General features: G+C 55.8%; 34 protein-coding genes (2 of these 34 running past the window's edge). 9 read left to right on the top strand and 25 right to left on the bottom strand.

Annotated elements, in window-relative coordinates; genetic code table 11:
* The 11 genes from Poly59_RS21095 to Poly59_RS21045 form a co-directional block, all read right to left on the bottom strand.
* A protein-coding gene (locus Poly59_RS21095; RefSeq protein WP_186776424.1) for a tripartite tricarboxylate transporter substrate-binding protein crosses the window boundary here: on the bottom strand, nucleotides 1-987 show its 5' portion. It extends 372 nt beyond the left edge of the window; the window shows 987 of its 1359 coding nt (coding positions 1-987); the start codon lies at nucleotides 985-987; the stop codon falls past the left edge of the window.
* Between the two features lie 17 nt (nucleotides 988-1004).
* Entirely contained in the window at nucleotides 1005-1958 is a 954-nt protein-coding gene (locus Poly59_RS21090) for a beta-propeller domain-containing protein (RefSeq protein ID WP_146536034.1), read from the bottom strand.
* Nucleotides 1959-2072: 114 nt separating this feature from the next.
* Entirely contained in the window at nucleotides 2073-3446 is a 1374-nt protein-coding gene (locus Poly59_RS21085; protein ID WP_146536033.1) for a DUF1552 domain-containing protein, read from the bottom strand.
* Nucleotides 3447-3526: 80 nt separating this feature from the next.
* A complete protein-coding gene (locus Poly59_RS21080; RefSeq protein WP_222436147.1) occupies nucleotides 3527-5920 on the bottom strand; it encodes a DUF1592 domain-containing protein in 2394 nt (797 codons plus the stop codon).
* Between the two features lie 309 nt (nucleotides 5921-6229).
* The gene (locus tag Poly59_RS21075) at nucleotides 6230-6919 is read right to left on the bottom strand and encodes a response regulator transcription factor (RefSeq protein WP_146536031.1); all 690 of its coding nucleotides are present in this window, start codon (nucleotides 6917-6919) and stop codon (nucleotides 6230-6232) included.
* A complete protein-coding gene (locus Poly59_RS21070; RefSeq protein WP_246151815.1) occupies nucleotides 6916-8847 on the bottom strand; it encodes an ATP-binding protein in 1932 nt (643 codons plus the stop codon). The genes Poly59_RS21075 and Poly59_RS21070 overlap by 4 nt, the downstream gene beginning before the upstream one ends.
* Nucleotides 8848-8857: 10 nt before the next feature.
* Complete coding sequence (locus tag Poly59_RS21065; RefSeq protein WP_246151814.1) at nucleotides 8858-10309, bottom strand: DUF3108 domain-containing protein; 1452 nt, start codon at nucleotides 10307-10309, stop codon at nucleotides 8858-8860.
* 249 nt (nucleotides 10310-10558) lie between these two features.
* Complete coding sequence (locus tag Poly59_RS21060) at nucleotides 10559-11173, bottom strand: class I SAM-dependent methyltransferase (protein WP_146536030.1); 615 nt, start codon at nucleotides 11171-11173, stop codon at nucleotides 10559-10561.
* Between the two features lie 21 nt (nucleotides 11174-11194).
* The gene (locus tag Poly59_RS21055; RefSeq protein ID WP_146536029.1) at nucleotides 11195-11431 is read right to left on the bottom strand and encodes an RNA 2'-phosphotransferase; all 237 of its coding nucleotides are present in this window, start codon (nucleotides 11429-11431) and stop codon (nucleotides 11195-11197) included.
* 78 nt (nucleotides 11432-11509) lie between these two features.
* Nucleotides 11510-11995, bottom strand: a complete 486-nt coding sequence (tsaE, locus tag Poly59_RS21050; RefSeq protein ID WP_146536028.1) for a tRNA (adenosine(37)-N6)-threonylcarbamoyltransferase complex ATPase subunit type 1 TsaE — start codon at nucleotides 11993-11995, stop codon at nucleotides 11510-11512.
* On the bottom strand, nucleotides 11992-14265 hold the full coding sequence (locus tag Poly59_RS21045) for an efflux RND transporter permease subunit (RefSeq protein WP_246151813.1): 2274 nt from the start codon (nucleotides 14263-14265) through the stop codon (nucleotides 11992-11994). The genes tsaE and Poly59_RS21045 overlap by 4 nt, the downstream gene beginning before the upstream one ends.
* Nucleotides 14266-14429: 164 nt before the next feature.
* Here Poly59_RS21045 and Poly59_RS21040 point away from each other — a divergent pair, with 164 nt between their 5' ends.
* The gene (locus Poly59_RS21040) at nucleotides 14430-14822 is read left to right on the top strand and encodes a GxxExxY protein (RefSeq protein WP_146536027.1); all 393 of its coding nucleotides are present in this window, start codon (nucleotides 14430-14432) and stop codon (nucleotides 14820-14822) included.
* A gap of 136 nt (nucleotides 14823-14958) precedes the next feature.
* On the opposite strand, the gene Poly59_RS21035 is transcribed toward Poly59_RS21040, so the two are convergent.
* Nucleotides 14959-17007 (bottom strand): redoxin domain-containing protein, encoded by a 2049-nt coding sequence (locus Poly59_RS21035; protein ID WP_146536026.1) that lies wholly within the window; start codon nucleotides 17005-17007, stop codon nucleotides 14959-14961.
* A gap of 118 nt (nucleotides 17008-17125) precedes the next feature.
* Entirely contained in the window at nucleotides 17126-17347 is a 222-nt protein-coding gene (gene yidD, locus Poly59_RS21030; RefSeq protein ID WP_146536025.1) for a membrane protein insertion efficiency factor YidD, read from the bottom strand.
* Between the two features lie 386 nt (nucleotides 17348-17733).
* On the opposite strand from yidD, the gene Poly59_RS21025 reads away from it, so the two are divergent.
* From Poly59_RS21025 to Poly59_RS21015, 3 genes are all read left to right on the top strand, one after another.
* On the top strand, nucleotides 17734-19083 hold the full coding sequence (locus tag Poly59_RS21025) for a 3-keto-disaccharide hydrolase (protein ID WP_222436146.1): 1350 nt from the start codon (nucleotides 17734-17736) through the stop codon (nucleotides 19081-19083).
* Nucleotides 19084-19450: 367 nt separating this feature from the next.
* Nucleotides 19451-21544 (top strand): elongation factor G, encoded by a 2094-nt coding sequence (gene fusA, locus Poly59_RS21020; protein WP_146536023.1) that lies wholly within the window; start codon nucleotides 19451-19453, stop codon nucleotides 21542-21544.
* Nucleotides 21545-21770: 226 nt separating this feature from the next.
* The gene (locus Poly59_RS21015) at nucleotides 21771-22112 is read left to right on the top strand and encodes a hypothetical protein (RefSeq protein WP_146536022.1); all 342 of its coding nucleotides are present in this window, start codon (nucleotides 21771-21773) and stop codon (nucleotides 22110-22112) included.
* 324 nt (nucleotides 22113-22436) lie between these two features.
* Here Poly59_RS21015 and Poly59_RS21010 read toward each other — a convergent pair whose 3' ends face one another.
* The 4 genes from Poly59_RS21010 to Poly59_RS20995 form a co-directional block, all read right to left on the bottom strand.
* Nucleotides 22437-23774, bottom strand: coding sequence for an amidohydrolase family protein (locus Poly59_RS21010; protein WP_246151812.1), 1338 nt, complete (start codon nucleotides 23772-23774; stop codon nucleotides 22437-22439).
* Entirely contained in the window at nucleotides 23771-27019 is a 3249-nt protein-coding gene (locus Poly59_RS21005; RefSeq protein ID WP_146536021.1) for an amidohydrolase family protein, read from the bottom strand. Before Poly59_RS21005 ends, Poly59_RS21010 begins: the two co-directional genes overlap by 4 nt.
* A 75-nt stretch (nucleotides 27020-27094) precedes the next feature.
* On the bottom strand, nucleotides 27095-27958 hold the full coding sequence (locus tag Poly59_RS21000) for an aminotransferase class IV (protein WP_146536020.1): 864 nt from the start codon (nucleotides 27956-27958) through the stop codon (nucleotides 27095-27097).
* 27 nt (nucleotides 27959-27985) lie between these two features.
* Nucleotides 27986-29059 (bottom strand): hypothetical protein, encoded by a 1074-nt coding sequence (locus tag Poly59_RS20995; protein ID WP_146536019.1) that lies wholly within the window; start codon nucleotides 29057-29059, stop codon nucleotides 27986-27988.
* Nucleotides 29060-29385: 326 nt separating this feature from the next.
* Between Poly59_RS20995 and Poly59_RS20990 the strand changes: the two genes are divergently transcribed.
* Nucleotides 29386-29817, top strand: a complete 432-nt coding sequence (locus Poly59_RS20990; protein ID WP_222436145.1) for a hypothetical protein — start codon at nucleotides 29386-29388, stop codon at nucleotides 29815-29817.
* A 209-nt stretch (nucleotides 29818-30026) separates the two neighbouring features.
* The gene (locus Poly59_RS20985; protein ID WP_146536017.1) at nucleotides 30027-31064 is read left to right on the top strand and encodes a transglutaminase-like domain-containing protein; all 1038 of its coding nucleotides are present in this window, start codon (nucleotides 30027-30029) and stop codon (nucleotides 31062-31064) included.
* A 14-nt stretch (nucleotides 31065-31078) separates the two neighbouring features.
* On the opposite strand, the gene Poly59_RS20980 is transcribed toward Poly59_RS20985, so the two are convergent.
* A complete protein-coding gene (locus tag Poly59_RS20980; protein ID WP_246151811.1) occupies nucleotides 31079-32389 on the bottom strand; it encodes a S1C family serine protease in 1311 nt (436 codons plus the stop codon).
* 100 nt (nucleotides 32390-32489) lie between these two features.
* On the opposite strand from Poly59_RS20980, the gene Poly59_RS20975 reads away from it, so the two are divergent.
* Nucleotides 32490-33812 carry a thymidine phosphorylase gene (locus Poly59_RS20975; protein ID WP_146536015.1) on the top strand — a complete coding sequence of 441 codons (1323 nt, stop codon included), beginning with the start codon at nucleotides 32490-32492 and terminating at the stop codon, nucleotides 33810-33812.
* Between the two features lie 100 nt (nucleotides 33813-33912).
* Nucleotides 33913-34329: a cytidine deaminase gene (gene cdd / locus Poly59_RS20970; RefSeq protein ID WP_146536014.1), complete on the top strand. Its 417-nt coding sequence runs from the start codon at nucleotides 33913-33915 to the stop codon at nucleotides 34327-34329.
* A gap of 22 nt (nucleotides 34330-34351) precedes the next feature.
* Here the strand turns inward: cdd and pgsW are convergent, their stop codons facing one another.
* The 7 genes from pgsW to Poly59_RS20935 form a co-directional block, all read right to left on the bottom strand.
* A complete protein-coding gene (gene pgsW, locus Poly59_RS20965) occupies nucleotides 34352-35572 on the bottom strand; it encodes a poly-gamma-glutamate system protein (protein ID WP_146536013.1) in 1221 nt (406 codons plus the stop codon).
* On the bottom strand, nucleotides 35569-36048 hold the full coding sequence (gene pgsC / locus Poly59_RS20960; RefSeq protein ID WP_146536012.1) for a poly-gamma-glutamate biosynthesis protein PgsC: 480 nt from the start codon (nucleotides 36046-36048) through the stop codon (nucleotides 35569-35571). Before pgsC ends, pgsW begins: the two co-directional genes overlap by 4 nt.
* Nucleotides 36048-37304: a poly-gamma-glutamate synthase PgsB gene (pgsB, locus tag Poly59_RS20955; RefSeq protein WP_146536011.1), complete on the bottom strand. Its 1257-nt coding sequence runs from the start codon at nucleotides 37302-37304 to the stop codon at nucleotides 36048-36050. The genes pgsC and pgsB overlap by 1 nt, the downstream gene beginning before the upstream one ends.
* 241 nt (nucleotides 37305-37545) lie before the next feature.
* The gene (locus Poly59_RS20950) at nucleotides 37546-39663 is read right to left on the bottom strand and encodes a site-2 protease family protein (RefSeq protein ID WP_186776423.1); all 2118 of its coding nucleotides are present in this window, start codon (nucleotides 39661-39663) and stop codon (nucleotides 37546-37548) included.
* An 89-nt stretch (nucleotides 39664-39752) separates the two neighbouring features.
* A complete protein-coding gene (locus Poly59_RS20945) occupies nucleotides 39753-41111 on the bottom strand; it encodes an efflux RND transporter periplasmic adaptor subunit (protein ID WP_186776422.1) in 1359 nt (452 codons plus the stop codon).
* A gap of 101 nt (nucleotides 41112-41212) precedes the next feature.
* Nucleotides 41213-42259 (bottom strand): efflux RND transporter periplasmic adaptor subunit, encoded by a 1047-nt coding sequence (locus Poly59_RS20940; protein WP_146536008.1) that lies wholly within the window; start codon nucleotides 42257-42259, stop codon nucleotides 41213-41215.
* A complete protein-coding gene (locus Poly59_RS20935) occupies nucleotides 42256-44067 on the bottom strand; it encodes a TolC family protein (protein WP_186776421.1) in 1812 nt (603 codons plus the stop codon). The genes Poly59_RS20940 and Poly59_RS20935 overlap by 4 nt, the downstream gene beginning before the upstream one ends.
* Nucleotides 44068-44398: 331 nt before the next feature.
* On the opposite strand from Poly59_RS20935, the gene Poly59_RS20930 reads away from it, so the two are divergent.
* A protein-coding gene (locus Poly59_RS20930) for a VCBS domain-containing protein (protein ID WP_186776420.1) crosses the window boundary here: on the top strand, nucleotides 44399-57671 show its beginning. 16331 nt of this gene lie beyond the right edge of the window; 13273 of the gene's 29604 nt are visible here — the first part of the coding sequence; it begins with the start codon at nucleotides 44399-44401; the stop codon falls past the right edge of the window.

The raw sequence follows: 57671 nt of genomic DNA, 5'->3' as shown, positions 1-57671 counted from the left end.
ATTGGGCAGGTCAGCGTTTTGCCGAGGTGCCACCGCAGTGATGCGCCGACTGCGACGGTCAAGTTCTTGCTCTAGCGCCTCGCCACGCAAGGCCACCGGAGCAATCTTCATCGCGGAAAGTTGCTTCTCAACCGATGGGCTGTTCATTGCCGAGCAGACGGCCGCAGCGACCGTCTCGACACGATCAACCGGCGTGCCCAGCGGAGCCCACCAAAACTGCATGTTCTGACTGATCACATCAAAGCCCTGTTCTTGGGCTGTCGGAACATCCGGCAAGTCAGCGTTTCGATCGGGCCCTAACAGAGCGAGCGCCCGCATGCCGGAAGGAGCAAATTGAACGTACTCGGCGATCGAGAAGGCCGAGACGTCGACGTGACCACCTTGAAGGGCTGCAAAACGTTTCGCTCCGCCACCGGTCTGAGTGTAGCGAAAACTTGCCCCCGGTTTTTCGGCTTCCAACATCAAGCCAGCAAAGTGACTCGGGGCGCCAACGTTGGCAGAGAAGACAACGGTATCCGGCGTGCTGAGTGCCGAGTCCATCAATGCCGACAAGTTTTCGATTGGCGAGTCGCCCGCGACCGCGATCACCTGCGTCGCATCACTCGTGCCCGCAATGGGCGTGAAAGCTTCAGGGCCATAGCTCGCTTGTCCCGAGTGCTTGGCCGTCAAAATCCCCTCATGCAATAACAGCACCGTGTAGCCATCCGGCCGAGCATTTTTCACTCGGCGGCTTCCGATCGTGCCGCCAGCGCCGGGAACGTTGATGATGACCAGCGGTTCGCTGAGCAATCCTTGCTCTTCCACCGCCGTGGAAATGATCCGAGCAAACGTGTCGCTGCCACCACCGGCCGCGAACGGCACGATGACTTTGATCGCACGTTGCGGGTAAGCCAGATCGCTACCAGATCGTGATGAGTCACAGCCCAGTACGAAGAAGGCGAATCCCCATCCCAAAACGACAACCTGGCGGGCTACTGTTTGATGCACCGCAGAGGTAAGGATCCTCATTTCATGGGTGACCCAGTGACGGGTTGCCCATTGGTTGTCAAAATTTGGAAATGGTGGACGCGATTAGGGCCTTCATAAGTCCAAGCAATCTTTTTGTCGGCCGTCACTTCCAACAGTTTGACGCCAACCTTCGCGTGATACGACGCGATCACGGTGTTGCCGTTGGGTAAACGTTGACCACCGCACGCATCATCGATCGGATTCCCGGGAAGATCTTCATTGGTAACCGACCAAACGACCTTGCCCTGATCGTCGACTTCGATGACTTTGTTTCCGTTGGTCAAACAAATCACCGTGTTGCCGTTTTCCAGCCGAATCGCCGTGAATGGCCAGTTTTTAGCCGCTTGTCCGCCCAGCGATTCTAAGTCGGTGGCAAAGGACTGCACGACTTCGCCCGACGGCGTGTATTCTTTGACTTGAAACGCCAACAGGTGAGGAACCAGATAGTTGCCGCTGGCAAGTTTGCGAGCCATCCGAGTCTGCATGTGAGCATTCTTGGTTTCGGGTTGCAACGGAAACTCGGTTTGAATCTTGCCCTCCGAATCCAGTTCCATCAACCGCGGCTTGGCGCCGAGTTCAGTGACCAACGTCAGCCCCGACGGCAAACGTTGGACGGTTCCGATTTCCTTGTTGGTTTTGTCGAGGTTGTACTGCCAGACGATTGTCTTTTGAGAGTTCTTCCCTGAAGCCGCGTCTATCTTGAACTCTTTGACAACGTCGTTCCATGCGATCAGGACGTTGCCGTTTGGTAACACCCAACCATCACGGGCGCCTGCCCGCCCCGAGTCCCAGACCGTTTCGCCATCTTCGCCGACAATTCCGGTGAACACTGGCCCGGCGACGAAGAACGAGTGCTTGATGGCGGTCTCTTCCGCGACCCCGGAAGTCGACTGAATGATCGCGGCCAGTCCAATCAGCAAAAATACGAAGCGGGGCAGTGGGCAGATCATTCTGTCAAACCGTGTGAAGGAAAGTTGGGAGTTGGGATTTGGTGGGGACCGAAGACTAGAAGGTAGCAGCTTCGACTCGGTGGCGTTGGCGTTGGTGCTTCGGCACCGTATCAATTAGCCGGGCCGATTCAGTCCGCGAACTCCGGCCGCGGTGCTGGATCCGAACTGATCAATTTCGACTCCCATCCGCTGTGCAAATTCGACGTACAAGTTCGAAAGCGGCGTGTTGTCAGTCGCGTCGTGAGCCACGTACGCGCCGTGCGCATAGCCACCGCCGGCAACGACGAGCGGCAAGTTATGCCAATCGTGGGCACTCGCATTGCCCAGATTCGATCCGAACATCACGGCGGTGTGATCCAACAACGACTTGCCGTTCTCCTCGATCGCACGAAGCTTTGTCAGAAATTCACCCAGGACTTCGAACTCGGCTTGTTCGATTTTTTGCAACTCGGAAATCTTTTCCGGGTCTTTCCCGTGATGCGAAAGACCATGCCAGTCATTGCTGACCCCAGGTATCGCAGGGACCGCATTCATCCCGCTCAATTGATAAGTGATCGTGCGAGTCGAATCGGTCTGCAGCGCCATCACGATCAGATCGTACAACAATCGTTGTTTGGCAATCGCATCGTTTTTATCGGCCACGTCGGTCGGTCGCTGTGCATCGACGTGCGGTTTGGGCCGGCGCACCCAGTCCTCGGACTGCAACAGCCGTTTTTCCAACGACCGGACCGCCGTCAAGTATTCGTCAACCTTTTCTTGGTCACGCCGTCCAACCGTCCGCTGCAATTCGCGAGCGCGACCGCCGATCGTATCCAGAATACTCTTCCCACGACGAAGACCGTTCATCTCGGCCTCAATCTCGTCGGCCGTGCCGTCAATGAACAGAGCCGCGAACAATTTCGACGGCGACGTCATTCCCGGAATTTCCACACCGTTGGAAGTCCACGACATGCTGCGTCCGCTAGTCGATAGTGCCAAATACGGATAGCGAGTCTGAACGCCGATTTGCTGGGCAATCAATTGGTCTAGCGATACGGTGTTCTTGAATCCGGCCAGCCCAGGACGCTGCGCCGCGGTCAACCAAGTCAGCTCGGATGCGTGACCGTTGTTCCCTTGCTGTTGCGGATGCGAAAGACCGGACAGCAACGTGATTTGGTCGCGGTGGTCGGCCAGTTTTTCCAAATAGGGAGTCAACTCAAAATCGCGTCCCTCTGTTTCCGGGAACAACGACGGCGTATGAAATCCCAGCGTTGCACACATGGCAACGAACCGTTTCGGGGACTGCTGCTGTTCCGCAGCCACAGCCAACGCTCGTTGCCCGATCGACGGCGACATCGCTTCCAACAATGGCAGCCCGATCGATGCGATACCCGTTCCCGCCAAAAACGTCCGTCGACTCAGCGGACGTGACTTGGCGATGTGCACAAGCGGAAAGGCCGACACGCCAGACGCACGTGCTTGGCGATTCAATTTCAGTTGATCAGTCATGATCGCTCGGATGCTTTTGTAGTGGTGGCGGTGATTTGGAAGATGAAATGTGACCCGGCGAACTTCTCGTGCTCGGCAAACTACTTGTAATGGAACAGCTCGCTGGCGACGATCGTTTCGATCAGACCGCGGACGCCGTGCCCGTTCCGTTTCGATTGAGCGACAATTTCTTCGATCGCGTCTCGGTCACTGAACCCCATTTCTCGACCCGACGCAAACGTCAGCAGTTTGGTGGCGAAGGCACGCGTCAGCCGGTCTTCGTCACGCGCCAGCAGATCACGGAACTGAAGAAACCCGGTGAATTTCTCGCCGCCTACCAATTGCCCCGTCGCATCGACCGGCGGCCCAAGTCGGTAGCGGACCTTGCGGCCGTCGATGACCTTATCCACCTTCTCGCCCTCACCGAGTCGACGAAAACGATCACGCCAACCGCCCACTGGGTTGAAACTTTCCAGAGCGAACCCAGGCGGATCAATCAAATGGTGACAGGCCATACACTGATCAAGGTTGCGATGCTTGTCCAGCAATTCACGCAATGTCGACGCGCCGCGAACATCGGGTTCAACACCGGGGATCCCGGGTGGCGGCGGTGGCGGATGGACGCCCAGGATCCGCTCCATCACCCAAACGCCGCGAACCACCGGCGACGTGTTGGTTCCGTTCGCTGAAACTTTCAAGACGCTGGCCTGGGTCAACACGCCGCCACGCACGCTGTCGTCCACCAATCGAACACTTCGCACTTGAGGGCCATCGACACCATCAATCTCGTAGTGCAAACCCAATCGATTGTTTAGCATTGCAAAGTCTGATTTGACCAAGTTCACGACGCTAAGATTTTGGGCGATCAGCGTGCTAAAAAACTGGCGAGATTCCTGCAGGATCGAATGTTGTAGGAACGAATCGTATTCGGGAAAGAGAGACTGGTCGGGACTGGTGAAATCGATCTCACGCAGATTCAGCCAAGCGTCTGTAAAGTCGATTACAAATCGCTGATGCTTGGGATCCGCTAGCAGTCGACGCGTGTGCTTCAACAAGACGTCGCGATCGGTCGTCAGATCACCCGACGCAGCAGCGGCCAGCAATTCCGCATCCGGTGCCGTTCGCGTCAAGAAATACGAAAGCCGCGATGCCAACGCGTAGTCATCCAGCCTGCCAGCGGGTTCTTGCAAATACAAGAAATCGGGCGAACACAGGATCGCTGCGACCGCGGTCTTCAAACTCGGTTCGGCGGGAAGTCCGTCGGCGCGTTGATCCTGATAAAGCTGGACATACCGGTCGACGGATTCTTGGTTCGCAGGTCGCCGAAACACAGTCGTCGCGATCTCGCGCAATCGATCGGGAACCAAGTCGTCGGCATCGTCACGAAGTGTGAATTGGGGAACGTACCACGGCTTGTCTTTCAGTTCGGGATTGCGAGGCGGGATCTCGTTGCGGCCCAGACCGGTGAACATCAGGCGATGTCCGCGACTGGGAAATTCATCAACTAGCGGACCAATCAGTTCGACTTGGCTGATAGCCAATCCCGGTCCCTGGTACGCATCGAGTCCGTGTTTCTTGATTAGATAGTCCGGGTCGCTAATCCCCCAAGGCGTCAGTTCGATCATGTATCGTTCTTCGATCCAGGCTTCAACCTCGACCGTCATCGGGCCGCCTGGATTCATCTCGCGATAGGCGAACGTCGGTCGCTCAGCCCCACGCTGGAACGTCGTCGCGCCGATTGCAAACGTGATCGGTTTGTCGGACTGGTAGGCGTACCCCGTGACTCGGATCTTGTAACGTCCCGCCGTCTGAACATCCGCCGTTCGCAACATGCCGGTCGGGTAGCTCAGGTCACGAAAGAACACGACTGAACCATCGTCGAGCTGTTTCCAAGCCGTCCCGATATGCTTTTCTCCCTCGCGAGTGTCGGCGTAGTTAGCAAGTTTCACTTTTGCTGCGGGCTTAGCGACCGTCTTTGCAATCGCCGTATCCATCACCAAATCAGCCGCTTCCAAATAACGCTGCAACTGGACCATCGATACGTTCAGTGATGCGCCAACATTGTCAAACTCGCCCGTCCGCCCGTCTTCCGGTAGCAGCCCCTGCAGATCTAAATTCGTGCCGAACAGATCGTTCATCGTGTTTTGATATTCACGCCGATTCAGACGCCGGTAGACCGTCCCCTTGGCGTTCCGATGCGCGGCTTGCAGTTGACCGTCGATCAAGCGCCGAAACAAATCCAAATCGGCGGTCGCGACGGGCGACGAATCCTTGGGCGGCATCTCGCCAAACATCACGCGGTCAAACAATCGTTCCCAGCGAGCAAATGTCTCGGCGTCACTCAAGTCGTCGCCCAAGACATCCAGATCGAGCCCACCCTCGTCAGCTCCGCCGGCGTGACAGTCGCTGCAGTATTTAGCGAACAGTGGCTCGATCTGATCACGAAGATCCCCGGCGACCACGACCGAATCTGCGGTCACGCAGACCACAAGCATCAAGAGTGAAAGAAGAACGAATCGGCAGCCAGAATGAATTGGCATTTCGCAGAGCTCAGGCGTCAAAGGCAGGCGGCCGTTCGAGACAGCCGGGTATTACTAGCGTCAGCGTGGCTAGACCGCAGTTAGGTAGGAATCGCAAGGAAATAAGATCCGGATATCACTCTCCTCCGGGAGGGTGATTTTGAGTTTGTCAATGCTGGAGTTGCTTCCGAACTCATCCCTAAACGCACACCGCTGTCGTCTAGTTTAGCCGAAGTCGGCCACCGTTTCACTGAATTTGGCGCAACTAATCATAAACGGCAGCCCTCAATCGGCTGGTTCAAATCGGTATCCCACGTCACGAATCGTGTGGATGAACTGAGGGCGACTCGGTTCGCTTTCCAACTTTGCTCGCAGCGTGGCCACACAGCGGTCGACACTTCGGGTGGTGACGATCGGCGAACGCCCCCAAACGTTATCCAGAATGTTGCTGCGGGTCAGAGCGCGGTGGGGATGCGAGACGAAATATTCAAGCAACTGATATTCCTTCGCCGTCAACCCAATCGTTTGACCTTGTCGCACTAGCCTGCGAGCGCTGCGATCGAATCGGACGTCGCCAAGCGTGACCGAATCTTGTGCCTGACCTGGGTGCGAGCGGAGTAAACGTTGGGCTCGGGCTAGCAGTTCGCGGATGCCAAACGGTTTGGTCATGTAGTCGTCGGCGCCCAATTCCAAGCCTCGTACGATCTCCTCTTCCTGCCCCTTCGCCGTCAACATCAAGATCGGCAGGTCCAAGTTTGCTTTTCGCACGCGACGGCAAAGATCGTATCCGTTCAAGTGTGGCAGCATGATGTCCAACAGCAGCAACTGGGGCGGTGCGGCCAGCACCTGAGACAGTCCCGATTGTCCGTCAGTCGCGGTCTCTACCACGAATCCGGCGCCGCGAAAATTGTCGCTCAGGCCACGAAGCAGCGTGGCGTCGTCCTCGACGATCAATACGCGTGGTGAGTTTGTCATTCGGTCCTCGTCATTAACTTTGGCAGGCACACAGTAAAACGGCTACCCACACCTAGTTCGCTTTCGACCCGAACGCTGCCGCCGTGTGACTGGGCGATCGCCTTGACGATACCGAGCCCCAGACCGCATCCACCGCGCGTTCGCGACACGCGTTGATCGACTTGATAAAAGCGATCGAACGCTCGGTCGATCTCACGGGCACTCATTCCAATTCCGTTGTCGCGCACCGCCAGTCTCACGTGCTGCTGATCTGCATCCGTCGTCACCGTAATTTTTCTCGGATCTTCGCTATACTTCCACGCGTTTTCCAACAGGTTGACCACGGCAGTGACCAGCGAATCCAAGTCGCCAGAGACCGATAATTCGGGCACTTCGTCGACTTGCAATGAATCGTCGTCGATTCCGCTGCGCTCGCGAAAAACCGTCACGGCTTGATTCACCAAATCGCCTACGTCGACGGTTCGAAAATCTAGAATCGCCTTGTCTTGATCCATTCGCGAGAACGTTAGGAAGTTGTCGATCAATCGCGTCAACCTTGCGTTCTCGTGGCTGATCAACTGCAGGTACTCGCGAGTTTGTTTCGCATTGGCTTGACTGTCGTCGTTTTCGTCGGCGCTAAGCAACGTATCAACGAGCAACCGAGTCGAGGCGAGCGGTGTTTTCAGCTCGTGAGAGACGGTGGCGACTAAGTCGTTCTTTAGTTGTGCCAACCGCAATCGTTGCCTGAGCGAGGTTGCCAGCAGCCAAGCCAGTACGCAAGTCACGGCAATCACCAGCAAGCCGATCCAAAGATGAACGGCCCGCCGTTGCTTGGAAACATCATCGAATGGGTCGCCGCCGGTCATCGCAAGACCCAATCGCCATCGGCCCATGTCGTCGCCCAGCGAAGTGTCCATCAAATGGTCGGACGTTTCCGTTGGCGCCGTCACTGCAAAAGCGACACCACTGGGCAGCAACGATCCGTCGGTCAATTGCAACAGTGTTTTGCGCAGTGTCGCGGTTCGGTACAGTTCGATCAACCGATCGTCGGACGAGGCTCGAGCCCACAGTCCAGGCAAACTGGTTGGTTGCAAACTCGCATCGGCTTGAGTGATCCCCTTAGTCGCGGCAGCCTGCGCTGCCAAGACTTCGGCGTCCTGCATCGGCCAATCGATGGGTTGATCGGTGAACTGCGGCAACTGGTTCATCAAAAAGCGCCGCTGCGCCGAAGTCATCGTAACGTCGTCGTAGTTTCCCAATCGCTGATGCAACGATTCGCGCACCTCGACCCAAGCCGCCGTTTGAGGCGGCATGATTTCTAGCAAACGCAGTTCGGCTGCGGCGGCCAACGATCGGCCATCAGCGTCGTAAAGCGCCGAATAGGTTCGCTGCGACTGCAAGACTTCGATTGCTGCCGCGTTATCATTGGCCGCTATCAGGCACCGTACCTGGGCTTGTCGCGCTCGCGCGCTGACCACCGCGTCGTCGCTACGCGCGGCCAGTTCGGTGTAGGCCTGGGCAGCTTCGGCGAACAGCCGATCGGTGAACTCGAGTTTCTCGGCTTGCAGCCAAAGCGGATCGATTGATTCGGTGCGTCGTCGAAGCGAACGTGGCGGGTCGGGGTAGAGGATATCTCCCTGGCCATCGGTGATTAACACACTGTCCAAGCCGCCACGCGAGACGAGGTCGGCAAACAACCGGGCAGGCGATCTGGCATCATTATTTTGCGATAGTGCCTGACTTGCCGACGCATGACTTGACCAACGCTCTCGCACGGCCTGGCCGGCAGCCTCCAGTTGAATCTGGTACGCCTCACGCAATCGTTGATTGGACGCCAGCCGTTCGTTGCGAACCGCCTCGCGCATCATCCAAACGACTCCCGCTGACGGCACGAGTACCGTCATCAGCAGCAACAGGATCGGCCACGCGAGGCGTTCACTTTTGGGCATTCGGGCTGTCCTACTTCACCTTCATACTGTCGACAATGGTTTGAAACGGCTTTGCCAGACTTTGGAATTTGTCCGTTTCGGCCATGTAGCCGATGTTGGCCGCGGTCGACTCGCCAAACACACAGATCCGCCGGCCTTTCATCTTGCGCTTGCCATCAACAAACTCAATCTCGGCAACCGCAGCATCAAGGTCGCCGATTTTCATCGTCCGGATGCCATCTTTACCGATCGTAAATCCCTGCATGTGTTCTTTGTATTCATCTAACGCGTTTTGCATCCACGCACTGGGCGAGTCGTGCTTGGACTTGATCGACGACAAGGGGCCGACTTCGATGCGAGTGTCACCTACGCACTCGGGATCGATCAGGTACATCTTTTTCGTTTTGCTTGCGCCGGAATTCGACGGCGAGTAAGAAAACCATCCGGCCGGCACAACAGCCGTGACACCCTCGAAGTCCAGCTTGGTGGCTTCGCCTTTATCCAGTTTGGAGGCACGTATCAGATCTCCCGAAGCACCGCCCGCTTCGAAACGCACGATATAGCGATGGGCGTCGTTGGAGATCCAGAAGGTTTGCCCAATGTCGATTTGCATTCGAAAACACTCGAACTTGCCCGCCGGAACTTCAATCGTTTCGAGTTTGGTGACTTCAATTCCGAGCGATACCTTCGCTGATCCTAACGATGAGACGACGCTCATGCTGGTCTTGTATCCGACGGACAAAGGAAGTCGGCGAAACACTTCCGAGCCTTGCTCGTTGTCAAAATTCGTACCGTCGATTTTCAACGTTGTCGGTTCATCCTTGCCGGCCATTCGGATCGTCACTTCGCCTTTGCCGTAGTCGGCTTTTGCTTTGCCTAGCAACGTGTGTGACCAAGTGCTCTCGATTGGCGCAAACGTTTTTGGATCGGCGAACACTTGACTGATGTGCTTTTGACCATTGATGGAAATGACTTGCCAAGTATTGCATTCCCAAACCGGATTTCCATTCAATTGACTCTTCGCCACTCGCCAAATCTGCGTGCCGATTCCCATTCCGTTTTGCAACTTCAACTCGTACTGAGTTTCATCTCCGTCGCCCCATGGCACCGCCAACAGCTCGGGGTCTCCTGGCAATCGACTCTTTGCCTGGCTAACAAACTCAGTCGCGGTCGGAAAGTTGTCGATGACGGCCTGAAATGCTTTGGCGGCCAAGTCAGCTTTCCCTTGCTTTTCGAAACAGACGCCGATTCGAAATTGAGCCTCGGCGGCGGCTTTGATGGAATCCTTCCCCTGCCCAACGACTTTCTCGTATACCTGGATCGCTGCCTCTAAATCGCCGACCGTTTCTTCGGTATAGATCCCCTTTTCGAGCATCTCCGTTGCCGTCGCAGCCGGCGCCGGCGAGGCGAAACCGACAAAGATCATGAAGGCGACCGCGGTCAGGAATGACCATCGACCTCGGCTACACTGTGTTTTACGCATCTGAGTCTTCCTGTGCTTGTGGCTTAAAAAGCTGTGAACATCACGAGGCCAGAATAGGAAGCCAATGTTACCGTTGTGTTACCTGGTCACATTTTCTTTCTCGCTTTTTGCGAAACTCAATAACGAGACAGCCTTACCAAGGCACGCGACCAACCGACCGTACGCCAGCGATATCCCCAGCGATATCCATTGCAAAACCGAATCAATTGCTTGGCATTGCCGCTAGGGTTCCCGACCGCATGTGCCCGGCTACTCGTTGCGCAGCAGGTGCATTCCTTCTCTGCCGCGATACGTCAGCAGCAGTGCTCCTTTGGCGGCGCTGGCCTCGAAGATGGCTTCAAAAAAGCTGTGCTCGCCGGGCCAAGGGAATGCGAAGATCAGGTCGAAGTCGTCAACTTCCATTCCGATCTCGTCGTACACGTCGCCCTCTTCACCATCGACATGGTCCACGTCGCTGGCCAGATCCGGCAAACCTTCGATGCCTCGGGGGATAAAGCTGCCGCAGTAGATCTTTGCATCGCTGCCGAGTTCTTCGATCACGCGAGTCGAGTGCTCGACCAATCGCGGCTCGATCTCGATCCCCACCGATTCCATGCCACGCATCGACGCCAACATCGACCCGACACCAAAACCGGATCCGAATTCAAGGAAACGATTGCCGGTCAGCAAATGCTCGTCAAGGATCCATGTCAGAACTTGATCGAACAAGTGGAAGTCACAGTTGACGAAGTTTTCAATCACGTCCTCGTCTTCCAGCATGAACGCTTCGATCGCTTCGTTCGCTGAATCAATCAGCTCCTCGGCCCCATCGAAATAGGCCAGTTGTTTGATGGAGTCGGGAACTTTGATGGGTCGCAGAGGCATCGTCTTGATACACCTTGTCGATCAAACAGCACGGATGCGGGAACCGTCTTCGCTGAGCGCAAAAATCGGCGGCTCATGGCCGGCAACGACCTGTTGAACCTGTTCGCGAGTGATCGATTTTCCGGTGGCGTTGGACTTCCCCACCAATTCGTCAACGTTCAAATAGCCTTCGGCATCCAGTTTCAATCCAATCGATTGAGGTTCATGACGCAAAATGAACGCCAAATACTTGCTAATTTTTGTGAGTCGTTTATTCATCCGAGAAGTTTAATCCAAGAATCCACAACAGTCGCGGGGACACCGGCCATCCCGCGTCCATTCCTGACCCCAACCCCGCTAACGGTTCATTGACCCGATCATTGCGGTGAGCCCGGCATCGTCGGTCCACGCCGCGATTTTTCGGGTTTCCGAGTCGGAAGTTAGGGTCAACTTCAACCATAACGTTTCGTCTGGCAGGCAGGTTCTTACTCGGTCGGCCCATTCGACGACGGTCCAGGCGTTGTCTTCGTCGAAGAGTTCTTCCACGCCCAGTTCGATGAACTCGTCGTCGTCGGTGACTCGGTAGGCGTCTAGATGGTGCAGTTTGATTGGCTGGCTGTCTGCGGCTCGGGTGCCTTGATGCGACTGCAGCAATGTGAAGGTGGGGCTGGTGACGTCGGCCGAGTCGATTCCGATCGCTCGGGCGATGGCCTGGGTCAGCGATGTTTTGCCGGCGCCTAACGTGCCGACCAAACCGATCGTGACGTTGGTCGGTAAAATAGCCGCCAACCGATTGGCGAAGGTTTGCAGTTCCTCGAGACTTGCGATTTGGAATTCGATCATTCGTTGTTACTTTTGGGTTTCGCGAATCGCACCAGCATGGCTGGCAAAAAGACGAGGTCGGCGAACAGTGCGCTGCCGATCGTTAGGATACCCATCGCGGCAAAGATGCGGTGGTCCCGCGCATCACTGATCAGTGCGGTCGCAAAACCAACGATCAATACGATCGTCGTCATCACCAGCGCCGTGCCAACGCCGATGAAGGCGCGGCGAATGGCGGCGGCTTCGTCTTCGCCGGATGACGTTTCCTCTTGATACCGAGTCAGAAAATGGATCGTGTCGTCGACTGCAATGCCCAAGCAAACTGTGAAGGCACAGACGCTGACAATTTCCAAATTCATACCGACCAGCCACAACAGGCTGCCCGTCATGGCTAGCGGAAAAAGATTTGGCACCATCGAAATCAGCCCCAGTCGCAGCGAGCGATAAACGACCGACAAGACGCCAAAAATGATCAAGCTTGCTGTGCCCAAACTGAGCGCTAAGTCGACGACGATTTGATACAGATTCTTCCACCGCCAAACCGCACCGCCGTCAAGGGTGATCTCTAATTTAGGATGGCGACTTTGAATCTCGGCTAACTGAACTTCGATCCTTTCGAAGACTTCTCCGTACGCAGCGATGCCTAAGTCTTGCAATCGAAACCGAACCGTGGCCTGATTGTCGACGGGGCGATAGTACGCCTGCTTGAGCGGCGGCGGCAATAGTTCAAGCATCGACATGCGAGCCGACGTTTTGCCTTCGCCAGGCAGTGCGGCGATCAAGTTGACAATCGACAATGGGTTTCCGATCAGCGGTTCACCTCGCAGAACTTCGTTGACTTCATCGGCGACTTGGCCGATTTCCGGATCGCCGGCGGAAACTGATTTCCCCCAGGCAATGCTAACTTCGGCGGTCTCCATGCCGCCAAAGTCGCGGTCGATCTGGGCGAGGGCCCGAGTCGCTTCGCTGCCGGCCGACAGATTGCTGGTCAAACGTTCGTCGGGACGAAGCTGTAACGTGACCAAACTAAGTATCGCGGTCGTTGCAATTGCGATCATGCTGACGCTGCGTGACCGAGCCAGCACGAAGTCGATGATCACTGAAATGCGGCTGAGATTGCGGTCGATCAAATTCTTACCATAGCCCGAATGCACTCGCCGCCCGAGCGGCGTTGCACAGGCAAGCGGAATCACGGTGATCACGGACACGAACGTCATCAACACGCCGATCACACAGCAATACCCGAACTCGCGAACGGTTTCGTGATGGGCCAGTGCCAACGAACCGAAACCAATCGCGGTGGTCAGCGAGGTCAACCAGCACGCTAAGCCGACTTCGCGAATGGAAAGCTTGGCTGCATCGCCGGCCGACATTCCTTCGGCACGGTGGCGACGAATTTGCACCATCATGTGAACGCCATCGGTGAATCCGACCATGCACAACAACACCGGCACAATGACGCTGTTGAACGGGTTGTCGTCGAGCCCGATGAAGTGCAACAGGCCAAGAGTCCAGAATACGCCCATCGTCGGAGCCAACGCAACGATGATGACGCTGGACAAACCACGAAACAGAATGAACGCGATCAACAGCGCGATCGAGTAGCCGATCGCTTGATACTTGCGTTCGTTCGACCGAGTGCTGGCGGCACGGCTGACACGGATCGGCACCTCACCTGTCACCGCGAACGACATTTTTGCACCGGGGTACTTTGCCGCGGCCGCCGCGGCGACGTCGCGCAGCCGATCGGTGGCGTCGCTGTCTTGCGTGACGAACAGCCAATCGATCGACACCATCAACAACAACGTCTTCCCGTCGCGTGACATCAACTGACCGGCCACCAAGGGATGCTGCAGCGCCCGATCGCGTGCGTCTGCGTACCGAGTTGCCGACGCGTTTCGGCCGGGCAAAATTGGTTCTGGCAAGCCAAAGATGTTCAGCGGCGGCGCGTCGTCCATCCAAAACACGCTGTCCACATGATCAAGCGACTCGATTGCCACGACCGCATCACGGATCGCGTCCGCTCCGTCAGGCGTAAAAAAGTCGTCGCTATGAGCCACCACGATCACATCGCCGCTGGCCACACGCACAGGATTCACGTTGGATCCCACCGACGCAGGCAGCGGAGCGGATTCCGATTGCGTCTGACGCAGCGCCGGTTCGAATTTCGGCTCTGGCAAGATCAGGCGAGGATCGTAGTGCCCGATCGCCATCAACACGGTCCAAGCGACAAGCAACACTGCCGCAATCCAGCGGTGGTCAACGATCCAGTTAGCTAAACGAGAAAACAAGGGAAGGAAGTAGGTGTTAGGGTTTAGGTGTTAGGTATGAGGAAGCGAAGATTGGGCCGATGGCCCCGTGCGCTGCAATGCTGAGCGGCGTCCTCAAAGATTAGTGTTCGATTAGTGAAGATTAGTGTTCCCCCAAAACGCCTCTCAAAAAAGGATGCAATGTGATGTTAAAGCAAGAAGGATACGATCTGATGGGGGCCGCTTTCGAGGTCTATAACGAGCTTGGCTACGGTATGGCTGAAGATGTTTACCAATCGGCACTGGAGTTTGAACTGGGGCTTCGAAAATTTGGATTTGTTGCACAGACGGAACTCGACATCTACTTTAAGGGACATCTTCTCAATGCAAAGTACCGACCTGATCTGCTGGTATTTGGTGAAATTGTGGTCGAGTTGAAAGCTATGAATGAGTTGTGCTCGGATCATGAAGCCCAACTGTTCAATTACATGCGAATCGCCCGCAAGCGGGTTGGCTATCTCATCAACTTTGGAAAGAAGGGTGAACCGGAATGGAAACGCTTTGTTATTGACGATCTTCACGTCCCCAAGAATCGTTAAAAGTAGAATTCTGGAACACTCATCAGCACTAATCGCACACTAATTCAATCCAACTTGAACAAACCGATATGACTACAGCCCCATATCTCCAGCGTACCGGCGAGCGAATTTCGCGATGCAATTTCCGCGATGTCGATCATTGATTTCGCCAGTAGGCTTGCGATTCGATTTCGTCTTTGGTGATTCGTTGGTCGCGGTTTTCGTCGAAGGATCGGAAGGCGAAGATCCGAACACTGTGTGGCAGTTCGTCTTCGTCGATTGAATCGTCTTGGTTTTTGTCAAAGCGAGCGAAGTACTCGGCGGCGAACCGCTTTGCTTTTTCGCGGCGTTGGGTTTCCTGAGGCGACTTGACATTGTCTGCATCCGCACTGACATCAACTGCCACGGTCTTCGCTACCTCACGTTCATGCGGAACGGCAACGGCTACAAAGGTTACCGCCATTTCTTGCCACGTTTGGTCGCCCCACGTCACGTACTCGGACGGGTCAGGGTTGGTCGGATTGTCGTCCGAGTTATCGAACGTGGCGACGAACGACAAGTCATCGACATCGGCGAGATTGACGGGATCGGCGAGCGCGTAATTGTGCTGCCAATTGAAGTCATAGTGGGGGACTTCCAACAGCGTTTCCTTCTTTCCGTCGCGGACGGTCGTGAACTCGAACGATTTGCCTCGCAAGTGCATGTGAGGCATGATCGACAACAGGATGCCATCGCGAGGAAAGTACCCGATGTCGCCATCGACTTGATAGCTGGCATCACCGGGCGGAATTTCAAACTGCTGCTGGATCCCGCCGAGTGTGACGACTTCATGAGTCACTTCGGACTCGTCGGTAAAGACCAAACCGATGCGAGTGATATCGGTTTCCGGCTTTCCGGTCGGCGTGTAGTGCATTTGAAAGACGATTCGCGAACCCGCCGGAATTCGCTGGGCATAACCATCGGGCAGTTCGCTGCGGCGTTGCCCGGGGACGTAGGCCGACAACAATCCGATGGACCGAAAGTCGCCACCATCGGGTGGCCGAATGAAAGCGATCGAATGATGCACGGCCGCACGGTTGCCCGGAACCACTTCGGCAGCCTTGACCCAGCGGTCGGTTTCGAATCCCGGGTCGACGACATAGTACTGGTACTCGACTGTTTCGTCCGCCGGAATCTCGAACGGCGTCGTGGACATCGCCAGTTCTAAATCTGGTTGCTTTGGCAACTGCCATCCGTCCACGTACTTGATGGGCTCTGGCAATTCTTTGGCGTCGCCGTAGGGCATGCCGGCATCGACCCAGTCCCGCAGTTGTTGCTTGTCCGATTCGGGCATCAAACGCGCGTTGGCAATTTCCGCGTGGCCGTCGGCGGCGTGCCAGGGAGGCATGCGGTGATTGTCGATGACTTCGATCGACATGTCGGCCCAACCAACGACTTCGTCAAAGTCGTCGAGCGCGAATGGGCCGATCTCGCCCTCGCGATGGCACTCGACACAGTGTCGCTGCAGCAGACTGGCGATCTGGCCACAGTACGTTACCGGTGCATCGATCGGCAACTCGCTTTTCTGCATCGCACTTTTCGGCAAGGGATTCGACAGCGATGCTTGATTTGTTATGCGAGGCAACGCGATCAGGCATCCGACGGGCGTCGTGACAGGATTGGCGACAGGCTTGCCGGCCACCAGCGCGGCGATCGCGTCGGCGAGATCATGCTGAGTGGCTTCGGATCGGGCGATGCCGGGTTCATATTGGTCATCGATTCGCCCGCGGTACCGGACCGCGCCGACTCGATCAACCACGACGACTTCGGGAGTACGTGTTGCGCCCGCGGAAAGTGCAACGGACCGTTCGTAATCTTTGGTGATAGGGAAAGTGAGCGAGTGATCGATGGCGTACTGCTTTAGTTCTTCCATCGAGTCTTGCACGTTACTGTTGATGCCGATGAAGCGAACGCCATCGGTATCGAACCGGTCCGCCAACGCTTGCAATCTTGGGCCGTACAGTCGGGCCAGCGGGCACTCGGTCCCCAAGAAACACAACACCGTGATGTCGGCGCGATCGCTGACCGAGTAGGTGACGGCTTCACCGGTGACACTGGGCAGCGTGAACGGAGGCACATTGCTGGGGTACGACGGGTTCGGTTCGCTTGCCAATCCGGTGGAAAATGCCAGCAGCAACAAGCCAAGGCTTCCGAGCATTCGATTCATGTTCTCTTGCCGCGAGTCGTAGGACGTTGAATTGCCAGACGCATAAAAGCACAGCAGCAGAGCTTGCTGATGCCAGCGAAGTGTACCGCGAACGACGATGGGTCATGGCGACGATAGGTCATGGCGGGTCGTAGCCGCCGGGGTTCCAGGGGTGGCATCGCATGATCCGGCGTGTGCCGCGATAGATTCCTCGCACGACGCCGTATTTGCGAATCGACTCGATCGTGTACTGGCTGCAGGTGGGCGAAAACCGACAGTTCGGCCCCAACATTGGGCTGATCGCCATCTGGTAAAACCGAATCGGAGCGATGAAGACAGCGGCGAGCCCTCGTTTGATCATCGCTGGATGCTCGCGTGTAAAATTTGCTTGCCTTGGACGCCAACCCGGTGCTGACGCAGTTATCGTATGTTAGCCGAGGTTCGGCGAATTGATCACCGTACCACGCTCGGGCAGCGGTCAACTACAATCGTCGCGAAGCCGACTTGGTTTCAGAGATCATGCCTCAGAACTTGTTCAGCGATAACTCCGGAATTCACAATCTCAACATTACCTTCCCGCTTGCGGGAGGGTCGGACGCCGTAGCGGCCGGGGAGGGACTCATGCAAAACCCTCTCCGGCCGCTACGGCGTCCGACTCTCCCATAGGGAGAGTAAAATCCCGAATTTGTTTCCGCACGATCCCTCCCTTAGTACTCCCGCCCTGAATCCTCCACCCTGGAACCTTCGATGAAGACGATGAGACTTCCATTTGGCCGATCGGTCACGACCTTGGTCGCTTGTTTTGTGTTGGCTAGCCCAGCGTTTGCTGAAACTCCCGCATCTGGCGACACAGCTCGCGGGTTTACGCCGATTTTCGACGGTGAAACACTGGACGGGTGGAACGCTCGACCCCACTTCAACCCGAATGACTTTGCGGCTTTGTCAGATGACGAGCGCAGCGAGAAACTTGATCAGTGGATGGGCGAAGCGAAACAGCATTGGACGATCGAAAATGGCGAACTGGTCAACGACGGCAAAGGCCCGTACCTGACCACGGCCAAGGACTACGGCGACTACGAATTGATGCTGGAATACAAGACCGTTCCGGGCGCCGACAGCGGAATCTATTTGAAAGGAACGCCCCAGGTTCAGATTTGGGACTACACCGATCCTGCCAAATTTAAGATTGGATCGGATCTCGGCAGCGGCGGACTTTGGAATAACAGCGAAGGTGCGGCGGGCAAAAACCCGTTTGTCCTGGCCGATGCACCACTAGGCAGTTGGAACCAAGTTCGCATTGTCCAAGTCGGTGCGCGAACGACGGTTTACTTGAATGATCTGTTGGTGGTCGATCACGCGATCATGGAAAACTACTGGGACCGCGCGGCACCGCTGCTGAAGTCGGGGCCGATTGAATTGCAAACTCATGGCGGCGAGATCCGTTGGCGAAAATTGGCGGTCAAAGAACTATCGCCCGAAGAAGCCAACGCTGTTCTTCAAAACCATCACTCGCAAGCGTTCAAGTCGCTGTTCAACGGCGACGACTTGTCGGGATGGCAGGGCGCAACGGACAATTACGAAGTCGTCAACAACGCAATCGTGTGCAAAAAAGGATCGGGCGGGTTGCTGTTGACCGAAGACGAGTACGCCAACTTCATCGCACGCGTCGAGTTCCGCTTGCCGCCAGGCGGCAACAACGGCTTGGCGATCCGGTCGGGCGGCGAAGGCGACGCAGCCTACGCAGCGATGACCGAGTTGCAGGTACTCGATTCCGAGCATCCCAAGTATGCCAAGCTTGACGCTCGCCAGTATCACGGCAGTGCCTACGGGATGGCAGCGGCGGTTCGCGGCTACCTGCGTCCCACTGGCGAGTGGAATTTCCAAGAAGTCACCGTTGACGGGTCGAAAATCAAGGTCGAACTGAACGGCAACGTGATCCTGGACACGGACCTGTCCGAGGCAAAAGACTTTTTGGCTGACAAGAAGCACCCGGGACTGACGCGGACAAGCGGCTTCTTTGGATTTGCAGGGCACAACGATCCGGTTGAGTTCCGCAAGGTGTCGATCAAGCGATTGCCGGAAACTGCGGCAAAATAGCGGCCCCTCGGCCCCCGCTGCTGATTGCAAGACGCGGCTACGGAACCACTTGCCTACTTACCTACGTGCTGGTTCCGTAGCTTCGTTTTCGTGTCCTGGTCAGGCTGACCGGATCATGGATACTTAGTGATCCCATACCTAGGACTTGTTCGGAAAAAACACCGGCATTCACGAGGCTCAACCATACACTCTCCCGCCCCGCGGGAGGGTCGGACGCAGTCGCGGCCGGGGAGGGCCGTATGCCAAACCCTCTCCGGCCGCTACTGCGTCCGATTCTTCCAGAGGGAGAGTGATGCCCAGTACTTATTTCCGCACGATCCGTTAGCGAATTCCGTTCGTTGATCCCTGCATTCCTGATACCAGATCCATGGCCACCGACATATCCAAGCTCCGTAACATCGGCATCATCGCGCACATCGATGCCGGTAAAACCACCGTCACCGAGCGGATGCTGTTTCTAAGCGGAGCCAAACACCGGGTCGGTCGCGTCGACCACGGCACGACGGATACCGACGATGATCCGGAAGAACAGGAACGTGGCATCACAATCTTTTCAGCGTGTGTGAAGTACCGCTGGCAAGAATACAACATCAACTTGCTGGACACGCCTGGCCACGTTGACTTTACCGCTGAAGTCGAGCGATGTCTGCGAGTGCTCGACGGCGCGGTTACCGTCTTTTCGGCTCGCGAGGGTGTCGAGGCACAAAGCGAAACGGTTTGGCGACAAGCCGATCGTTACGAAGTTCCGCGGATCGTGTTCATCAACAAAATGGACCGCGAAGGCGCCAATTTCGAATCCGTCCTCAACGATATCCAGCCGCGTCTGGGCGGCAACCCGGTCGCGATCGAATTGCCGGTCGGCCAAGGTCCGCCGCACGTGTCGGATCCTTTCCGCGGCGTGATCGACTTGATCGACATGAAGATGCTGGAATTCGATCCCGAAACCGATGGCAAGCAGATCAAAGAAACCGAGGTTCCCGCCGAACTTCGCGACGATGCACTGCTGTGGCGTGAACAGATGCTTGACGCTGTCTATGACCTCAGCGAAGAAGCAGCCAACTTGGCGCTCGAAGACAAAGAAGTCCCTCGCGACCTGATCATCGCCGCACTTCGCGACGGCGTTATCCAGCGCAAGATCCAGGTCGTCTTGTGCGGATCGGCGCTGCACGGAATGGGCATCCAGCCGTTGATGACGGCCGTTGGCAATTTCCTACCCAGCCCGCTGGACCGGCCACCGGTCGAAGGCGTTGATCCCAAGAACCATGACAAAGTCCTCATTCGCAAACCAGATGCGAAAGAACCGTTCTGCGGATTGGTCTTCAAAATTTTGCCCGCCAAGACCGGCGACAATTATTGGATCCGCGTTTACAGCGGCGAACTATCCCAGAACTCTCGCGTGCAGTGCCCCAATCGCGACAAAAAAGAAAACATCGCCCAGATCTGGCAGATCCACGCCACCAAGAAAGATCGCGACGGCCAAGTCGAAGTCGTTTCGGCGGGCGACATCGCGTGCGTGATCGGGCCCCGTTTCGCGATCACGGGCGACACGGTCTGTGACAGTCAGAATGCCATCGAATTGCCAAGCATCAAGTTTGCCGAAACCGTGATCTCGATGGCGATCGAACCCGAGAGCACATCCGACAAAAAGAAGCTCGAAGAAACGCTCGACATGATCCGTCGCCAAGACCCAACCTTCCGCGCGGTGGAGAACGAAGAATCGGGACAAACCTTGATCAGCGGCATGGGCGAACTGCACCTCGAAGTGATCCAGCACCGTTTGACTCGCGACTTTGGGCTGAACGTCAAGTTCTATAAGCCGCGTGTGAATTACCGCGAAACGATCGGCGGCAGTGCGGACGTTGTCGGAATCTGCAATCGGCAAATGGGTGGTACTCAAATGTTTGCTCGCATGAGCATCAAGGTTTCGCCGCTCGAAGACACGGCGGCTCCGGTGCAAGTGTTTGATCGACTGCCGCCCGACGCACCGCTTGCCAACAATGTACGCCAAGCGGCAATGGACGAAATTCGCGAACGGGCCGCTGGTGGTGGTTTGTTAGCAGGGTTCCCATTGTCGGGTGTCCGGATCGAAGTCTACGCAGTCGAAACCGCCGAAGAAGGCTCGGACGAAATTGCTTTCCGCATCGCCGCCGGCGACGCATTCGACAAAGGACTCGAAAAGGCAGGGCCAGTCCTACTGGAACCAGTGATGCGTGTGGAAGTGACAACGCCCGACGAATACATGGGCGAATTGGTAGGTGACCTGCAACAGCGCCGGGCCATCATCGCGCTAACCGAAACGCGAGGTCAGATGACAGTCATCACCGCTCACGCGCCCCTGAAGGAAATGTTCGGCTACAGCGGCGCCGTTCGCAGTCTGAGCCAAGGCCGCGCCGGCAGCAGCATGGAACCACTGAATTATCAACCGGCCCCCAAGGCGGATGCAGACGCGTTCCTGATGTAAATCGCACGCGTGCCGCACGCGGCAATCCGATCCGTGCAATCGTTACAACCGCGACGTTTTTCAATCCAGTCGCATGTCACCGCATTTTTGCCTGGCTTCGGCCCGGCCTGTCGGGTCGGCGTAGGCTAATCGTTGATGTCTTGAAGAACCGCTTCGAGTTTTCATTCATGCCGCTGTTATGTCGATTGCAACTTCTCCCTCTCAATTCGGCGTCCGACTTCGGTCGATGAGCGTTGCGTTTGCAGGCACGATGATGATCGGATTTTCCGTTTACACATCGGTGAGCTGGTATTTTCAGTCGCGACAAGCAAGCGAAGCGATGGTTGCGAGGGACTTCCTTCACGATCTGCGCAGCGCGCAATCACAGTATTTCGACCAACATGGCGAATTCGCAACGTCTGTCGATCAGCTTGACCTTTCGCGCCCAATCCCGCCCTATTTCGCCTGCGGTTCAATCAACGTCGACACACCGACGCAGTGGACACTGCCGCTAACACGGGTCGGTTCGTTCTTTGGACAGGGGACTCGATCGATGGTTTTCACCGGTGAACGTCACCACGAAAACTGACCCGGCGGAAAAGCTTCCAGGACGAAGTGCAACCGCAACTGGTTGGTCGCTCCACTGCGTTGAATGTGGGTTTCGGATCAACGACCATCGGGAGGAACGTAAGTTCAACAGGGTTCACTGAGGCCCGATCCGGTGACGTCCAAATTCGCAGCACGGAAGACTGACGGCGATGGCGTTTATTACAATTGCGTCAGCGACAATCGATGGACATGTCCGATCGACCGCATCACGAGCGGTAGAGAGAGTTCGTTGCAAAAGTCGTCAGCGGTTTGTCGATTTAGGCACAAACGAGCAGTAACGGACTGCTGATGAATCCGCTTCAGACTACTGCTGATATTTCTGTTTGTACTTTTCGAACAGCATCGTGTGGCGACTGGTCAAGTCGACGGTACGACCTTGAATCCAGGCCTTACTGACATGAGTCTCCGTTTCCAGCACATCGCCATCACACAGAATTAGCGTTGCGTCTTTACCGGCGGTGACGGATCCGATTTGCTGATCCACACCTAGGATCGTTGCCGCCGACAACGTGATCGCGCGGATCGCTTCATCACGATCCAGCCCATAGGCAACCGCGTTGGCTGCATGATACGGCAAGTTTCGTGCGTTCGATGAACCACCGGGATACCCGGGCCCTTCACCACAGATGGCGAACTTCACCCCTGCTTTCCAAAGCCGCTCGGGAAGCGTGTAGGGTGCGTCATACGCATCGCCGCGACGCAGCGGCAACCGATACGTTCCGGCAACGATCACCGGAATGTCAAAACGTTTCAACAGATCAGCACACTCGGCCGCATCATAGCCACCACAGATCACCAATCGAATCTTGCGGCCGACGGCATAAGCAACCGCAGACTCGATCGTTGATTGACGATTGGCTTCGACAAACAACGGTCGCTCGCCCTTGATCACCGGCAGCAACGATTCCAGTCTTAGATCAGTCGCGACTGCAATCGTGCCAGCAGCACGTGCTTCGCCATAACGAGTCGCCTGGTCGAACCAATCATCTAACTCAGCAAGCTTCTCGTCTCGCTTTTCGGCAACCTTGGCTGCGTCTTTGTCGCTCGGCTGCATCGACTCCCAGTTCACGCTCAAGCCGGCCGGTGCCAACAGATTCATCTCACTTGTCATCCAGCCGTCTAACTGCATGACCGAAGTTTGACCGCGAACGAAGCTGCCACCGGGCGAAACGTGGGCAATCAGAACGCCGCCGGCCCGCGCCACCGGGATCAGTTCGCTGTCCGGATTCACCGCAACCCAGGAACGCACATTGGGATTGCGATCCCCACGTTCGCGACTGTCAACAGATTCATCGACTGACAGAATTTCGCGAAGCCCCAGATCTGTCATCGATTCGATCAGTCCGGGGTAAACGTGTTTGCCCGTCCCGTCAACAACGATACAGTTGTCGGGCGAGTCAACTGTTTTGCCAACCGCGACAATCTTGCCATCGTCAAACAATACTGAACCTTTCTGAATCGTCGGCTCATCAACACGATGGATCGTCGCGTCTTGGATCAAGATCGGCTGCGTTTGCTTGGGTCCAGGAATCTGGTCGCTAGCCACTAACAAAGTCGCCAGTAAACCAGTCGTCAGTGAACCAGTCGCCAGCGAACCAGTCGCGATGGCGAGCGAGGCCATCATTGGGATCATTCGTTTCATCGGTTGTCTCCTCGGTTTTGTCCAGCATTGCAAAAGATGTCGAACCGAAACCATCGATCCTCTTCATCCGGATCCTGATCTTTCACTTCATCTTTCTTGTCACTGTCGTTCTTGTCGCTGACATCCTTTGATGTCGCCAAGCGAATCAGTTCCGTCAGAGTCTTCTGATCGCGTTCCCGCATCTTTCGATCGGTTGCAATCGAGAAGTACTGCTGGCCATCGATCCACGTCTGTTCGCACCGCGTTGTGGTTGACAGCGGACGCCCGCTCCAGACGACCAAGTCGGCGTCTTTGCCGACTTCGATTGAGCCAACACGATCATCGATCCGTAGCTGTTTTGCTGGATTTAGCGTCACAAACTTCAACGCCTCTTGTTCCGGAACGCCACCGTACTTGGTCGCTTTGGCGGCTTCGGTATTCAGGTGCCGAGCCAGTTCAGCATCATCGCTGTTGAACGATACCGTCACGCCGGCGTTGTGCAACAAGACGCCGTTATAGGGAATCGCGTCAAAGACTTCGAACTTGTAGGCCCACCAGTCCGCAAACGACGACGCCATCGCGCCATGCGACGCGATACGATCAGCGACTTTATAGCCTTCCAAAATGTGCTGCAGCGTTCCAATTTGAATATTGAATTCTTCCAACACATCCAAGGTCGCAACGATTTCGTCTTGCCGGTAACTATGACAGTGAACCCACCGCTCGCCCTGTTGAATTTCAACCAATGCGTCCAACTGCAAGTCACGGCGAGGTGGCAAGGCCGAACGATCGCCTGACCTCCAAGCTTTCCAAGCCGCATCGTATTGGCGTGCAGCCAGAAACTGATCTCGCAAGATCTGTTCGACGCCCATGCGTGTGTTGGGATAACGGCTTTCAGATCGTTTGACGTTCTCGCCAAGTGCAAACTTGATTCCTGCTGGTGCCTGCGAAAACTTCATCCCCGACATTGATTCGCCCCAACGAAATTTGATCGTCTGGCTTTGACCGCCGATCGGATTCGCCGATCCATGCAGCACGTTCGCGGTCGTGACTCCACCAGCGAGTTGTCGATAAATGGAGATGTCACTGTTGTCGATAAAATCACCGATTCGCACCTCGGCAGTGACGTCTTGCCCCGATTCGTTGATGCCGCCATCGGTGGCGGCGTGAGAATGACAATCAATCAATCCCGGGGTGATGTGTTTGCCTTTGGCATCGACAATGTGAGTTCCCGCCGGAGCCTTCAAATCCATTCCAACGTCAACGATCTTGCCGTCTTTCACTAAGACATCGCCACGTTCAAGTTTGCCCATCGGTCCACAGGTCCAAACGGTGGCATCACGAAACAGGACCGAATCATGCACCGCCGGTGGCTCGGTAAGCCCAAACGATCCCAGGGGATAAGTCACCGCGATCGATTCAGTGCTGGGTTTCGTCTCGTCACTTTTCTCGTCACTGTCTTTGTTGCGTTCTTCCTTCTTCCCTTCCTCTTCTTTCTCGTCGTCTTCTTTCTCGTCGTCTTCTTTGACAACTCTTTTCAAATTCAGGGTACGTCGTTCACCGCTGGGGCCAACCAGCGTTGCAAAGATAGTGGGTTCGTTCGAATCGCTGCCGGCGGGCTGAATTGTGACGAGAGTCAAACGCGACAATCCGTCAACAAATCGCAAACCGAGGTCATCTTTGAACGATGCCAACTCCACCGACGCTGACAGACGTTCTCGTTGGCGAATGAGATTGGCAAGTTCAATTTCAACCGACTTGGGCGTTTCGTCTTCGACTTCCTTTTCATCGCTCTGCTGACCTTCCTCGTCATCGCTAGCGACGACCACATCAACTTGCAACTTTGCAGCAAAAGTCTTGCCTTTGTTGCGAATAAGAAGTGTTGCTGGAAGTGATCCATCCTTGGTCGGCAAGTTCAGTCGCCATTGACCAATCAGTGGATCGTCTGTTTTCATCGATTCACTTTCGACCGGAAACCTTTGGCCAGCGACCCAAGTATCCATCACCTTTGTTTTTTCGCTAAACAAATCGCCGTCGGTGACCACCAAGTTCGCCAACATTCCTGCGCGAACTCGGCCAACTTGGTCCTCGATGCCCAACAATCGCGCGGGCGTCGTCGTGATCGATGCGTGAGCAACCGTCGGATCCAAACCACGTGCCACGGCGGTGCGTACGTTCTTTAAGAATTTTCCCGGGTCATCCAATCCGTCCGTCGTCAAACAAAACTCGACACCAGCGGCAGCCAACTTGGCAGGATTTTCGGGTGCCAGTCGCCAGTGCATCCAATCGACCAACGGGGCTTCGCGAATCGATTCAGCGGTTGCCGCATCTGGCGTGTCGGGAAAGTTTACTGGCACCAACACCGTCGACACGCGGTTTGCGATTTCTTCGATCGCACGGTATTCGCGTCCACTGCCGCGGACGATCAGGGAGACCGAAAACTCGTCGCAAACATCGGCCGCGCGGATCGCCATTCGCTCATTGGCTGCATCAATCACCAACGATTGTGACTGGAAGACTTGTGCGAGTGCTTCCAAAGCCACATTGCGCTCGGGACGTGGCAAGTCGTCACGAAGTCCGTAAGCATGAACTGCATCGCGATACCAAATCGTGTCATAGAGTGATTGACGAACCAGCGCCGTGGCCCCCATCGGCGAATTTGGATTTCGCCCGCGATTCGATCCGCGTGGCACCGTCAACGTCGCATGCTGGAACACTTGATCGCGAAGCAATCGCTGAGGACTTTCGGGATCAACCGTTAAAACAACGCAACTGGTTCCTTTGATGATGCCGTCTTTCGGCGCCAGAAGTTCTGCAGTGATTCCTTGATCCCGACGCTTCTTCAGATCGCTGCCCGCCGCGGTAACTGCCGACGCCGCTTGATCTTGGGGCGTGACATTGGCGTTCCAATATCCAGCCGGATCGTCGCCGCCGTTTCGCGGCAGTTCGACGTCGTGCATCGCATCGATCAGGCCCGCATGAACCCGTTGGCCGGCGATGTCGATCGTTTGCGTGCCCGGCGGCGGATCAATTTCGGGCGCGACACGAACGATCACGTTCCCCTGGATCAGAACATCCATCCGAGAGGGATCCTGGCCAGGCTCGGTCACGACATCGCCGCCACTTAGCAGAATCGGTGACGCATCGGCTGACCGAAGGCCTACCACGGGACGCGTTGACGTTGATTGCTGAGCCGCCACGTTTGGCGACATCAACGCTGTGCCGATGACTGCACCGAACAACGCAAAAACCTGAAAACGTTTCATTTGTGAACTCGACCCGAACCTTGGCAAACCAGTGATCGCCCCAGGATACTCGAATGTCGCCGAAACGCAGACGGCTTAACCGGCCCAGACGTCCGAAGCGGCCAAAATAGAATAGACCGGCCCAGGCTTACCGCCACTGACAGTATGGTTGCCGATCCGATTGGCGAACCAAACGCCCGTATCTGTCCCCATCAACAACACCTCGTCAGCACCGACGACACGATCTGGTGAAAGTCTCTCACGCCGCCACGGGATACTGTTTCGGCTGGCGATCCGTTCAACGACCGATTGAGTGATCCCGCCCAAGACTTGTTCGGATGGTGGCGACGTGATGCTTCCTGATTCGACGATCGCAAAGTTCGCGATGCTGGATTCGGTCACCGAACCATCGTCATCGACCAGCATCCCCATGGCATCGTCGGCAAACTTTCTCGCGACACTGTCGGCTCGAAAATAGTGCAGCCGACAACGGACCTTGATCGATCGCGCCCAAACGTCCGCGTGAGGCTGGCGAACATTGGTGATTACCACTGGTTGCCCCAACGTTTGACGTCGACCAATCGTCGTCACATCAAGCGAATTCAGATGGATCCCCAACGTTGCATCCGAACCGCCACTAATTCCGGGCGTCGCGAACAGCGTGACTCCGAACTCTTTGCGTTTTGCGAGCCACGAAAGATTGCGTCGTTGCAATTCGTCCATCAACGCGTTAATACCGACCGGATCGATACCCAGGTTCAATCCGAGATAGTCGAGCGAAGTCTGCCACCGCACTAAGTGAGCATCGACTTCGAACAAGACACCTCCATAGGTGCGTAGTCTTTCAACGACCGTGACCCCTTGCCGAAATCCGGCATCGTCAACCGAGATTCGCATTTGATCATGTTCCACCCAGCAACCGGACAGGTATCCGATGCGATGGTCCGATAGATCATTCATACACGTATAACTAGGATCATCAAAGGCTTACATTCCGAGCAACGACAATTCATCAGCATTTATCAATTCGGCCATTCCTCGGCCTGCACGGCAGGGTGCTTGATAGTAATCCAGTTCGACATGCTGTGACCCGACAAATGGGGCACAGTCTTTAGAAACAACCTCCAACTTTGAACCGTCAAAACGAGGCGCGAACGAACGAGGTCCAGAATACCCAAGTGCCAGTTGGCCTCGAACTCGATCGATCAACCAATAACGTTTCAGCACGGCGTCGCGTTGGTTGTAAAACAAAGTCAATTGCTGCAGGTTCTTTGTTGCTAACTGATGATACCCGTTTTGGTTCATCCAATTACTTGCGATGGCCGGCGCGACCAAACCCGCTTCGATCGGCATGCCCATCACCGGCGGTCCCGACAGCGACCGACCGCCGAGCGAACCACCGGCGAGTGCGTGCAACGATCCAGTCACAATTCGCCCACCGAAACTGTATCCGAGCAACGTGGTGGGAGTAGCGAATTCCGCATGCTTCCGCAAAACCGATGCAAGATACAGTCCTTGGGCGTCGGTTCGCTCGGCTTTCAAGCGAGCGTCTTTTGCCAAGATCCCCACTTGTTCGCTAGGCCAACTGTAAACGACCCAATCAAGCGGCACTGGATCGCGAAACGGCAGAATCTTTCGATAGACGGCCAAGCCACGATCAATTGCATCACAGTTATTCTCGATGCGATTGCCATGAACATAGATTACCGTTCGTCGTCCTTCGGGTCTTGTCAGCAAGTATTCATCCATCGACGACGCGGCCGTATTCCCACAAACATCTAATGCGCGAACATCAAAGTGGGGCGAGTCGACATCAGCACAGCAAACGTCACTACTGATGTGCCGCGTATTGAACAGCCACAAGCGATCCGCTGAACTCGCAGGCACTGTTGAACCGGCATGCACTGTTGAACGGGCATGCACTGACGCGGAGTGTGTTGACCCAATATCTGCGAAGACATCTTCGCCATTGGACTCGGCCGCCACTGAGACTGACGCGGCGACCACCACACCACATATCAAAAAGAAACTATTTCGAAAATTCTTAAAATCGGTAGGCATTGTGTCAGCTTGTGAAGGAATTCTAGCGTGATGTTGCACTCTGTCATCAAAATGTTGCCCAAAAATAACGATGTTGCGTTTGCACAACACGTCCTACGTCGTATTTTTGTCTGGTCTCGCATCCGAGATCACCGAATACGCTCTCTATGCATGTCAAGGAAACTATGATGAATAGTCGGATTGCTTCGATTATGACAGCAGCGACACTAGTCGTTCTAACCACAGGCTGTTCCGGGACCAGAAACTTTCTGTTTGGTCGTGGTGCGCGATGTGGACTTTGCACAAAGTTGGGCAGTTGTCTGCCCACGCCAAATTTTGGAAACATGATGCCGTCGCCATGCGCAACAGGCACCTGTGGATTGGCACCGACGGTGTCACCATCTTACGCGCCGCCATTCGCGCCAACCTACCAGGCCCCTCAAAGCGTGGTCACGGCACCACCGTGTGGTTGCCAACAATACGCCGACAACTCGTGCCCATCGGACGTCTATTCCAGCGGTACTTGCGGATGCGGTAACCCCATCGGCGGCTACAGTTCAGACAGCTACGGCCCCAGCAACTACGCACCAAGCGTTTCGGATCCCTACCTCTCGTCAGGCCAAATCATGGGGGACTCGGGCTATTCGCTAGGGGCACCCGTGGAATCCTATCCATCGTCACCGATCCCAACGGGTGAATGGAATGCAAGAAAAATTGACACCGACGGAAATCAAATTCTTTGGGAAGAACCATTACCATCGGGTGCAAATCCTCAGTAATTAATTATTCCACCAGACATTGAAGCTACTAAAATAAACGATCATCGAGCGGTTTGAACGTCAGGCTTGATGGTCGACAACGCAGATATAATTTTGACATACAGAGCGACGGTCGGAGCAGAGCTGCTTTTCCAAGCATGCCTTTGCTCCGACCGTTTCGGTTTTCCCATTGAAAGATTTCGGTTGTGAACATCGCCAACGATCAAGCTATGAATCTATCCCGTCGCCAGTGGTTGCTAAGTGCGTCAGCGATTGCCGCGTGCGGATGGTCAGCGCGACCATCGGTGGCGCAAGATGCGGATTCAGATTTAGATAGGGCAGACACGGCCGCGGCGGGTTCCGATACGGCGACGTCGAGCGACGACAAGCGGCTGATTTATGACTCGCCGCAGACACAGAACTGGAAGATCGGCTTGATCTTAAACACGCCGGTCACTTGCTCCAACGTGCTAGCCACCTATGTCGTGCCGATGAACTGGCCGGAACAGACTGTGACGCTAGTCAACCAGACGATCGACCGCGGCGTCACGGGCTGGAAAACACGCGACCTGCCGGGTGGAGCTCGCCAAGTCGTCGTGCAAATGGCACGAGTGACTGCGGGCTCGACCGTCGAAGCAACATTCGAGTTTGCCGTTGAACGATCGCGAATTCTGCCATCGGAAAACACCAGCGACTTGGTCCTTCCCAAACGCGTGCCGCGAGAACTGCGCAACTACATGGGCAACAGCCCCAACATCGACGCCAGTCATGGCCGGATCAGGGCGGTCGCGCGTGAGCTAAATGAAAAGGACGCGGAAAACGATTGGCAACGAATTGAACAAATTTATGACTACGTTCGCGACAACGTCGAATACGTCGAAGGTCCGATTCGAAATGCTTCGGACGCCCTCAAAGACGGCAAGGGTGACTGCGAAGACATGACCAGCCTGTTCGTGGCGTTGTGTCGAAACAACGGAATCCCGGCGCGGATGGTTTGGATTCCCGATCACTGTTATCCCGAGTACTATCTCGAGACGCCCAAGGTCGACGGAAAGGAAGGCGAGGGAATTTGGTTTCCGTGCCAAGCTGCTGGTACACGCCAATTTGGACGCATGGACGAGCATCGGCCAGTGCTACAGAAAGGTGATCGCTTCAAAGTCCCCGAGTCGAGCACTCCGCAGCGGTACGTCAGCGAGTACTTCCAGTGCGACCGATTCGGTAAAAGTAGTCCACGACCAAAATTCATTCGTGACCTGATCGACGTATAGTTGCGGCTGTCGTCTTACGAAGCATCCGGTTCCGAGTCAACTTGCGGTTGATCGGCTTCGACTTCCGGACGCGGTTCTTCGGCTATGACTTTCGTGTCTGAGTCCGATTTGCTATTGCTTGATTCAACTTCGTCGTCCTTGCTGGCCGTTAGGGTCGGGTCTTCGATCGATGCGATTTCGATCTGTAGCGAGATTTCTTTTTCGCCGCGAACGATTTTGAAGTCTTGGAACGAACCAACGGGCAAGCGTTCCACGGCTGCCTGCAGGTTTGAAGGATCTTTGATCGGCTCGCCATCGATTTCAACGATCACATCAAGTGGCTTGATCCCGCCGCGAGCCGCCGCCGATCCGTCGATGACCTGATAGGCGAGGACGCCCAAGCCGACGGGCAAGTCGAATTTCGCAGCGATCTTCGGACTCAGTTCGGCAATGCGAATACCAATCGCGGCGCGGCGAACCTTGCCGTGGGCGGCTAGTTCTTTGGCGATCCATTTGGCATGGTTGATGGGAATCGCGAAACCAATGCCTTGGTAGCCACCGTTGCGAGTTGCGATCGCGGTGCTGATCGCGACGACCTCACCATCTAAATCGATCAGCGGTCCACCCGAATTCCCCGGATTGATCGCGGCGTCCGTTTGGATCAAACGACCTCGGTTGATCCGCCGGATCGCCCGATTCTTTGCGCTAATGATGCCCGCGCTAACGGTCGCTTCCAATCGAAACGGGCTGCCGATGGCTAAAACCCAGTCGCCAATCTCGATGGCGTCCGAATCGCCAAGTCCCGCGTCGACGAACGGTTCGTCGCGGCTTATTCGCAGCGTCGCCACGTCGCTGGCCGGATCACCGAAGACATCGGTTGCTTCGATTTCAGTTTCATCGGACAACTGGACGACAACTCGTTTGGCGCCGGTGATGACGTGATTGTTGGTGATCACCATCCCATCGGGGCTGATGATAACACCGCTGCCAATGCCGGTCAGTTGCTTGTCGTCGATCTCCAGCTCTGATTCTTGCTGACTTTCATTCGGCTTGGCTTGGCCAGACGGATCGCCGCCGTCGTTCGTCGCTTTCCCGAGTCCAGCTTGGCCGTACGACAAAATGGTGACGACCGACGGCGTGGCCTTGCGAGCTGCGAACCGAAATGCTCGGGACAATGCCCGCGGACCGGCTAGCACCGCCGCATGATCTTGGTTGGCGGCAGCTTCTTTGGCGGGTGGGTCCGCCGCGACGCAGGGAATCACACTGCTGGCAGGTATCCCCCCCAAGACTGATCCGCATACGATGGCAGCAGCGATGGCATGCCGTACAAAAGCAGGTGAGCACATTATGATCAAATTCCGTGGCGATTCGCGTTGTCCGTGAGTCATCTAATATAACGGACGGACCAAGACTTGTATCCGACCTGCTAATCCAATCTGCCCCCCCATGCTTGCATCCACTTTGCTGTCGAAGAAACGTGATGGATACCCTCTATCGGACGAGGAAATACGATTTCTGATCGAAGGTTTTTGCAGCGGCGAGGTCGCCGATTACCAAATGTCTAGCCTGGCAATGGCAATTTGCTTGCGAGGAATGACGCCTCGCGAAACGGCCACACTGACTCGCGCGATGCTGGAAAGTGGCGACCGCTTGCCTCGTCCCACCGAACGCGACGACTCGCGTCCTCGCGTCGACAAACACAGCACCGGCGGATTGGGTGATAAGGTATCGCTGATCTTGGCGCCGCTGCTTGCCGTTTGTGATGTCGACGTGCCGATGGTCAGTGGCCGGGGATTGGGTTTGACCGGTGGAACACTAGACAAACTGGAATCAATTGAGGGGTTCACGGTTGACCAAACGCCCGAAGCCTCGGCAAAGATTTTGAACCAAGTCGGTGCCTTTATTGTGGGGGCAAGCGAACGAATCGCGCCTGCCGATCGGCGTCTGTACGCGCTTCGCGACGTGACGGGGACCGTCGAATCGATCCCCCTGATCACCGCCAGCATTCTTAGCAAGAAACTAGCAGCCAACTTGGACGCTTTGGTGATGGACGTCAAAACGGGATCCGGCGCCTTCATGAAGACGCCCGCCGACGCCGCCGCACTGGCAAAGTCATTGGTATCGGTCGGCCAACAGGCGGGCTTGCCCACGATCGCGTTGATGACCGACATGGACCAGCCGCTTGGGCAGACCATCGGAAACGCAATCGAGGTCAACGAGTCGGTCGACGTCCTGCGCGGTCAGGCGGGCGAGGTCCGTGACTTGACGATCGAGTTATGCGCCGAACTACTGGTACAGGTCCAGGTCTGCGAAACGATTGAATTGGCCCGATCGAAACTTGTCGCGGCGATCGACAACGGTGCAGCTTTCGAAAAATTCGAACAGTTGGTTGCAGCCCAGGGAGGCCGGTTGCGGTACCCGCTGCCGATCGCCGATGCCACGCCCATCCTTGCGAAACAGGCCGGATTCATTGCTTCGCTGGACTGCAACGTGATCGGCCAATCGGTTGTGGCACTGGGGGGCGGCCGACGCAAGACGGGGGACGCGATCGACCATCGCGTGGGCATACGAGTCCACCACCGAATTGGTGACCGCGTCGAATTGGGCGATCCAATTGCGACACTCCACTGCCATGCAGGCCAAGCGAGCGATTATGCTGGGATCCTGGCGAACTCGGTTCAGATCAGCCACGACCCCGTCGCCAAACGTCCGCTGATTTTAGAGCGATTTGAAAAAAACGATTCCGATTCGCAACGAACGGAAGCGTGATTCAGAATCATTCGAGTTGCAACTTGGATCGACAGCCATCATCATCGGAAATAATTCATCTCGTCGATCTCCTCCGTCACCGTCTCCTTTCGTGCCAACCATGACTGAACTGAAACCTCACGAAATTGAAAAGCTGGTTCATTCCGCTATCGCAGCACGCGACCAAGCTTATGCACCACACAGTCATTTCTATGTTGGCGCCGCGATGTTGATGGAGGACGGCGAAACGATCTGTGGATGCAACGTCGAAAACGCCAGCTACTCGATGTGCTTGTGTGCCGAACGAGTCGCAGCATCCACGGCCGTTGCGAGCGGCTATCGAAAATGGCGAGCCATTGCGATCGCGAGTGTCGGCGGTGTAACCCCATGTGGCGCATGCCGGCAATTCTTGTCCGAGTTCTGCACCGATACGCTCGTCGTGATGGTCGATGTCATCGACGGATCACGACGCACCCGTCAACTAAGCCAACTGCTGCCCGACGCGTTCGACGCGTCGAGCTTGCCAAGTCATCACTAGTTGCACCGACGTGACAAGAATGTCACGCCATCCATTCCAATTTCGCTGGAATGGATGCTGGGCAAAGGTCCTGCGGCGTTGATGTCGGACGAATCCGTCGCAAAATCCGAATTGGCCAACCGGGCAACACGATCCATGACATCGCAAACGTGATCAAGACCATCACGCTTGCCACCAACGGCATTCGATGCGCCGTCTTGGCATAGACCAGTCCATCCCCGACCGATGGCATGACAGCCGGCGCGATCGGGAATCCAAACTGCTCGGCCACCTTTTGCGCGTTGCCGACGTGAATCACTGGAACGTTTTTCGCAAGCATTCTGGTCGCGACACAGTCAGGCACACTGGCAAGCGAACCGGCGTTTTCGGGTCCAACCGACCGGACGCCTGGCAGATAAAACTCTTGCCCCAACGTTCCACCAATCGATGCCGAACTTCCACCGACATTGATGTAAGCCGAATACGTATTGTCATTGGACTGCACATCATAACGTTGCATTCGTTGGTCAATCGATTCAGCAAGCGTAGGTGATTCGATCAGCTCGACCGAATTACGCTCGATCGCACTGAGCAATAGTTGCCGAGTCGCCGGTGTCATCCCGGCGGCCCGATCGTGCAATCCGCCCAGCGACGCGGCGCCGGCCTTGATTGACGTCAGCCCCGCGGAATGTAGTTCACGTTCCATGTCGACCCACATCATGTCGGGCGAGTTTGCACCGTACTGGCTTGACCCGGCTGACAAAATCACGGTCGGACGCAGGTCCATTGCCTTGATTGCCGAATAGACTGCGATGTTCAACGCGGGCCACGAACCGCTTGCTCCGATCGCCACACGGTCACCGGGTTTGACACCGGCATCGATCAGCCAGCGGACGACGACGGCCGCGAAATTCGGATTGATCGAAGTTTGCTTCGAAGACAGCGAACCAATCTTGCTGGTCACCATCGACATCGAAGGTCCAATCAAATGAGAAGCCTGGGGGTCGAGAGCCGACAGGACGCGGTGTCCCCTTTCCGACTGCATTTCAGCAATGAACTGCATCGACGATTGGGCGTCGGTGGCTGCGGCGAGCAGGGTTTCTTGATCACTGGACGTTGTACGTTTCGGCCAGTGCTCGACCGCCGCCATGCCGGCCAGCGACACGAACATCGAACACCACAGCCAAGTCCGCGAGATCTTCTTGGGACGCCAGTACATGACTTGGAATGGACGCTTCAGTCCCGGTTGATTGTTTGTGTTCATACGAGAGTCTCCACGCCAACGAGAATTAGAACCAGTCGAACCAAGACAGCAGCGGACATCATCGGCGACAACGTCTCAATCAAACCTTGGCGTTCAAACCACAATGCGATCAATCCGGGAATGATGAATCCGATCATGACCACGGGGTTTGCTGCCTCACTGGCCATCGATCCGACGGCTGCGTGACTGAAAAACATCTCGGCCAATCCGCGGAACGCCATGCCCACGGTAAATCCGATCATGACGGTCATCACCACTCGGCGACGTCCAAACAGCATCGCGTACTGTGAAACGATTCGAACCAATCCCCACGTGGCCGCAGCCGCCACGATGGTCAACAACACTGCGATCGGTTGGTGCAGCGACAGGGCGATGTAGCCGGGCACGATCATGCCGCCGACACTAAGGCCTAAACATTCCGTGACGATCAAACTGACGATCAAGCCGATAGCGATCGCGACTAACTGATTTTCCATTATGCGGCCTCCTTCACGACCAATTCGTCTGAGCTAAAACGATGCTGATTCGCAGCCGGCGCCCACTTGGTCGCCTGCGTGGATTGAAAAAAGTCCAACAACTCCATTCCTGGGCCGGCGATGTTCCCCATCCCCATGACCATCGATGAACGTCCCGATTGACCACGCAACAAGTGCAACAGTTTCGGTGTCGGCTCGGAATCAGCGATCGTCAGTCGATCTTTTGACAAACCGCTCTGAATCGCTTTTCGAGCGAATGCTTCGGTACCGGTGCCGGACAACACATAGTGGTCAGCCGGTTGCCAACGCACGCACGCCTCGGCCAATTGCAGCGATCGATCAACACGGTCTTCGCGACAATTGAACAACGCAATCCGTCGCTCGACACTCTCGTATCGTTTGACCAGCGTATTCCAACTGTGTCCTGTTGATTCAGGATCGTTGGCCGCAAAAGCGCTGACAAAAACCATCGGCTGGTTGCTTTCGCCGACATGAAACAGACGCATCACGCCCGGGTCGGCCGTGGCGTTCCACATGCCCTGCAGAGCAGTTTGACGATCCACACCCAGGTCACCGCAAATGCGTAGCGCAAGGGCGACGTTGTCGGGGTGTTCAATGTGCGAAAATCCGTCCAGGTCTTCCCAACTGATTTCCGCAATCGCATCGTCCAAAATCGGCACCATATCGGAACCACGATCCAGCGCTGCTTTGGCCATTTCCGTACGTGGGCCACGACGTTGTTCGGCCGTGTAAAGTGTGCCACCGACCGGAACGGTTCCGCAAAGGGCTCGCGTAACACCTGTCACGTCCGGGCCCATCACATCCAAGTGGTCTGCTCGGGCATTGGTGATCACTCCGTGAGTGGACTGAACCAATTTTAATTCGCAAATCGATTGCAACTGCGGCTGCAGCGCCATGCACTCGACGACCAACGCATCGGCTTTCAGTAATGACGCCGCACGGACGATTCGGCGCTGCTCCATGATGTTGGCGCGAGACGGACGAAACACGGTGGCCTCGCTGCCGTCGGGAAAAATCATTCGTGGGACAGTCCCCGTGGTCTTTGCACACGTGCGGATATTACCGGCACGCAGCCCGCCGGCAATCAATCGAACCACACTGGATTTCCCGCGCGTTCCGTTGACGTGAATTCGAATGGGGATGCGACGCAGATTTCGTTGGTGCCAAGCGTTTTCGGCACATGCGGCCGCTGCGAGCGCAGCGGTTCCGCCGGCAATCAGTCCAAGACTGAGCATGAACGTTCTCCAATCCGTCAGAGAAGACGATGTCGTGAATAGTTTTGAAAAGCAGATAAGAGCCGCAAGGGTGTCGTCATGACCCCTCAACAGCTTTGTAAGAATGGGAGGTCCGTTTGCAATTCTTACAAATGGACCACCAGTCTCGGTCGCAAAACACCTGTAACAGTGCGTTTGTCAACGAAGTCTCAACAGAAGCAATTACCGCGCCAAAGCGAAAAGTACGTCGCCGAACATTCGATTAGCGGCTCATCGCATCGTACAGACGCGATGCGATCGTGCGATTGTCAGTGATCGAAAGAGTCCCGATCTGGCCTGCATGAATATCCAGGCTTGTGATGGGATCGAGCGGCGTGACACTTTCCATTTGCGGATCAACCACTCGCCACTGACCGTCGTCGTCCGGCGACGGTTCCACCGGCAGGGGGCCACCGACGGTTGCAGCGAGTGCCGGATGCGGCAGCGTCGTTCGCGCCCTCGGGCGCAAGGTCATCGGAGTCGCCTGGAAAGATTGGCCGCCTCGCAGTCGCACAGCGCCGGGCAACTTTTGCGCCGTTACTTTTCCAAACGCCTCGACGTCGCTTGGTCCGACCGAAACCAACAGTTCTTTCTCTTGAGGATCCGCGACACGCAGCAGTTCGTCGCCCGGATGAACAAACCGTCCTTGCAGTTGCTCGACTCCTAAACCGATCACAAACCCCTCTCGTTCGGCAACGATCGACAACGAACGTACCTGTTGGTTCAGTTCATCAAGTTGCCGGCGAAGCGATTCGGCCGTTTCCAACTCGCTTGCCGCCATCGCCAACTGATGCTGACGACGAAGTTGAATGGCTCGCAATTCTGCCAATTGCAAATCGTCAGCTTTCTGATCTCGTTTCATCTTCAACTCTGGATTGTCCAGCTCGATCAGCAGTGTTCCATGGCTGACGCGTTGACCGGACGTCACGTGAACTTTTCGCACGAAAGCTTCGGTTGCCGATCGAGCGATTTGTTCATCATGAAAACGGACCACCACCGGAACTCGCCGATCCATTGGCGAATGAACAATGCTAAGCGACGGCAAAGTTGAAAAGACAAAAAAACCAAGCATCACCAATCGATAACGCTGACTCGTGAAGAATCGTTTCTGGTCGGACTGATACATCCAGACTTTCAATACCCACTTAGTCAACGGGAACACGCACCACAGGACGGCCGCCACGATGGCCAACGCAATCCCCAAGCCTTTGGCCCAGATTGAAATACCGATCACCAAACCGGACATCCAAACGATTTGAAAAGCTACGCTAGCTACCGCGTGAACCGTCGCAAAAGTACGTCGCCAACCCGTCAACAGTGGCCGCGGCGAGGGAATATTGACTAGTACTTTTTCGATCCATGCCGCGCAGTGGTTGCGTCCGTGCATCCGCAGATTTGGAATTTCGACCAAGTCACCAACAACAAAGTATCCGTCTAGCCGTAACAACGGATTCGCGTTGACCAATAACGTCGCAGGCCCCGAAATCATGAAGAACTGAGCCGCCAAATGCTTTGCCATTCCGGCTGGCAAGAACCACCACGTCCAGGCGGCCACTGCGGCGAAGGCAAGTTCGACATACACGCCACCAAGTGCGATTTGAATACGGCTCCAGCGGCTGCGCAGCTTCCAGGCGTCAGTCACGTCCACGTACGCGAGCGGCGCAAACAGAAAGAACATGATGCCAATCTTGCCAACACGCACGCCGTGATACTTGGCTGCAACAGCGTGTCCCAATTCGTGGATGACCTTGGACACCACCCAAATCACAAACAACACCATCCACATGCCGGGGTCAAACATCCGTCGCAGTTCAATCGCAAACTCGTGATGGTGTCCAAACACCAGCATCAAACCGCTTGCCACCAATAAAATCCAAATGCAAATTCCGTTGGTCGAAAAGATCGATCCGACACGCCGTTCAAGCGAGGCTGCGATTCGATCACCTTGAAGCAACGGAATTCGTTGGCTAATGATCATCGAAAGCGATTTCGGCAAGAGCTGCGAAAACACATTCGGCTTGTTGGCTTGCGGCGAACTTTTCGGCGCGGCGGCCGTCGTGGGCGACGCAGCGCCCGCGACAGGCATGGCATGGGCGATTCCACAAGAAACGAATCGCTGGACCAGTTCAGCCACCTCGGCCGGTTCCCAGTCCATCCCATCGAGTTCTAACTGTGCGACAACGTCTGACATCGTCCGCGTCCCATCAAATAGGCTTGCGATCCGATATTCTTCCGGGCCGAGCTGAAAGAATTTCCCAATCGACTGGTGATGCGCGAAGACCTGAGTCTGGGAACCGATTTCGCGGCTCGTAAACTCGACGGCCGAGTCCATACGAATCATGACCGCAGGTTCGCCGGCGGGTCCTGGTCCTGGTTCCGGTCCTTGCCCGGGCATTGGTCCAGGCGTCGGGTTAGGTGCTGGGTTTTGGTTCAATATCCCGCCCACCACAATAATCGTTCGAATCCGCCGCGGACCCACGACCAAATCCAGGGCCGCTTGGGACCATAGATCGTCGCTTCGCCTCGCATACCAGGACGAAAATCACCGGCATCATTTCCTAAATCGATCGAGCCCACGAACACGTTAAGGTCGTTGCGCAATTCCGACTGAGGATGCAATTTTTGCAGTGGCATGTATATCGACGCTCCGCCGATCGCATCGATCTTGATACGTGTCTCATTTCCCTGTGCGACGAAACCAATTTCATGCTCAGGCACTTCAATTTCGATTCGCATCGTGTCCATGGGCGCCACCTCGATCAGGCTTTGCCCCAGTTCAAGCGGTGAACCAATGTGTCGTTCCAAGTCTCCGCTGACGACGATCCCGTTGATTGGGCTGATCACTTCTAGATTTGCAAGCCGATCGGTGATCAAATCAAGTTGACGATTCAACTGCTTGCGCCGGAGTTCAGACTGCTGAGCATCGGCAATTTTGCGTCCCGCCAAGGCGACGTCGTACTCTTTCGATGCTTGCCCGATTTCCGAAATCAAAGCCTCGCGTTCTAACCGAAGCGGTCGGCCGTCAAGCTCGCAAAGCACTTCACCCTTTTCAACCGCATCGCCTGGCCGAACGTTGGCGGCAAGCAAGGTGGCTTCGAAAGGCGCCGACACGAACCGTCCACCCATCGTTTCGACTCGCGCCGTGCATGCGACTCGGTAAGGAACCGGCCAAAACAGCCCCAGCAACAGCAACACCGCCACCGTCACCAACGCCCAGGTTGATCGCTGAACCACCGACAACGCAATCGTCGGCAGTGATCTTGAAGGGCGACTCCACAAAACGGCACCGATCGTGATCAAGGTCGACGGCAACCAATCAATCGCACCGAGCGGCCCTTCGATCCAGACGATGCAGCGGCCTGATCCTTCGGGTGCCGGCATTCGAACTTCGATGACACGATCATTACGAGTGACAGAAGGACGCTGCGGATCCACCTCGGATGCGTTGCTTGACTGATCGCTGGCGCGACGTTTTGAACTGCCTTCCCAAACGGCGGCCGATTTTTGATACAGAGTACTTTCAGGGCCAAGCCAACCCAGACGCGCATCGACAAAACGCGTCATTCGGCCTTTTCCGATGCCGCCACGCACGGTGGCTTCGGGACAGACCGCGGCAATCGAAGCTACCAGTTGCTTTAGCGCATCGCCGCGACTTGGCGCCGACGCAAGTGATTCGATCAACACAAGCACCACGGCATTAACCGTCGATTTTTCTGACCCAACTTCAACGGGCGCCGATCCGGCAACGGCCGCCAACTTGGTTACCGCATCATCCAGGGCAGCAGTCATCGAGTCTTCCGGATTTCCGGAAAGCGATACGCGTGGCCAAGCCGACGACGTTCGTGACGCCGTCGGTACTTCGGACCTCAATTCGTGGTGCCCCATCGATGTCATCGGGTTGTCGCCCCATGATTTGATCGGATGTACGGGTTGCTTGCCGAGCGAGATTGCGAGTGTGGGTTCTGCTGAACCGTCGAGGCATTGTCAGGCAAGAACCGCAACGTGCAGCGATCACCCGCCAACATTCGGCCCTCGGCATTGTCCAATTCGACGCGTACTTGAAGAGTTCCGCTTTCGCCTTCGATTTCGGGAGCAAGCGAAGTCACGGCAGCATCGACTTTGGTTGATGTGCTGCGCAGGAAGATCCGCACCGGCGCACCTACCCTGATTTCCGGCGTATCTTCGACCGGAATGTTGAACACCGCGATCAACTGATCCACGACTAACATTTGCACGACGGACGGTTCACCAGGCGAAATGAATTCACCTGGTTTTCGCAGCACTCGCGAAATCACGCCCGCCATCGGCGAGCGAACTCGGCGGCGTTCCAACTGCAACTGATAGCGTTGCAATTCGAGTTGTCGCAATTGAAACTGCTCTTCGGCAGCCGCATAACGCGCGGCACTGACCCGAAGTTCCGTTTCGGCTCTGGCCAATTCATCAGGGCGAGCCATCCCGTTTGCGGCAAGCGGACGCAGCTTTTGCGCACGCGATTGCGAAAAATCGAGTTCCGCTTTGGTAGCATCCCGTTCGCCAGTCATCAGCGACTGCAACGTCGCAATCCTAACGGCGGACTGTTGCATCGCATCGTCCAAGCGTGCGACCACTTCCCCCGCACTGACTCGGTCACCGACTTCAACATCCAACGACTCAAGCAAACCGACTTCACTTGCCGCGATCATGATGGTGTGCTTTGGTTCGATCAAACCCTCGTACAAATCCTGTGACGGAGTACGCACGAGCACACTTTGCATCTCCGCTTGGACGGCGGTAGTCCCGACGGACGCAGTGACGACAACGACGACAACGACGACGAGGGTGGTCAACGTGACGTTGATGATCGTCACGTTGATGATCCGGCGAAAACGAGGTACTCCCCGACTCTGCATCAAGTGCCGCACCAAGGTTTGAATGGTGTAAAATTTGGTCATGGTCATTCGAACTCCTCTTCATCGATCATTCGATATTGCAGGTCGCCCGTCACGACGGGTGGGTGTTGGTCATCAATCATTCCGTCGTCACGATAAATCGTGACCTCGGGAATCGAGGTTCGACGGAGTGGAGCGTGATTGGGAATGTCGTGCGAGAAGACGACCGAGTTGTCATGGGACGAACGGACGGGGGTGACGCTTTCGTGTTGCAACAACGTTCCCATTGCCCGTTGAAGTTCGACCAACGACGTTAAGTACTGGCTGCGTGCGGTTGTCCATTCGCGTTCAGCATCAGCCCGTCGCTGTTGGGCATCCAGTAAGGTTTCCAGAACGGTGCCCACGTTACCGCCTTCGCCGGCCATCATTTCCCATCGTGCAGTCAAGATCGTTTCTTCCTCGGTCGCCGTGACCAGCACGCGTTGCTTCGTGTCGCGTTGTCGCATGGCGGTATTGACGTTTACCAATGCGATTTCAATTTCGGCGTGTGTCAATTGGATCGCTTCGCGCAGTTCTTCGCTTCGCTGTTGATAGCGGTAATTTGCCTCGCGATAGCGACTCTTGGCGGCGCGGCGTGCGTAAGGCATCTCGTACCGCAGGCCCGCCGACAATCCCGGCCCACCTTTGGAAAATTGATCTCCGATTGACCGAAAGATCGCATTCTCGCCGTTCAAGGCCGCCAGATAGCCATTCATGACCGCGGTCAGGTCTGGCATCAGTTCCGTGCGTGAGACGTTGATCGACAGCGCAGCCGATTCCATCGCCAAAGTCGCCGATCGGATTTCGGGCCGATTCTCGAATCCCTGAATGACCGCTTGCGCCAGATTGATTTCAAGATTCGGATAGACCGTCGCCGCTTGCGGAATCAATTCCAACTGGTTGCCACCGTTGATCAGTTCTTCGGATCCGATCAACCGCGCCAATCGAACTTGTTGCTTCTGGACCTCGGCCTGCATTTGAACGACACGGTCGTTGCGTTTGGCAACACGACCTCGCGCCTTGGCCAATTCGATTTTGCCAGCGTCAAAATCCTGGCGTGCTTCTAAGATCGATTCGACCGCCGCGGCTTGAGCCAGCAAGCCCTTGGCTTGGACAAGATGACATCTCAATTCGTACAGTAGCCAGTAAGCCGAAACGATGTCGGCGATTTGTTGTTCGACATCGCCGCGCATCGATTGCCATGAAACTCGTCCGTCAATCTGTGCTTGGGTCAACAACCGTTCATTGTAGACCTGTCCGCCGCGACCGAGCAGTGGCTGTGTCAAACTGAGACTCAGTCTCGAATTGCCTTGATTGGCCGGTAAGAAGAACAGACTGTTGCTGTCGAGCGTCCCGATCTCTTGCGACAAGTCCACCTCGGTGCCCCGCCGTCCGGTTTGCTGGATCCCAGCGCGGGCGATATAGGATTCTTCGATCGAACGCGACGGCCCGCCGGTGGTCAGCGTGTTTCCCACCGGTTCGTTGGTACGTCCGGCCTTGCCTTCCAACAACACACTGGGGTCAAACGCAGCATCTTGTTGAACGATTCGTTCCAACGTGATGCTGGTCCGCTGTGAAACTGCCTGAATCCGCGGGCTATGGGCCAGTGCATCATGCAGCACCGTTTGCAGATCAAATGTGACCCATCCCGGGCGATCCAGCAACGGTTGCGATGCATCGTCGATCCACCAGGCCAGCGGGTCAGCCTGATCGGATACGGCATTGCCGGCTTGCATGTTTCCGGCTTCGATCAAGTCGTCGTCACCCCATACAACCATCCCATTTGCTGCATAGGCAGCAAATGCGAAGACGACCATGGCTCGCACAATGCGACTCATGGGCGATCGGTTGGGGCAACCGTAAAGCATCCTTGCTCTTACTTTCTTGACGTAAATCGTGAGCGCGTATGCACTCAATAGGGCTAAGTCGGTTGTATCGCATGTGCGGCTTGCCCCAGTCGGGACCGAAATTCAAGGACCAATCAATCCGGACGGATGCAACCGTTTTTGTCCGACGCGGCCCCCTAGAAAGATCAATCGGAACAACCGGCAAAGATTCGCTAATTCTTCGACTCGCCCGCTGTTTGCGGGCTACTTTTTCGATAGATGCAAGCTAATGGGAGCGATCCAGAGCTTGAATGCGCAAGATCTTAACTACGGAAATATGACAGTGAGCAAGTCTCGACGAAAACGGAATTTTGACTTCTACGCTCTTGAAGATCGTGTACTGCTTAGCGGCGAAGGAATCGACGGCGCCGATCTTGATATCGACGCAGCCGACTTGTCCGCTGCGCTGTTGGATCAGTTGGGCGACGACGGACAACTGCTAACCACTTCGGATGCTTCAGTGCCACTTGTCGCAGCGACACAAAAGGTCACCGAAGCCGATGATGCCGACGCCGAAAACGCCGATAGCGATGACATCGGCGCGATCAACGAATATGCCGACGTGCCGACGTTTGACCCTGCATTGCCGCTCGAAGTGGTCTTCATTGATGCCGGCGTCGATGATGCCGAAACGTTGCTCGGCGATTTACGTAAGGACTCCGCCGGTACCCAGTGGTTGGTCATCACGCTTGACGCCGATCGCAACGGAATCCAGCAGATCACCAACACACTGAGCCAATTGTCGGGCGTCGACGCGGTCCACTTGATCTCGCACGGCGATGGCGAAGGCATCCAGCTTGGCAACTCGCGATTGGACCTGAACTCGGCGCCGTCGTACGCCGGCGACATTGCCTCTTGGGGTCACTCCCTGGATTCTAACGCCGACATTCTGATCTACGGATGCGATCTTGCCTCGACGATCGAAGGCCAGGACCTGATCGAGATGCTGGCCTTAGTCACCCAAGCCGACGTCGCGGCCAGTGATGACGTGACCGGACATGCGGATCTCGGCGGTGACTGGATCCTGGAATACACCGTTGGGGAAGTGCAAACGGATGTGGCGTTCGGTTTCATGGCCCAAGCATCTTGGCGTGGCACGCTGGATATCACCAGCAACCTCGTCGCCCAATACGAGTTTGATGACGACGCCCTTAGCATTGCTAACGATTCTTCCAGCAACAGCAACACTGGCACCTACGACAATGGCGAAAATCTGACAACCGGTGTCGTCGGCAGTCAAGCAGCTGACTTCAGTGGTGACGCGACGGGTGACAACAACTTCATCAACGTTGCGGATGACCCAAGCATTGACTTTGGAACCAGTGATTTTACGATTTCAGCTTGGGTCAAGCTCGATGCAGCAACGGGTAGCGAACAAACCGTGCTCAGCCACCAAGGGACCAATGGGTATCGGCTGTATGTCGATGCCGGAGGCCTGCTCCGGTTCAACCAGAAGTCTGGCGGCAGCAGCAGCACGTCCAGCTTCGGATCGGTCACGGATTCTCAATGGCATCAAGCGACGGTGACTCGCAGCGGTGGTGCGATCGCAACCTACCTCGACGGTACGCTCGTCGGAAGCAATTCCGGACTATCCCTGGACCTGTCCACCAACGTCAACCTCACCATCGGTGCCAGCTCGGCAACCACCAATGACTTCGAGGGCCAGGTCGATGATGTGCGGCTTTATGCAAGACAATTCACCTCCACCGAGGCTGCGGATCTATACGCAGCGAGTGTCCCAGTCGACATCACATCGGGTCTGATTCTGCACAACACGTTTGATACGGACGCCAGCGACAGCAGCGGCAACAAATATGACGGAACGTTGACCAATGGCGCAACCATCAACACCACCAGCGGCACGAATCAGATCGGTGACGGAAAGCTGAGCCTGGATGGCAGCAATGACTATGTGGACTTCAGCCCGCACGTCGCAGCCAACTTTGACGGATTGACCGAGGGGACGATATCGGCGTGGATTTACCAGGATATCGCTAGCCGAGATGTTATCTTCGAATTGTCTGACAGCGGTGATCCTAATTCGCGTCTAGCGATCTTTTCAGATGCCGATGGTTCGTTTGATGTCTTCATTCGCGAAGGCACCACCGTTTTGCTAGATGGAGGTACTTCCGCCGGTCTGATCGCACAGAACACTTGGACACACGTCACGCTCACGGTCGACAGCAGCGGAAATCGGTTGTACGTCAACGGCGTGGAACAATCGGTGACTTACGCGACCGGCTCTTCCTCGACCAACGCCTTCTTTGATGATGTCGCGGACCTCGACTTCGGCAGTTGGGGTGTCGATAAATATGATGGCACTAGCCTGACGCGAGCGTTCGATGGATTCATCGATGATGGACGCGTCTACAATCGATCGCTAACCAGCAGCGATGTCGCGGGACTTTACAATTACAATGGCCTCGGACCGCAGACGTTCACCGTCACCAACACGCTCGACGACAACAGTGTCGGTAGTTTGCGATGGGCGATCACGCAATCAAATGCCTCCGCCGGCACACTCGACACCATCAACTTCAACATTCCCGGAACCGGCGTCCACACCATCAACGTCGGCACCGCATTGCCCACCATCACCGATGCCGTCATTTTAGACGCGACGACCGATGACAGCTACGCGACGAATAGTAGTCGCCCCGCCATCATCCTGGACGGCAATGACCTTTCGGCCAGCGGATTGACCCTCGGCGCGACCGCCGATGGCAGCGAAATTCGCGGACTCGTCATTCGCGACTTTGTCGGACATGGCATCCACATTCTTGCCGGTTCGGACGATCACACGATCGCTGGAAACTACCTCGGTAGCTTGCTGGCAACGGGGCTAACGGCAGGTACGACAGAGGCCAATGCGGGGTCGGGAATCTACGTCGCAGGATCAGGTTCGACCATTGGAGGCACGCTGGCCGCCGATCAAAACGTGCTGAGCGGCAATAGCGTGGGTGGAGTCTTTGTCACGGGAGCGGGAGCGACCGGCAACACGATCCTGGGTAACTATGTCGGTCTCGATGCAACTGGCAACACATCGCTGGCAAACGCTTACGGGATATTCATTGCCAATGGCTCAAACAATGTCATCGGCGGCTCCACAGCCAGCTCGCGAAATGTGATCTCGGGAAATGCCAACCAAGGCATTTATCTTGATAACGCTGACAACACGACGGTCCGAGGCAACTACATCGGCACCAACGCGGCAGGCACCGCGGACGTCAATGGGACCGCACAGGATAGTAACAAGTCGGGCATTACGATCACGAATGGCTCGTCTGGTGTTGTGGTCGGTGGCACCACCGCTGGGACCGGCAATCTGATCTCCGGAAACAACTGGAACGGAATCGAAGTCCTTGGCGCCACAACGATCAACAACACGATCCAGGGCAATTTAATCGGCACCGATTCCACGGGCTTGAGTGCGATTGGTAATTCCAGCAGCGGCATCACTTTCTGGGGCGCGGGGACTGGAAATTTGGTGGGCGGGGGTATATCCGGTGCAAGAAACGTTCTCTCCGGCAACACGGGTTCGGGAGTTTTTGTAAGTAATGCGACGTCGGGAGTGAGCATTCAGGGGAATTATCTGGGTCTCGGATCCGACGGAACGACACTTGTCGGCAACGGCTGGACCGGCGTGCAAGTCGCTGGCGGTTCGACCAATACACTGATCGGAACCAACGCCGACGGATCCAATGATACCAACGAACGCAACGTATCGTCCGGAAACACGTACGGTATCTATATCCAAGATGCTGGTACGACAGGGACCATGGTGTACGGAAACTACATAGGCACTGATTCCACTGGCTTGCTCGACCGAGGGAACACGACAGACGGCGTTCGCATCGAGAACGGAGCCACCGCGAACTATATCGGTGGCATGGGAACCGCGCGGCGCAACATCATCGCGGGCAACGACCAAGACGGTGTGCAAATCGATGGCGAAGCAACCGATGGAAACTTCATTCAGAATAACTGGATCGGTCTGGGCAGCGATGGACTGACTGTGCTCGGCAATGGTGCCATCGGCATCTTCATCTCGGGCGGTGCTGACAACACGACAATTGGCGGCGTCGGCTTGGGCAACGTGATTGTCGGATCCAATAACGACGGGATCTCGATCGCGGGCGCGTCATCAGGCACGCTCATCTACGGCAACTACATCGGTACCGATGCAACGCAAACCGTATTAGCCGGTAACAATCTTCATGGCATCGTGTTTTCAGCCGGTGCGACCAATAACACCGTGGGTGGTACAGCCGCGGGCCAAGGCAACGTCATCACTAACTATGACATGACGAATTTGGGTTACGACGGCGTCAGGGTAGCCGCCGATGCGTCCACCGGAAACGCGATCATTGGCAACTCGATCTACCAGCCAAGCGGTTATGCCGGTGGTGGGCTGGGAATCGATGTTGGGAGCGGCGGCGTCACCGCCAACGATACGCTCGACCCTGATAGCGGCGCAAACAACTTGCAGAACTTTCCAGTTGTCAGCTCCACCAACGTCAATACTGCCGGAACAATTGTCACCGTCAGCGGCAGTGTCAATACGTTGGCCAGCCTGACCGGAGTTGTCTTGCACTTTTACGCCACGCCACCGGCGGGCGATCCCAATCGTCGTGAAGGAAAGAAATACCTTGGTTCCACAACGGTCAACACCGATGCCAGCGGCAACGCCACCTTCACCGATGTCAGCCTGAATGGATATTCCGGATCGGTAGCAGACGGAGAACTGATCACGGCCACGGCAACTTACAGCAACAATACTTCGGAGTTTTCCGCGGGTTCAGCGGCGATCACGATCCCCGACAATGTCGCGCCGACCTTAGTCGATGACACATTCGAGGTCGCTCTTGGCATAACGACCACTGGCAACGTATTGGCCAACGACAGCGACAGTGACGGCGGCACGCTGAGTATCATTGACTTCACCGATCCAACCACGGGTACGATCACCTACAACGACGACGGCACGTTCACGATCGCCGATGGCAATGGCTACTATGGCGCGAACCAATTTTCCTATCGGGCAGACGACGGGCAAACTGGCCTGAGCCACTACTATGGCTTCAATGGGGACGTGACGGATTCGGTTGGCGGCAACGATGCGATTAGCATCAATGGCGATGCGAACTTTGGGGAAGGCAGCTTCGGACAGGGAATCTGGTTCGATGAAGCCGGCGACTATGCCCTCATTCCAGACTTTGCGTACAACAATGAATTCACCGTTAGCTTTGATTTCAAAGTCGATGACAACACGGGAACGACCTTTCAATACCTCTACAGCCACGGCACGGTCGCGACCGCCAACAGTCTGAACATCTACCTCGCCGAAGGGAGTCACGGCACTTACGACAACCAAATCTTCACGAATCTTCAAGACAGCAACGATACTGTCTACGCTCAGGAATTGAATTTCGATATCAGCGGGCTGATTGGCGATGGAAAATGGCACAACTACACATTGACCGTCGGGGCCGACGGAGCGAGAGTTTATCTCAATGGTGTGCTCCAGGCATCGGACTCGACCCGTGGCGGTGACGCATTGGATCCCACAACGGGGTTGTATCTGGGAGGTCGTGAAGACTTAGATCCAGACCGCTTCTACGCCGGCGGGCTAGATTCACTTCGCATTCATGAAGAGAAATTGGACGCAAGTGAGTTGGCCGATCAAGCCGACATGGAACTCAGCACGGCCGACGTGGTCGTCCAACCGGCCGGTACTTTTGCAAGTTCCTCGACCGATGGTGGGCTAACAATCAACGGCGATGGCGGAAACGACACCTATCTGGTTGCAGACGAATCTCCGTTCAGCGGTCAAAACGAAATGACCATTGAAGTCGAATTCTCAGCCGACACGGCGGCGACGAATTTGACGACCTTGTTTTCGTATGCCGATGCAACGAATCAGGATGAACTGTTTTTCGGGATCGAGCCTGATGGTGAGCTTGTCTTTCGAACCAGTGGAGGCACTGGCACGGCGGGCAATAGTATTTCGACGGCTGACAACCTATTCGACGGCGAAACGCATACCGTCGCGGTCACCTGGGAAAACTCTACCGGGATTCTGAAGTTCTACGTCGATGGTGAAGAACTTGGGCTAGGGCGAAACAGCTATCAAAACGCGACCACGATCGATGCGGGCGGAAGCGTCGTCATTGGCCAACATCAGGGGGCTCCGGAGTCGTCCTTTGATGGCAACGACACCTTCTCTGGAACGTTGCACAACGTTCGTCTGTTTGATCATGTACGCAGCGGCGAACAACTGGCTGCGAGTTACCGAACCGAGCTGCCTCATGATGAGAGCGGGATGCTGGCACAGTGGAGTTTCGACAACCTGTCAGCCGGCGGTGTCGTTACCGAATCGGTCAGCGGCAATAACCTGACGCTCAAACACACAGCTGAAGCGGGCTTCACAGCCAGTGAACCCACATTGACTTTCTCGCTGGACGAGAACGCCCTCGACGGAACCGTGGTTGGAACCGTCAGCGGTGTCGATGCCGAGCGTCAAGCACAAATTGCTTCGCTACTGGCCGCTGATCCCGATCTTCGATACAGCGCCGAAACCGGCAAGTTCTACAAGGTCGTTGTCGGTTCGTTTGACCAACCCGTTGCCCAGGCAAACGCGGAGAGCACTGCCCTGAATACCGTCAACGGACAGCTCGTGACCGTTCGTAGCGCTGCGGAGAACGAATTCATTGTCAGCATTTCAGGCTCGGCTGGCGGCAATGTCTGGCTTGGCGCCACGGACACGACGGTAGAGGGCGAGTGGCGTTGGATCGAAGACAGCGCCGAGGCAGACCTGTTTTGGTCCGGTGCTGTTTCCGGTTCCTCGCCCGATGGTTCCTATGAAAATTGGTTCTCCGCCACTCAGCCCAATGATTCCGGAGGCGCGGAAGACGCGGCCCGACTCCAAGTTGACAATGGACAGTGGTACGACGCCCCCGCGACGGGAATTGGACTTAGCTATGTTATCGAATGGAATGCCGATTCAGTCCTCGACGCAACCGACGCGTTGACCTACGCCATCCAATCTCAAACCGTCGCGGGCGCGTTCACGATCGACAGCAATACGGGCCGAATCACGGTCGCCGATGGAACGCTATTGGATTACGAAACCAACGCGACCCACTCGATGACCGTTCGCGTCACCGATGGCGACTCGAACTTCCATGACGAAGTCTTCACCGTTTCGCTCAGCGACCTTGCCGAATCCAACAACGCGCCGACGAATCTATCCAGCGGTATCGAGCTGAACACCGACGGTGGCAATGACAGTTACCTGTATCTGACCGATGGTCGACCGGTGCTGGGAGGATTGACGCAACTAACGCTGGAGGCATCGTTCCAAATCGATTCGGTTCCCACTGGATCAATCCCGATTATCGACTATCAGGAGGGAGGAATTGCCACGGAGTTCGGAGTGGCGATCAATCCTAACGGTTCCTTGCAGATTGTGATTGCGGACGGGGCTCCGCAATTGACGACAATGAACTATTCGCAATTGCTCGATGGAAATCAACACCATCTCGCCGTTTCGTGGGACAACACCAATGGCGATGTTCATTTCTACATTGACGGTGAATTTGCGGAATCCATAACCGGCGTCAGGACTGGGCATGCGCTGTACAACGCAACGATCACGCAGTTGGTGATCGGCCAAGACCCAGATGACGCGGGGGATCTATATTCCGACAAGGTGTTTAGCGGAACGATCTACGACGTGCGTGTCTGGAGCGAAATCCGCAGCGAAGCCGAAATCTCGTTGAACTATCAAAACAAGTTTGACGGCGGAAGCCTGCCGACTGGCTTGATCGCTAATTGGCAAATGGATGGCTTCAATGGTTCAAATGAAGTCGTCGATGTTGTCAGCGGCAACAACCTGAGCATCGGTCATGCCACCGGAACCGGCTTCATCGCCAGCACGCCGGTTGAAGACCTGCACATCAGTGAAAATGCCACCAACGGCTCAACGGTTGGTTATGTCATCCCGAGCGATCCGGATGTTAGTAATGATGTTGTCAACGATGGATTGTTTCAAGAGGCTTCACCGCCGTCGGGTGGAAGCACTTCCTATGCGGCATCAACTAGCTTTGGCGACTGGACGGTGGGTGATACGACCGGCGTGGTGCTGTTCAATGGCGATAATGCAGAGACCCCACCAAGTGGCGGGCATGTCGTTTCCCTCAACAATGCCTACGCTTCGATTTCTCAAACGCTGACCACAGAAATTGGCAAGCAATATCAAATTGTCTTCGACCATGCCGGCGGATTTGGCGATGGGGTGGTCGACCACGTCACGACTCGCGTCAGCGCGGATGGTCAGTCGCAGGATTTCACGCTGGAAAAACCGTCCGGATGGAATTTCTATTCCAACCTCGGCTGGGAAACTCGCAGCATGACGTTCACGGCCAGCGACATTTCCACGGAACTGGTATTTCAGACCACTAACGAAACGCTGAAGGACAGCGGCATGGTTGCCGGTATTCGCGTCATCGAAATCCCCGCTGCGGTCACCACGATCCTGAACAACGATCCGACACTGCAATACGATGCAGCGACTGGCAAGTTTTACCGCTTTGTCAATTCACCGGATGGGTTTGATGTGTCTCTGGCGGCTGCTACAGCCAGCAGCCTCAAGGGTGTTTCAGGCCAACTGGTCACCATCGACTCCGCGTACGAGAACGACCTGATCCGGCAGTTCGCTCTCGATTCCGGAAACAACATCTGGATCGGGGCACGCGACACCAACAACGACGGCAATTGGAACTGGCTCGACGGAAGCGTCGAATCCAATGAGCAGTTTTGGACCGGTGGTAGCGCCGGATCGGCAGCGAATGGATTTTACGCTCCGACCTTCGGGCAATCTCAAAGTGCCGGCGAAGACTATGCGCGCATGAACACCGACGGAACCTGGGCCGACGACACCCAAGGCAGCAATCACGCCTACGTCATTGAATGGGACGCGAGCGAAGTTCTTTCGAGCTTCAAGTTCAGCCTGACCGATGACGCGGGCGGACGCTTTGCGATCGACAGCAGTACCGGCGAAGTGACCGTTGCCAACAGTTCATTGTTGGATTACGAAGCAAATACCAACCACAACGTCACCATCGAAGTCACCGACGCGGCGGGTAACTCATACAGCGAAGTCATGTCGATCGCGGTCGATGACATGAGCGAACCAGCTTCGTTGTCAGTTCCCATCGCTCAATTGATTGGCGAAGACTTACCGCTCACATTTTCAGCAGCAGGTGGCAATGGGATCGTCTTTGAAAGCGGAAGCCTGGATGATCCGATCGCAACGGTAACGTTGAGTGTTGTGAACGGAAAATTGACTTTGGCGACGACCTCTGGAATCACTTTTCTGGACGGGTCCTCCAACAACCAAGCTTCGCTCTCGATTTCTGGAACAGAATCGGACATCAACGCGGCTCTGGATGGGTTGCAGTACGTCGGCGACCAAGATTTCTACGGTAGCGATACGCTGACCGTTACCAGTGGATCGGCTTCCGCAACCGACGCAAGTCTTTACGCACGGTACGAATTTCTCAATGGTTCGTTGACTGACCAAAGTGGCAATGGATATCACGGAACGGCAGGTGGAGATCCGACACTCACTAGCGATGCACAGCGCGGCGATGTGTTGACGTTTGACGGAAACGACACGGTTTCGATTGTTGGCGGTACCGCCGGGCTCGGCACGGAGGTCACGATCGCCGCGTGGGTCAATTTAGATGCCGGTCAAACGGACGCCAAGTTCATTTCCATCGGTGACAAATTCTACGTCACGCTCGACCCATCGAACACGAGCTATGGGATGGCCGTCTCGACGGCATCTTTTACCACCAACAACACGAACGCGGTCAATCGCATCGCCGGCGAAGGCTGGCATCATGTCGCTGCGACACTCAACGACGTGACTAACGAGCTGAATCTTTATCTCGATGGCGTGCTGATCAAAAACCGCATCTACGACTTTGGCGATATCAATTGGGCGGCAGGTTCGCAGAACATCACCATTGGGGGCCGTTCAAGCGGCGCCGAATTTGTCGGCAGTTTGGATGACGTCCGTGTGTACGACTCCGAACTCAATCTCTCTGAAATCGTCGCCATCATGGGAGATCGCGGGTACGTGACGGACGATGTGGCGATCACGGTGAATGCGCTGAACGACGCTCCAGTACTCGACAGCTCTGGCTTCCTGACCTTTTCCACCATATCCGAAGACGATTCCAACAACAGCGGCAACACGATCGCCGAGATCATCGCCAGCGACGGCGTTGCTGATCGAATCACCGATGTTGACTCAGGTGCCGTCGAAGGCATTGCCCTCTTCTCAACCTCCGGAACCAACGGCACTTGGCAATACAACGCCGGTTCGGGATGGACCGACGTCGGCAGCGTCTCCGTTGCCAACTCTTTGCTGTTGCGTTCAACGGATAGCCTGCGATTTGTTCCCAACGGTACGGTCGGTGAAACAGCGTCCATTGTGTTCGCAGCTTGGGACCAAACGACCGGTACAGCGGGAACAAAGGTGGACACCTCGAGCTTCGGGGGCACAACCGCGTTTAGCGCCCAAACCGACTCGGCAATCATCACTGTGACGGATGTCAACGATGCGCCCGTAGCTGTCGATGATCGAGCTGGTCTCAGCTTTGACGGCGTAGACGACTACGTCAATGCCGGGTCCGGAACCGAATTGGAGATCACCGGATCGACTCTAACGATGGAAGCTTGGGTCAATCCGGCTGCGTACAATGCTACCAGTGGTTCAATCGTTCTTAATCGCGAAGGCGAGTATGAAATTGGAATCAGTGATACAGGAACGCTTCGCTGGGCTATCACGAACACCGACCCAGGTTGGGCTTGGCACGACACTGGGTACGTTGTTCCCTTGAACCAGTGGTCACACTTGGCCGTCTCGTACGACAATGGCGTTGTCAGTACTTACGTCAATGGTGAACTCGTCGAAGTTTACAACGGCGCCGGTACGATCGGAGACGCGCATGCCACGAGAGATACTTTTCGGATTGGTAGCCGCGAAAACTCGCCGGCTGGTCAGTACTTCAATGGCCAGATCGACGACGTTCGGATTTGGGATGTCGCTCGTACGCAATCACAAATAGCAGCGAACCTCGATCATGCGATTGTCCCTGAAGCCAACTTAATCGGCTACTGGAAATTTGATGAAGGGTCGGGAACGACGACGGCGGATTCCGCTGGACCTAACACCGGCATACTCGTCAACGGTGGCAGCGGAAGCGGCCCGGTGTGGAACGACTATCGAACGGACCAAAACACACTTCTGAACGTTTCGGCGGCTAGTGGTGTCTTGAGCAACGATATTGACATCGACGGCGACGCGTTGACCGTTTCCGAAGTCGATGGAAATCCGGCCAGCGTCGGTGTGGAAATCACGCTTGCCTCCGGTGCAAAACTGACGCTCGATGCGTCTGGTAGTTTTGACTACGATCCCAACGGAGCCTTCGATTCACTTGCTGACGGCACTACGACGACGGACAGTTTTACTTACACCATCAGCGATGGCAGCGGCGGTTCTGACACAGCGACGGTCGTGCTGACTATCACGGGCGAGAATGACAGCCCGACTGTTTCAACCGGCTCGCTAGCCCCAGTTGCAGAAGACAGCACGAATCCAGTCGGCGAAACAGTCAGCAACTTGTTTGGCGGATCGTTCAGCGATGCCGATGCGAGCGCGTCTTTCACAGGGATTTTGATCACCAACAATCCCCAGATTGCAGGACAGGGAACCTGGCAGTATTCCACTGATAGCGGCGCAAACTGGTTCAATGTAGGCACAGTGGGAACGGCCACGTCCATTGCCTTGGACGTCAACGCAATGCTTCGCTTTTTGCCAGCTGCGAATTACAACGGTACACCGTCCGGCTTGTCCTTGCATGCGGTCGACGACACTTACGCGGGAGGTTTTACCAGCGGCGCGTCAAAGACGATTTTCGATGCCTCTGTTACTGGAGGAAGTTCCCCAATCAGCGGAACGCCGGTCACTTTGAACACGTCAGTCACCGCCGTCAATGACGCGCCGGTGATGTCACCCTACGCTCCGGTCTATAACACCAACGAAGATGCGGGTTCGTTTACGGCTCCGGTGTCCGCTGTCCTGGGCAGCAGTGTTTCCGATGTCGATTCCGGTACCGTCGAAGGGCTTGCGCTTTACGATTGGAACGGAAACGTCGGAACGCTCGAATACAGCGTCAACGGCGGAAGCACCTGGAGCACGATGGGTAGTGTCAACTCTTCCGATGCGTTGCTGCTGCGATCAAATGATTTGATTCGCTTCACGCCCAACGGTGTCACCGGCGGAACGATGACGCTTAGCTACTACGGATGGGATCAAACCACGGGAAGTGCGGGCGGGACAGCCGACGTGACCGTTCGTGGCGGGACGACGGCTTTCAGTTCAACGAATGATCAAGTCACCATCAACTCAGCCGACGTGAACGACGCTGCAACGATTTCAAGTGGATTTGATACGTTCATTGGCGACTTCGGCGGTTCTACCACTTCAACCACCGTTGGCAAAGCAACGATCTCATCGGCCAACTGGATCGCGATTGACGCTAGCGAAACCTATGACCTTTCGGTGACGGCCTTTTCCGGCGATGGAGCGGGCGGAAACTACAACTCGGGCGAAATCCACTACCTCGGCTTCTTTAGCTATGACATCGACGGCTTGCAAATCAACTCGCGTCATACGGGGAAATATGCCGGTGCGGTCGATACGACGCTAGCCGTTGACCTGGTGGCCGGTGCCACCGAAATCGTGCTCAGCGATGCGACCGGGTGGTACGAAGGGACCAACGGAGGCGACCGATCGTTCGCTTGGTACGGCTACACCAACAGCCTGGGCGAAACCTATGACGATTACACCTACACCCGCAATTTCCTACAAGACCTGTGGGATGTAAATGCGATCGATCACACCACCGGCGTGATCACGCTGCGAACGGCGTGGACGGGGCCGACCATCCTGGCAGGCGAAGCGGTACGCAACATGTCACCGACTGGCGGCACGTACCAGTATCCGTTGGGATCAGGGATCGCGATCGACGAGACGCCGTCCGACTACTCCGTCACAATTGGTGGTGGATTTGATAGCGGATCGACCAGTCAGACGCTCTTTCGGCATGGCACGGCATATGTCTCGCCTTTGATCCTGGCCAACTTCACCAGCACCAGCAACCAACTGAACGTCAGTGATTTTTCATTGGAGGCCAACACCGGCACCACCGTCTTCACCGAAAACGGCGGGCCGATTGCGATCACGGATACCGACTTTGCAATCAACGATCCAGACGACACGTTTGCTGAATCGGTGACGATCACACTGACCAATGGGCGAATCGGCGACATTCTGAATGTTAATGAAACCGCGATCAATGCGTTGGGAATTTCTGTCTCGGGCATACCAGCCGGTAACTTGGTCGCCGACGGATCGATCACGTTGACACTGACCAGCGATTCGGCCAATAGCGTCACTTTCCAGGATTACAAAGACGCACTCG

Source organism: Rubripirellula reticaptiva, from assembly GCF_007860175.1.
Taxonomy (GTDB): domain Bacteria; phylum Planctomycetota; class Planctomycetia; order Pirellulales; family Pirellulaceae; genus Rubripirellula; species Rubripirellula reticaptiva.
The sequence above is the reverse complement of the archived record's forward strand: the minus strand, read 5'-3'. Positions and strand labels throughout refer to the sequence as shown.

Bases quoted from the DNA above. Each gene is read 5' to 3' on its own strand.
- Poly59_RS21090 (WP_146536034.1), bottom strand. From the start codon at position 1,958: ATGATCTGCCCACTGCCCCGCTTCGTATTTTTGCTGATTGGACTGGCC.
- Poly59_RS21085 (WP_146536033.1), bottom strand. From the start codon at position 3,446: ATGACTGATCAACTGAAATTGAATCGCCAAGCACGTGCGTCTGGCGTG.
- Poly59_RS21080 (WP_222436147.1), bottom strand. From the start codon at position 5,920: ATGCTTGTGGTCTGCGTGACCGCAGATTCGGTCGTGGTCGCCGGGGAT.
- Poly59_RS21075 (WP_146536031.1), bottom strand. From the start codon at position 6,919: ATGACAAACTCACCACGCGTATTGATCGTCGAGGACGACGCCACGCTG.
- Poly59_RS21070 (WP_246151815.1), bottom strand. From the start codon at position 8,847: ATGCCCAAAAGTGAACGCCTCGCGTGGCCGATCCTGTTGCTGCTGATG.
- Poly59_RS21065 (WP_246151814.1), bottom strand. From the start codon at position 10,309: ATGCGTAAAACACAGTGTAGCCGAGGTCGATGGTCATTCCTGACCGCG.
- Poly59_RS21060 (WP_146536030.1), bottom strand. From the start codon at position 11,173: ATGCCTCTGCGACCCATCAAAGTTCCCGACTCCATCAAACAACTGGCC.
- Poly59_RS21055 (WP_146536029.1), bottom strand. From the start codon at position 11,431: ATGAATAAACGACTCACAAAAATTAGCAAGTATTTGGCGTTCATTTTG.
- tsaE (WP_146536028.1), bottom strand. From the start codon at position 11,995: ATGATCGAATTCCAAATCGCAAGTCTCGAGGAACTGCAAACCTTCGCC.
- Poly59_RS21040 (WP_146536027.1), top strand. From the start codon at position 14,430: ATGTTAAAGCAAGAAGGATACGATCTGATGGGGGCCGCTTTCGAGGTC.
- Poly59_RS21035 (WP_146536026.1), bottom strand. From the start codon at position 17,007: ATGAATCGAATGCTCGGAAGCCTTGGCTTGTTGCTGCTGGCATTTTCC.
- yidD (WP_146536025.1), bottom strand. From the start codon at position 17,347: ATGATCAAACGAGGGCTCGCCGCTGTCTTCATCGCTCCGATTCGGTTT.
- Poly59_RS21025 (WP_222436146.1), top strand. From the start codon at position 17,734: ATGAAGACGATGAGACTTCCATTTGGCCGATCGGTCACGACCTTGGTC.
- fusA (WP_146536023.1), top strand. From the start codon at position 19,451: ATGGCCACCGACATATCCAAGCTCCGTAACATCGGCATCATCGCGCAC.
- Poly59_RS21015 (WP_146536022.1), top strand. From the start codon at position 21,771: ATGAGCGTTGCGTTTGCAGGCACGATGATGATCGGATTTTCCGTTTAC.
- Poly59_RS21010 (WP_246151812.1), bottom strand. From the start codon at position 23,774: ATGAAACGAATGATCCCAATGATGGCCTCGCTCGCCATCGCGACTGGT.
- Poly59_RS21005 (WP_146536021.1), bottom strand. From the start codon at position 27,019: ATGAAACGTTTTCAGGTTTTTGCGTTGTTCGGTGCAGTCATCGGCACA.
- Poly59_RS21000 (WP_146536020.1), bottom strand. From the start codon at position 27,958: ATGAATGATCTATCGGACCATCGCATCGGATACCTGTCCGGTTGCTGG.
- Poly59_RS20995 (WP_146536019.1), bottom strand. From the start codon at position 29,059: ATGCCTACCGATTTTAAGAATTTTCGAAATAGTTTCTTTTTGATATGT.
- Poly59_RS20990 (WP_222436145.1), top strand. From the start codon at position 29,386: ATGCCGTCGCCATGCGCAACAGGCACCTGTGGATTGGCACCGACGGTG.
- Poly59_RS20985 (WP_146536017.1), top strand. From the start codon at position 30,027: ATGAATCTATCCCGTCGCCAGTGGTTGCTAAGTGCGTCAGCGATTGCC.
- Poly59_RS20980 (WP_246151811.1), bottom strand. From the start codon at position 32,389: ATGTGCTCACCTGCTTTTGTACGGCATGCCATCGCTGCTGCCATCGTA.
- Poly59_RS20975 (WP_146536015.1), top strand. From the start codon at position 32,490: ATGCTTGCATCCACTTTGCTGTCGAAGAAACGTGATGGATACCCTCTA.
- cdd (WP_146536014.1), top strand. From the start codon at position 33,913: ATGACTGAACTGAAACCTCACGAAATTGAAAAGCTGGTTCATTCCGCT.
- pgsW (WP_146536013.1), bottom strand. From the start codon at position 35,572: ATGAACACAAACAATCAACCGGGACTGAAGCGTCCATTCCAAGTCATG.
- pgsC (WP_146536012.1), bottom strand. From the start codon at position 36,048: ATGGAAAATCAGTTAGTCGCGATCGCTATCGGCTTGATCGTCAGTTTG.
- pgsB (WP_146536011.1), bottom strand. From the start codon at position 37,304: ATGCTCAGTCTTGGACTGATTGCCGGCGGAACCGCTGCGCTCGCAGCG.
- Poly59_RS20950 (WP_186776423.1), bottom strand. From the start codon at position 39,663: ATGATTCGTATGGACTCGGCCGTCGAGTTTACGAGCCGCGAAATCGGT.
- Poly59_RS20945 (WP_186776422.1), bottom strand. From the start codon at position 41,111: ATGACTGCTGCCCTGGATGATGCGGTAACCAAGTTGGCGGCCGTTGCC.
- Poly59_RS20940 (WP_146536008.1), bottom strand. From the start codon at position 42,259: ATGACCATGACCAAATTTTACACCATTCAAACCTTGGTGCGGCACTTG.
- Poly59_RS20935 (WP_186776421.1), bottom strand. From the start codon at position 44,067: ATGAGTCGCATTGTGCGAGCCATGGTCGTCTTCGCATTTGCTGCCTAT.